General features: G+C 67.0%; 53 protein-coding genes (1 of these 53 only partly in view). 21 read left to right on the top strand and 32 right to left on the bottom strand.

Annotated features, from left to right (window positions below; genetic code table 11):
- The 4 genes from QE394_RS00265 to QE394_RS00250 form a co-directional block, all read right to left on the bottom strand.
- On the bottom strand, positions 1-1,483 hold the 5' portion of the coding sequence (locus QE394_RS00265) for an alpha-galactosidase (protein WP_349033455.1). It extends 713 nt beyond the left edge of the window; only the first 1,483 of its 2,196 coding nucleotides appear in the window; the start codon lies at positions 1,481-1,483; the stop codon falls past the left edge of the window.
- A 151-nt stretch (positions 1,484-1,634) separates the two neighbouring features.
- Positions 1,635-2,981, bottom strand: coding sequence for a sugar ABC transporter substrate-binding protein (locus tag QE394_RS00260; RefSeq protein WP_056078766.1), 1,347 nt, complete (start codon positions 2,979-2,981; stop codon positions 1,635-1,637).
- A 73-nt stretch (positions 2,982-3,054) separates the two neighbouring features.
- On the bottom strand, positions 3,055-3,996 hold the full coding sequence (locus QE394_RS00255; protein WP_056078768.1) for a carbohydrate ABC transporter permease: 942 nt from the start codon (positions 3,994-3,996) through the stop codon (positions 3,055-3,057).
- A gap of 10 nt (positions 3,997-4,006) precedes the next feature.
- Positions 4,007-4,951 carry a sugar ABC transporter permease gene (locus tag QE394_RS00250; protein ID WP_261620408.1) on the bottom strand — a complete coding sequence of 315 codons (945 nt, stop codon included), beginning with the start codon at positions 4,949-4,951 and terminating at the stop codon, positions 4,007-4,009.
- Positions 4,952-5,192: 241 nt separating this feature from the next.
- Here QE394_RS00250 and QE394_RS00245 point away from each other — a divergent pair, with 241 nt between their 5' ends.
- From QE394_RS00245 to QE394_RS00235, 3 genes are all read left to right on the top strand, one after another.
- Positions 5,193-6,395, top strand: coding sequence for a Gfo/Idh/MocA family oxidoreductase (locus tag QE394_RS00245; RefSeq protein WP_261620409.1), 1,203 nt, complete (start codon positions 5,193-5,195; stop codon positions 6,393-6,395).
- Positions 6,396-6,400: 5 nt separating this feature from the next.
- Positions 6,401-7,426 (top strand): LacI family DNA-binding transcriptional regulator, encoded by a 1,026-nt coding sequence (locus QE394_RS00240; RefSeq protein WP_349033454.1) that lies wholly within the window; start codon positions 6,401-6,403, stop codon positions 7,424-7,426.
- Positions 7,427-7,875: 449 nt separating this feature from the next.
- Positions 7,876-8,631: a lytic transglycosylase domain-containing protein gene (locus tag QE394_RS00235; protein WP_349035352.1), complete on the top strand. Its 756-nt coding sequence runs from the start codon at positions 7,876-7,878 to the stop codon at positions 8,629-8,631.
- Between the two features lie 30 nt (positions 8,632-8,661).
- On the opposite strand, the gene QE394_RS00230 is transcribed toward QE394_RS00235, so the two are convergent.
- From QE394_RS00230 to QE394_RS00200, 7 genes are all read right to left on the bottom strand, one after another.
- Positions 8,662-10,242 (bottom strand): ABC transporter ATP-binding protein, encoded by a 1,581-nt coding sequence (locus QE394_RS00230; protein WP_349033453.1) that lies wholly within the window; start codon positions 10,240-10,242, stop codon positions 8,662-8,664.
- Positions 10,235-11,071, bottom strand: coding sequence for an ABC transporter permease (locus tag QE394_RS00225; protein WP_261619721.1), 837 nt, complete (start codon positions 11,069-11,071; stop codon positions 10,235-10,237). Before QE394_RS00225 ends, QE394_RS00230 begins: the two co-directional genes overlap by 8 nt.
- Entirely contained in the window at positions 11,064-11,288 is a 225-nt protein-coding gene (locus tag QE394_RS00220) for an ABC transporter permease subunit (RefSeq protein ID WP_349033452.1), read from the bottom strand. Before QE394_RS00220 ends, QE394_RS00225 begins: the two co-directional genes overlap by 8 nt.
- Positions 11,242-12,006, bottom strand: coding sequence for an ABC transporter permease (locus tag QE394_RS00215; RefSeq protein ID WP_349033451.1), 765 nt, complete (start codon positions 12,004-12,006; stop codon positions 11,242-11,244). Before QE394_RS00215 ends, QE394_RS00220 begins: the two co-directional genes overlap by 47 nt.
- Before the next feature lie 30 nt (positions 12,007-12,036).
- Positions 12,037-13,554 carry an ABC transporter substrate-binding protein gene (locus tag QE394_RS00210; RefSeq protein ID WP_349033450.1) on the bottom strand — a complete coding sequence of 506 codons (1,518 nt, stop codon included), beginning with the start codon at positions 13,552-13,554 and terminating at the stop codon, positions 12,037-12,039.
- A 166-nt stretch (positions 13,555-13,720) separates the two neighbouring features.
- Entirely contained in the window at positions 13,721-14,692 is a 972-nt protein-coding gene (locus tag QE394_RS00205) for a D-2-hydroxyacid dehydrogenase (protein WP_349033449.1), read from the bottom strand.
- A 28-nt stretch (positions 14,693-14,720) separates the two neighbouring features.
- On the bottom strand, positions 14,721-15,371 hold the full coding sequence (locus QE394_RS00200; RefSeq protein WP_349033448.1) for a haloacid dehalogenase type II: 651 nt from the start codon (positions 15,369-15,371) through the stop codon (positions 14,721-14,723).
- Between the two features lie 103 nt (positions 15,372-15,474).
- Between QE394_RS00200 and QE394_RS00195 the strand changes: the two genes are divergently transcribed.
- On the top strand, positions 15,475-15,777 hold the full coding sequence (locus QE394_RS00195; protein WP_056078803.1) for a DUF4193 domain-containing protein: 303 nt from the start codon (positions 15,475-15,477) through the stop codon (positions 15,775-15,777).
- Positions 15,778-15,813: 36 nt separating this feature from the next.
- On the opposite strand, the gene QE394_RS00190 is transcribed toward QE394_RS00195, so the two are convergent.
- The 7 genes from QE394_RS00190 to QE394_RS00160 form a co-directional block, all read right to left on the bottom strand.
- Complete coding sequence (locus tag QE394_RS00190; protein WP_349033447.1) at positions 15,814-16,080, bottom strand: FAD-dependent oxidoreductase; 267 nt, start codon at positions 16,078-16,080, stop codon at positions 15,814-15,816.
- A gap of 4 nt (positions 16,081-16,084) precedes the next feature.
- Complete coding sequence (locus QE394_RS00185; RefSeq protein ID WP_349033446.1) at positions 16,085-17,143, bottom strand: FAD-dependent oxidoreductase; 1,059 nt, start codon at positions 17,141-17,143, stop codon at positions 16,085-16,087.
- Positions 17,144-17,176: 33 nt separating this feature from the next.
- On the bottom strand, positions 17,177-17,605 hold the full coding sequence (locus tag QE394_RS00180) for a universal stress protein (RefSeq protein ID WP_349033445.1): 429 nt from the start codon (positions 17,603-17,605) through the stop codon (positions 17,177-17,179).
- Positions 17,606-17,724: 119 nt separating this feature from the next.
- Positions 17,725-18,591 carry a transporter substrate-binding domain-containing protein gene (locus QE394_RS00175; RefSeq protein ID WP_349033444.1) on the bottom strand — a complete coding sequence of 289 codons (867 nt, stop codon included), beginning with the start codon at positions 18,589-18,591 and terminating at the stop codon, positions 17,725-17,727.
- 85 nt (positions 18,592-18,676) lie between these two features.
- Positions 18,677-19,339 carry an amino acid ABC transporter permease gene (locus QE394_RS00170; RefSeq protein ID WP_261619784.1) on the bottom strand — a complete coding sequence of 221 codons (663 nt, stop codon included), beginning with the start codon at positions 19,337-19,339 and terminating at the stop codon, positions 18,677-18,679.
- Positions 19,339-19,986 carry an amino acid ABC transporter permease gene (locus QE394_RS00165; protein ID WP_349033443.1) on the bottom strand — a complete coding sequence of 216 codons (648 nt, stop codon included), beginning with the start codon at positions 19,984-19,986 and terminating at the stop codon, positions 19,339-19,341. Before QE394_RS00165 ends, QE394_RS00170 begins: the two co-directional genes overlap by 1 nt.
- Before the next feature lie 7 nt (positions 19,987-19,993).
- The gene (locus QE394_RS00160) at positions 19,994-20,785 is read right to left on the bottom strand and encodes an amino acid ABC transporter ATP-binding protein (RefSeq protein WP_349033442.1); all 792 of its coding nucleotides are present in this window, start codon (positions 20,783-20,785) and stop codon (positions 19,994-19,996) included.
- A gap of 325 nt (positions 20,786-21,110) precedes the next feature.
- On the opposite strand from QE394_RS00160, the gene QE394_RS00155 reads away from it, so the two are divergent.
- Together QE394_RS00155 and QE394_RS00150 are read left to right on the top strand one after the other, a co-directional pair.
- Positions 21,111-21,281 carry a hypothetical protein gene (locus QE394_RS00155; protein ID WP_349033441.1) on the top strand — a complete coding sequence of 57 codons (171 nt, stop codon included), beginning with the start codon at positions 21,111-21,113 and terminating at the stop codon, positions 21,279-21,281.
- 10 nt (positions 21,282-21,291) lie between these two features.
- Positions 21,292-21,516 carry a hypothetical protein gene (locus tag QE394_RS00150; RefSeq protein WP_268157763.1) on the top strand — a complete coding sequence of 75 codons (225 nt, stop codon included), beginning with the start codon at positions 21,292-21,294 and terminating at the stop codon, positions 21,514-21,516.
- A gap of 26 nt (positions 21,517-21,542) precedes the next feature.
- Here QE394_RS00150 and QE394_RS00145 read toward each other — a convergent pair whose 3' ends face one another.
- From QE394_RS00145 to QE394_RS00130, 4 genes are all read right to left on the bottom strand, one after another.
- Positions 21,543-23,612 (bottom strand): acyltransferase family protein, encoded by a 2,070-nt coding sequence (locus QE394_RS00145; protein WP_349033440.1) that lies wholly within the window; start codon positions 23,610-23,612, stop codon positions 21,543-21,545.
- Between the two features lie 102 nt (positions 23,613-23,714).
- The gene (locus QE394_RS00140) at positions 23,715-23,957 is read right to left on the bottom strand and encodes a hypothetical protein (RefSeq protein WP_056078813.1); all 243 of its coding nucleotides are present in this window, start codon (positions 23,955-23,957) and stop codon (positions 23,715-23,717) included.
- A gap of 7 nt (positions 23,958-23,964) precedes the next feature.
- Positions 23,965-25,407: an SPFH domain-containing protein gene (locus tag QE394_RS00135; protein ID WP_349033439.1), complete on the bottom strand. Its 1,443-nt coding sequence runs from the start codon at positions 25,405-25,407 to the stop codon at positions 23,965-23,967.
- A 314-nt stretch (positions 25,408-25,721) separates the two neighbouring features.
- Positions 25,722-27,221, bottom strand: a complete 1,500-nt coding sequence (locus QE394_RS00130; RefSeq protein ID WP_056078819.1) for an FAD-binding oxidoreductase — start codon at positions 27,219-27,221, stop codon at positions 25,722-25,724.
- Positions 27,222-27,567: 346 nt separating this feature from the next.
- Between QE394_RS00130 and QE394_RS00125 the strand changes: the two genes are divergently transcribed.
- Complete coding sequence (locus tag QE394_RS00125; RefSeq protein ID WP_056078822.1) at positions 27,568-28,392, top strand: DUF1206 domain-containing protein; 825 nt, start codon at positions 27,568-27,570, stop codon at positions 28,390-28,392.
- 32 nt (positions 28,393-28,424) lie between these two features.
- Here the strand turns inward: QE394_RS00125 and QE394_RS00120 are convergent, their stop codons facing one another.
- A complete protein-coding gene (locus QE394_RS00120) occupies positions 28,425-29,042 on the bottom strand; it encodes a TetR family transcriptional regulator (protein ID WP_261619734.1) in 618 nt (205 codons plus the stop codon).
- A gap of 146 nt (positions 29,043-29,188) precedes the next feature.
- Between QE394_RS00120 and QE394_RS00115 the strand changes: the two genes are divergently transcribed.
- The 7 genes from QE394_RS00115 (at position 29,189) to QE394_RS00085 (ending at position 38,423) form a co-directional block, all read left to right on the top strand.
- Complete coding sequence (locus tag QE394_RS00115) at positions 29,189-29,929, top strand: glucose 1-dehydrogenase (RefSeq protein ID WP_349033438.1); 741 nt, start codon at positions 29,189-29,191, stop codon at positions 29,927-29,929.
- 59 nt (positions 29,930-29,988) lie between these two features.
- Positions 29,989-31,035 (top strand): NAD(P)-dependent alcohol dehydrogenase, encoded by a 1,047-nt coding sequence (locus tag QE394_RS00110; RefSeq protein WP_349033437.1) that lies wholly within the window; start codon positions 29,989-29,991, stop codon positions 31,033-31,035.
- A 140-nt stretch (positions 31,036-31,175) separates the two neighbouring features.
- Positions 31,176-32,564: a sigma 54-interacting transcriptional regulator gene (locus QE394_RS00105; protein WP_349033436.1), complete on the top strand. Its 1,389-nt coding sequence runs from the start codon at positions 31,176-31,178 to the stop codon at positions 32,562-32,564.
- A 31-nt stretch (positions 32,565-32,595) separates the two neighbouring features.
- Complete coding sequence (locus QE394_RS00100) at positions 32,596-34,596, top strand: VWA domain-containing protein (protein WP_349033435.1); 2,001 nt, start codon at positions 32,596-32,598, stop codon at positions 34,594-34,596.
- Between the two features lie 154 nt (positions 34,597-34,750).
- A complete protein-coding gene (locus tag QE394_RS00095) occupies positions 34,751-35,380 on the top strand; it encodes a dihydrofolate reductase family protein (RefSeq protein ID WP_349033434.1) in 630 nt (209 codons plus the stop codon).
- Positions 35,381-35,501: 121 nt separating this feature from the next.
- Positions 35,502-37,409 carry a GTP cyclohydrolase II RibA gene (ribA, locus tag QE394_RS00090; protein ID WP_349033433.1) on the top strand — a complete coding sequence of 636 codons (1,908 nt, stop codon included), beginning with the start codon at positions 35,502-35,504 and terminating at the stop codon, positions 37,407-37,409.
- Between the two features lie 66 nt (positions 37,410-37,475).
- Entirely contained in the window at positions 37,476-38,423 is a 948-nt protein-coding gene (locus tag QE394_RS00085) for a 5'-3' exonuclease (RefSeq protein WP_349033432.1), read from the top strand.
- A gap of 37 nt (positions 38,424-38,460) precedes the next feature.
- Here QE394_RS00085 and QE394_RS00080 read toward each other — a convergent pair whose 3' ends face one another.
- Genes QE394_RS00080 through QE394_RS00055 form a run of 6 tightly spaced genes read right to left on the bottom strand, consistent with a single transcriptional unit; the run spans position 38,461 to position 46,388 of the window.
- Positions 38,461-39,672, bottom strand: a complete 1,212-nt coding sequence (locus QE394_RS00080) for a PLP-dependent aminotransferase family protein (protein WP_349033431.1) — start codon at positions 39,670-39,672, stop codon at positions 38,461-38,463.
- Entirely contained in the window at positions 39,669-41,474 is a 1,806-nt protein-coding gene (locus tag QE394_RS00075; RefSeq protein ID WP_349033430.1) for an ABC transporter ATP-binding protein, read from the bottom strand. The genes QE394_RS00080 and QE394_RS00075 overlap by 4 nt, the downstream gene beginning before the upstream one ends.
- A complete protein-coding gene (locus QE394_RS00070) occupies positions 41,471-42,322 on the bottom strand; it encodes an ABC transporter permease (RefSeq protein WP_349033429.1) in 852 nt (283 codons plus the stop codon). Before QE394_RS00070 ends, QE394_RS00075 begins: the two co-directional genes overlap by 4 nt.
- Positions 42,319-43,272 carry an ABC transporter permease gene (locus QE394_RS00065; protein WP_349033428.1) on the bottom strand — a complete coding sequence of 318 codons (954 nt, stop codon included), beginning with the start codon at positions 43,270-43,272 and terminating at the stop codon, positions 42,319-42,321. Before QE394_RS00065 ends, QE394_RS00070 begins: the two co-directional genes overlap by 4 nt.
- A complete protein-coding gene (locus QE394_RS00060) occupies positions 43,269-44,912 on the bottom strand; it encodes an ABC transporter substrate-binding protein (RefSeq protein ID WP_268157738.1) in 1,644 nt (547 codons plus the stop codon). The genes QE394_RS00065 and QE394_RS00060 overlap by 4 nt, the downstream gene beginning before the upstream one ends.
- Before the next feature lie 39 nt (positions 44,913-44,951).
- On the bottom strand, positions 44,952-46,388 hold the full coding sequence (locus QE394_RS00055; RefSeq protein ID WP_349033427.1) for an FAD-linked oxidase C-terminal domain-containing protein: 1,437 nt from the start codon (positions 46,386-46,388) through the stop codon (positions 44,952-44,954).
- A gap of 347 nt (positions 46,389-46,735) precedes the next feature.
- Here QE394_RS00055 and QE394_RS00050 point away from each other — a divergent pair, with 347 nt between their 5' ends.
- From QE394_RS00050 to QE394_RS00030, 5 genes are all read left to right on the top strand, one after another.
- A complete protein-coding gene (locus QE394_RS00050) occupies positions 46,736-47,248 on the top strand; it encodes a flavin reductase family protein (RefSeq protein ID WP_268157736.1) in 513 nt (170 codons plus the stop codon).
- 173 nt (positions 47,249-47,421) lie between these two features.
- The gene (locus QE394_RS00045; RefSeq protein ID WP_268157735.1) at positions 47,422-47,769 is read left to right on the top strand and encodes a hypothetical protein; all 348 of its coding nucleotides are present in this window, start codon (positions 47,422-47,424) and stop codon (positions 47,767-47,769) included.
- Positions 47,759-48,388, top strand: a complete 630-nt coding sequence (locus QE394_RS00040) for a hypothetical protein (RefSeq protein ID WP_268157734.1) — start codon at positions 47,759-47,761, stop codon at positions 48,386-48,388. The genes QE394_RS00045 and QE394_RS00040 overlap by 11 nt, the downstream gene beginning before the upstream one ends.
- Positions 48,389-48,455: 67 nt before the next feature.
- Positions 48,456-51,086, top strand: coding sequence for an ATP-dependent helicase HrpB (hrpB, locus tag QE394_RS00035; RefSeq protein WP_349035351.1), 2,631 nt, complete (start codon positions 48,456-48,458; stop codon positions 51,084-51,086).
- A 150-nt stretch (positions 51,087-51,236) separates the two neighbouring features.
- Entirely contained in the window at positions 51,237-51,383 is a 147-nt protein-coding gene (locus QE394_RS00030; protein WP_349033426.1) for a hypothetical protein, read from the top strand.
- Positions 51,384-51,405: 22 nt separating this feature from the next.
- Here QE394_RS00030 and QE394_RS00025 read toward each other — a convergent pair whose 3' ends face one another.
- A complete protein-coding gene (locus tag QE394_RS00025) occupies positions 51,406-52,089 on the bottom strand; it encodes an alpha/beta family hydrolase (RefSeq protein WP_349033425.1) in 684 nt (227 codons plus the stop codon).
- Positions 52,090-52,158: 69 nt separating this feature from the next.
- Here QE394_RS00025 and ligD point away from each other — a divergent pair, with 69 nt between their 5' ends.
- Complete coding sequence (ligD, locus tag QE394_RS00020; protein WP_349033424.1) at positions 52,159-53,196, top strand: non-homologous end-joining DNA ligase; 1,038 nt, start codon at positions 52,159-52,161, stop codon at positions 53,194-53,196.
- A gap of 109 nt (positions 53,197-53,305) precedes the next feature.
- On the opposite strand, the gene QE394_RS00015 is transcribed toward ligD, so the two are convergent.
- Both QE394_RS00015 and QE394_RS00010 read right to left on the bottom strand, forming a co-directional pair.
- Complete coding sequence (locus tag QE394_RS00015) at positions 53,306-53,926, bottom strand: L-threonylcarbamoyladenylate synthase (RefSeq protein ID WP_268160725.1); 621 nt, start codon at positions 53,924-53,926, stop codon at positions 53,306-53,308.
- A gap of 50 nt (positions 53,927-53,976) precedes the next feature.
- Positions 53,977-55,953: an amino acid transporter gene (locus QE394_RS00010; RefSeq protein ID WP_268157730.1), complete on the bottom strand. Its 1,977-nt coding sequence runs from the start codon at positions 55,951-55,953 to the stop codon at positions 53,977-53,979.
- A gap of 183 nt (positions 55,954-56,136) precedes the next feature.
- Here QE394_RS00010 and QE394_RS00005 point away from each other — a divergent pair.
- Positions 56,137-56,775 (top strand): universal stress protein (locus tag QE394_RS00005; RefSeq protein WP_349033423.1); only part of this gene is annotated, 639 nt, incomplete at its 3' end.

Genomic DNA, 56,775 nt, shown 5'->3' with positions numbered 1-56,775 from the left:
GGTGGGCCTTGCGGAGCTCGTCGAACAGCCGGTAGGCGGCGAGGGTCTGTTCGTGGACGGAGGCGCGGCCGGCATGGCCCTGTTCAACGATGTCCCGGTTCTGGTCCCACTTGAGGTAGCTGATGTTGTTCTCGCCCAGAAGTGCCGAGATCCGGTCGAAAACGTACTGCCAGGCTTCCGGGTTGACGAGGTCGATGACGTGCTGGTTGCGCCATTCAAGGGGCAGCCGGCCGCCGTCCTTGTGGGCCACCGCCGACGGGCCCGAAATCCAGTCCGGGTGTGCCCGGGCAACATCCGAGTCCAGGTTGACCATCTCCGGTTCCACCCACAGCCCGAACTCCATCCCCCGCGAGGTGACGGCATCGATCAGCGGCGTCAGCCCGTCAGGCCAGAGGGTCTCGTCCACGTACCAGTCGCCCAGGCCCGCGTGGTCGTCGCGGCGGCCGCGGAACCAGCCGTCGTCAAGCACGAAGCGCTCAACGCCGAGGTCCGCGGCGGAATCGGCAAGCTCGATCAGGGTGCCGAGGTCGTGGTTGAAGTACACGGCCTCCCAGGTGTTCAGCACCACCGGGCGCGGCTTCGCGGCGGCCGTCCCGGCCGTGGCGGCAGGAAGGATGTGGTGGGGGCGGGACCGGAACCAGCTGTAGAAAGCCTCGGTGATGCCGTCCAGGCCCCGGTCCGAATAGGCAGCGAACAGGGCCGGCGTGCTGTAGCTGCCGCCCGGCGCGAGGATGACCTCCGCGGAGCCCAGCAGTTCCGAGCCTCCAATCATGGTCCGTCCGTCGCCGATGGTATCCGCGAACTGTTCGTGGTTGCCGCTCCACGCCAGGTGGGTGGCCCAGACCTTGCCGTGCCGGTTACCGAAACTCTGGGTGCCGGCGGCGAACAGGAGGGAAGAGTCATGCCCGGTGCGGCCGTGCCGTCCGGAGCGGACCCACGTGCCCTGCTGGATGGGCCGGCGCTGCGGCTGGCGTTCGCGGCACCAGCGTCCGGTCAGGTCGAGGAGTTCGACGGCGTCCGGCGCCACCGGCAGGACGGTAGCCAGTTCGTCCACCTGGAAGGGTGTGGTGCCGTTGTTGGTGAGGGTGTGCCGCAGTTCCAGCAGGCCGCCGGGGTGCAGCGTGAGGGAGGTGGCGACGCTGACGCCGGTGTCGGCGTCGGCCTGGACGATGGTGGCCCGCCCGGCACCCGCCGTGTCCACCGAAGTGACGCGGAGGCGGGACGAGAAGTCCAGGCCCGGAGCGCCGTCGGTGATCCGGTTGCCGCGGAGGGCAGGGCGGCCCCGCCAGGACGAGGAAGCCTGGGGGAGGAGCGCGGCGGGGACGCGGGCGTCCACGGAGGAATTTCCCACAGGCGTGGTGAGGATGGCGAGGCCTGGAAGTGCTGCACCCAGGTCCGCGCCCCAGTGGATGACCTCGGCCTCCCCGCTGTCGAAGCTGATCAGCAGGCTGGTGCCGGCGGAACGGAGGTGCAGGGGATCCATGGTGGTCTCTTTCGGTGTTCAGGGGTGCGTCTTAAGTTACGCATAACGGAAATGCCAGGGAAGGGGTGGCCGGGTGCGGCCGCCGCGAGGATGAGGACGGCGGCACCCGGCCGGGTGGCTGCGACCACAAACGCAGCCACGGTTGTGGGGGTTACTTGAACAGCGCGTTGACCTGTTCGTTGGCGGCCGTCAGCGAACTGACCGGTGCCTTGCCGGATACTACGGCGTCCATGGCCGGTTCCATGATGCCCTTGACCTTGGCGGTGTTATCCGTGATCGGGTACAGGAACGTGGTCTGGTTCTTCACGTGCTCGGTGAAGGCGGTGACGTCCACGCCCTTGGCTTGGAACGCTGCGGCGGCCTTGTCCGAGGATGCCTTCAGTGCGGGGAAGACCACGGCCTTGGATGCAACGACGTCCTGGCAGGCGGATGAAGCCAGGTATTCAACCCACTTGATGGAGGCGTCCTTCTTCTTGGTGCCGGCCCAGATGGAGTCGGCCAGGCCGTTGAACATGGAAGCGCGCTTGCCTTCGGGGCCCACGGGGGTGGGAGCGATGCCCACCTGGATGCCCTTGTATCCGGTGTACTGGCCGATCATCCACGAACCGTGGGCGTTGATGGCGGACTTGCCCGCGGCGAAGGTGTCAGCCATGCTGGCGCCGACGGTGGTTTCGAGCTTGGGCATGTAGCCCTTGTCCGCCAGGCCCGCAAACCACTGCATGCTGTCCTGGAATTTCGGATCGTCGTAGTTGTAGTGGGTGCCCCACGGGTTCTTGTCTGTGTGGGACCAGCCGGTGGTGTTGGTGAGGTAGCTCCACTCGGTCTGGCCGGAGGAGTCACCGCCGCCGTTCAGGCCCAGGCCGTAGACCTGGACGTTGTTCTTGTCGAACCCGGGCTCGTCACCGCGCTTGCCGCTCTTGTCCACGGTCAGGTGGGCGACGACCTTCTCGTAGGTGCCGCCGTCCTCGGGGTTCCAGGTGAGGTCCTTCATCTGGGCCTCGGAAATTCCGGCGGCGGACAGCATGTCCTTGTTGTAGAACAGGCCGATGGTGTCCCAGTCCTTGGGCAGGCCGTAGCGCTTGCCGTCCTGGCCCACCCAGAGGTCCGCGAGGCCCTCGTTGTAGGCGGACAGGTCCACTTTGTCCTTGTCCACTGCGTCATCAATGGCCAGCAGCTGCTTATTCTCGGCTAGCTCGCCGTACCGGCCCAGGTGGTTCGTGAAGACGTCCGGTGCGGTGCCGCCCACGAAGCCGTTGGTGAGGGTGCTCCAGTAGTCGTCCCAGCCGCGCTGGGTGATCTTGACGGTGATGTCCGGGTTGGCCTTAGTGAAGTCGTCGGCGCACTGCTGGTAGGCCGGAAGCTGGTTGGCGTCCCACAGCCAGTAACTGATTTCGCCCTTGCCGGCTTCGGCCGAGCCGCCGCCGCTGCCGCAGGCTGAGAGGGCGAGGACCGCTGCGGCGGCCGCAGCAAGGGCGCCGGTTGCTTTCATTTTCTTCATGGGAGGACCTTTCAGGGATGTTTTCGGGCGGGCCGCCATGGCCCGCGCGAGGTGGGGGGAGGAAAGAGGGAAATTACTTGATGCCGGAAAAGCCGATGGAGTTGACGATCTTCTTGCCGAAGGCGGCGAAGAGGACCAGGACCGGAAGGGCCGAGACGAGGGTGGCTGCCATCAGGCCCGACCAGTCCGGAGCACCCTGCGGGGACTGCGATTTGAAGACGCCGAGCCCCACCTGGAGCACACGGACGTCATCCTGGGAACCAACCAGCAGCGGCCAGAAGTACTCGTTCCACTGGCCGATGAAGGTGAGCAGGGCGAGGGTGGCGATGGGGGCAGCGGCGTTGGGCAGGACAATCTGGAAGAAGATGCGGAGGTGCTTGGCGCCGTCGAGCATTGCCGCTTCCTCCACCTCGCGGGACATGTTCAGGAAGAACTGGCGGAGGAAGAAGATGGCGAACGGGGTCATGAACAGGTAGGGGAGGACCATTCCGAGCATGGTGTTCAGCAGGTCCAGGTTCTTAATCAGCAGGAAGTTTGGCAGTGCCGTGAAGATCGGCGGGACCAGCATGGTGCCGAGGAAGAGGCTGAAGACGGCGTTGCGGCCTTTCCAGCGGAGCCGGGCGAAAGCGTAGGCGGCCATGGCGCTGAAGAACACGGCCCCGGCGGTGGTGATGGAGGAAAAGACAACGGAGTTGCGGAGGTAGATCCAGAAGTCGATAGCGGCGCCCGAGCCGCCTTCGGCAACGGCTTCCGCGGGAGTCTGCAGGCCGAAAACACGCTTGAAGGCACCGAAGGTGAATTCTGCCGGGAGGAGGCTGCCGGCGTTGGTGGCCAGCGCGTTGTTGGTGGACAGTGCGGTCCGCAGCACCCAGAGGAAGGGAAGGACGGAGACGGCGATGGCCAGGATCAGCAGGGCCCAGGCGCCGGCGCGGCGGGGATTGAACGGGCGGCGTTTGGACGGACGACGGCGGGAGGCCGGCTTGGCCAGCGGCGCGCGGCTTGCGGTGGTGGTCATGGAGGACTCCTTAGTCCAGGTCCGACTCGTTGCCCTTGAGGAACTTCATCTGGATGAAGGCCACCAGGGCGAGGATGAGGAAGAGAATGACGGCGATGGCCGATCCGTAGCCGAAGTCCGACTCCGTGAAGGCGCGCTGGTAGATGTAGTACTGGATGACGCGGGTGGCGTTCACCGGGCCGCCGCCTGTGGTCACTGCGACGGTGTCGAAGACCTGGAAGGAACCGATGACGGTGACCACCAGGACCAGTACCAGAACCGGACGCAGCAGCGGGATGGTGATTTTGCTGAAGGTCTGCCATGCAGACGCACCGTCCAGCTTGGCTACCTCGTAGACGTGGCCCGGGATGGACTGCAGGCCGGCGAAGATCAGCAGTGCGGTGTAGCCCATATGCCGCCAGGTGTTGATCAGCGCCTGCGTGGGGATGGCCCACTCCTCGCTGCCAAAGAAGGCCGCCCGGGGCAGCCCGGCCCACTCGATGAACTGGTTCACCACGCCGATCTGGTAGTCCAGCATCCAGAACCACAGCAGGGCGGCAATGACGTTGGACATCAGGTAGGGAAGCAGCAGTGCGCCCCGGATGATGGTGGATTTTGCCACCTGGTGCATGAGCAGCGCCAGGCCCAGTGCCAGGGACGTCTGCAGCGCGATGTTCAGGATGACGTACTGGCCGGTGACGGCCAGTGAGTTCCAAAACAGGGGATCCTTGGCGATCGCCTGGTAGTTCTCCAACCCGATCCATTCCGGATCTCCGAGGATGTTGTATTCCGTGAAGCTGAGGTAGATCCCGCGAATAGTGGGCACCAGGTAGAAGAGGACGAATCCGATCATGGCCGGTGCGATGAAGAACAGCGCAATCCTGACGTCGCTGCGGGTGCCGGGCAGCTTCCGGTTGAGCAGTGTTCGCTTGGGGTTTTGCTCCCGCGAACGGGGGTTCCTGGTAAGGGTGGTCATCTTCGACCCTTCCTGATTGTGTGATGTGCCTAACAACCTGCCCAGCAATCTACACGAGTAGATCATGTGAGGCAAGAGATTAATTTCTGCGCCAAAACGGCTTGATTTTTGCGTTGCGGAGTTGTTGACTCGAGTAGACCACTGAAAGTCCAGCAGTGGCAGGGCTGGAAACGTTTACCGAATTCCTGCTTGCTTCCGCGCCGCCACCGGCGCACACCCACTTCCACACAGAAGGAAAACAATGACGTTCTCAATCGGCATCGTTGGCGCAGGCCAGTTCGGCGGCCAGTTTGCCCACCTGTTCAACCTCCACCCCGGCGTCAAGGAGGTGTATGTGGTGGACGAGCGCCCGGAACGCGCTGCAGAGGCGGTGGACCGCTACGACCTCACCGGAGTGAAGCCGGACTTCGAGGCCCTCCTGGCCTCCGATGTTGACGCCGTGGCCATCTTCACCCAGCGCTGGACCCACGGTCCGTTGGTTGAGCAGGCCCTCCGCGCGGGCAAGCACGTCTACTCGGCAGTGCCCATGGCGGTGACGGAAGACGAGATCGCCCGCATCATCGAAGCCGTCCGTGAAACCGGCCTGGTGTACATGATGGGGGAGACCAGCTACTACAACCCCGCCACGGTCTACGCCCGCGAGCAACACGCCGCAGGCAAATTTGGGCGGATCTTCTATTCGGAAGGTGACTACGTCCATGACATGGACCTGGGCTTCTACGACGCCTACCAGTACAGCGGCGGCGACCGCTGGAAGGAAACGGCCAGCTACCCGCCCATGCTGTACCCCACGCACGCCATCGGCGGCGTCCTCGGCGCCCTTCCGTCGCATGCCGTCAGCGTCAGCTGCTTCGGCGTAAAGGACGACCGCAATGACGGCGTCTTCAACAAGGACATCAGCATGTTCGGCAACGACTTCTCCAACGCCACGGCCCTCTTTGAATTGAACGACGGCGGCGTGATGCGCACCAATGAAATGCGCCGCGTGGGCTACCCCTCCCACATCCGGGAGTCCCGGTTCCGCTTCTTCGGAACCGAGGCCAGCTTCGAACAGCTCGCCAAAGTCACGGTATGGCAGGACAAGAAGGACGTCCACGACATCTCCGGGCAGATGGAGACGCGGCCCAGCATTCCGCTGGACGATCCGTCCCTGGCCAACGTGGCACCCGAACTGCGTGACGCGTTCGTATCAGGGCTTGCTCCCGTGCACGACGCGGACCGGCTGCCGGAAGAGTTCCGCGGCGCCCCCAACGGGCACGAGGGCAGCCACCACTTCCTGGTGGACGACTTCGTCACCGCCGTCAATGAGGGAACGTTGCCCCCGGTCAACGCCTGGGTAGCCGCACGCTTCACCCTTCCCGGTATCGTCGCCCACGCCTCAGCGCAGCAGAACGGGGCGCGGCTTCCCATCCGCGACTTCGGCGACGCCCCGGCCAACCCTTAACAAGCATGACCATGTCGGCTGTGCCGGGGCCCCGGGGGCCTGTGACGCGTAAGGATGTTGCGCGGTTCGCCGGTGTGAGTACTGCCGTGGTGAGTTATGTGGTTAATGGTGGTCCGAAGCGGGTGGCGCCGGCTACTGAGGCGAAGGTCCAGGATGCCATCCGCCGGTTGGGGTACCGGCCCAATGCTGCGGCGCGGGCGTTGAAGCTGGGCTCCAGTGAGACCATCGGGCTGGTCATTCCGGATAACAGCAACCCGTTCTTTTCGTTGCTGGCCCACGCGGTGGAAGAGGCCGCGGCCGAGCGTGGCTATGCCCTGGTGCTGACCAACTCGGACGGGAACGTGGCCAAGGAGCGCCGGAACGTGCGTAACCTTGCGGCGCGGCAGGTGGATGGTGTGATCGTCTCGAGTGTGTTGATGGAGCCCGGCGCGGCGGATTTCGAGTCGGCGGAGGTCCCGGTGGTGTTGTTGAACCACAGTGCCGAGGCGCCGGGGTTTAACAGTGTGGGGGTGGACCTGGTGGCCGGTGCACGGGCTGCGGTGGAGCATCTGATCGGCCACGGGCACACGCGGATTGCGTTGGCGATGGGGACGAACACGGGCAATTATTATGACGGCCGGGAGGAGGGCTGGTTGCAGGCCCTGGCCGGGGCGGGCCTGCCGGAGGGCCCGATTGTGCGGACGCCGTTCACGCGGGAGGGCGGTTATGCTGCGGGCAAGCGCCTGCTGGCCGGGGCGGAGCGGCCCACGGCGATTTTCGCAACGTCGGACCTGCAGGCCGTGGGGATCCTGCGGGCGCTGCACGAGGCGGGCCTGTCCGTGCCGAAGGATATGGCGTTGGCGTCCTTCGATGGTTCGGCGGAAGCGGAGTACAGCTGGCCGCCGCTGACCACGGTCAGGCAGCCGGCAAAGGCTATGGCCGAAGCCGCAGTGAACGCCCTCATCGGAACGGGCCGCGGCAACACCCCCGAACACCTCATCTTCCCCGCCGACCTCCAGGTCCGCCAATCCTGCGGCTGCTGTCGGGAATGATCCATCGAGCGGTGAGTCCCGGGATGTCATGCCCGACGCCTCCGAGAACTTAAGCGCGCGGACGCGAACCCTCCCGCCGCCGTCGCGCCCTCTTGTTCCGGGCCGCAGTGTCCTTCGCGGGTGGACCGTGGGCCGGCCCCCAATCCCGGTACCGGCCCACGGCGGGGGCCGGAACTGCATTGGGCCACCCTCACCTGTTACCGCATCCTCGGTGCAACAGGTGGTCTTTAGCCCGTTTCCAGGGCAAAGCTACGGAGGGGGGCGCCGTGGACCGCTGAACCATTGATGGTTGGGGTAGAACTCACGGGGCTCCCTTGCACGCACTATGCGGGCTGGCTGCTCAACCACGAGTAGCAACAAGATACCCCACCCAACGCCCTCAAGCCACGGTGACGCCACTGATGTGTACAGATGAACTGATCGGCGGCGGTGAATGGTTTGATTGGTCAGTGCTCCGTATTCGACGTTATGTGGTTCTCTGCCTGTTCCTGATCTGCGTGGGCACCGCATTCTCGTTCTGGGTTGCCGGGCAGTCCGGTGCGGAGGACGCCGGCCGGCTCCTCCCGCCGCCGCCGTTGGCGGGAGTGAAACTCGATGCAGGGCGTACCGGCATGACAACGGCCGTGAACGTCACGGCCAGCCCGGATGCCCAGTGGCTCACGGATGCAGCCGCGCAGACCGGCATCCCTTCCCGGGCCCTGCGTGCCTACGTTGCCGCGGCCGCCTCAGCCAACGGCTCTTCGCCGGCCTGCAGGATCGGCTGGAACACGCTGGCAGCCATCGGCTCCGTGGAATCGGGGCACGGGACCCACGGCGGCGGCAGCCTGGACATGGATGGGCAGGCTGGCGGCGCCATTGTGGGCCCTAGCCTCGACGGCGAAGGATTCGCCGCCATTCCGGATACCGACGGCGGCGCACTGGACGGAGATGCCCGGTGGGACCGGGCCGTCGGACCCATGCAGTTCATCCCTTCGACCTGGCGGCTGGTGGGCCGTGACGGCAACGGCGATGGAAAGGCGGACCCCTTCAACATCGACGACGCTGCCGTCAGCGCTGCCACCTATCTCTGCCTCCACGGCCGTGACCTGCGGACCTCCCAGGGGTGGACGCAGGCCATCTACTCGTACAACCAGTCCGACGCCTACATCCGCCGCGTCAAGGACAAAGCGGTCACCTACGCAACGGTAACCGGCACCCTGAAATAGACCCGGCCGGGGCATCATCTCCGGCACGGGTCAGACGGAAGCCGCCGCCCGCATCCGCTTAAGGTGCAGTCCGCGGCAGGGGATGGCGGCCGATACAAGGTCCTGGCTGTGCGGATGCTGGGGGTCGGCGAAGAAGCGGTGGGTGTCGGTGAGTTCCACGAGGCGCCCCTGATAGAGGACCGCCACCCGTTCGCACATGTGCCGCACTACATCCATGTCATGGGTAATGACCATCAGGGACAGGCCCCGTTTGCGGTTGAGCCGCTGCAGCAGGTCCAGGATGGTCCGCTGGGTCAGCGCGTCCAGCGCCGAAGTCGCTTCGTCGCAGATGAGCACCTCCGGTTCCATCAGCAGGGCCCGCGCGATGGTGGCGCGCTGCAGCTGACCGCCTGAGCAGTCCCCGGGGCGCCGGTCCAGCAACGCCGGATCGAGCTCGACGTCCTCCATGACTTGCCCAAGCCGCCGGCTGCGCTCCACCGGATCAAGTCCGCGCCTCAGGGGCGCCTCCAGGCTGGCTTGGAGGGTCATCCGCGGATCGAAGGAGTCATGCGGTTCCTGGAACACCATTTGAACGGCTGTTGGTGCATCGCCGGCCCCGGGCGACAACGCCCGGCTCATGGTTCCACCACTGATGGTCTCCAGTCCCACAATGGCCCGGGCCAGGGTGCTCTTCCCGGAGCCCGACTGGCCCAGCACGCCAAGAATCTCGCCGCGCTTCAGGGTGAGGGAGACATCATCCAAGGCCGGTCGTCCCCGGCGCCGCCCGGAACCAAATTGTTTGCAGACATTGGCCAGGGTCAGCACATCGGGTTGCCCGCCGGCGGTGTCCAACGTGCCGGACGGAGCCAGGCTGGATGCTTCCAGGAGTTTCCGGGTATAGCCGGTCTGGGGGTTCCGCAGCACGGACTCCGTGGTTCCCGATTCCACGATCTTCCCGTCCTGCATCACCATCACCCTGTCCGCAAACGCCGCCACGGAGGCCAGGTTATGGGTGATGTAGAGGATTCCCAGTCCGCGCTGGATCCTTTCCCGGTCCAGCAGTTCCAGGACTTGCTGCTCCAGGACTTTGTCCAGGGCCGACGTCGGCTCATCCGCCAGGAGGATCTCCGGCTGGCCGGCCAGGGCCATCGCCGTCATGGCCCGCTGGGCCATGCCACCCGAGAGCTGGTGGGGGTAGGCGCGGGCGCCCCACTCCGGATTTTCGAAGCCGACCTCGGCCAGGAGGTCCAGCACTTTTGCCTCGGCCGCCCTGCCGCGAAGTCCGCCATGGAGCTTCAGCGGCTCAAGGAGATGCTTGCGGATGGTCCTGTTCGGGTTAAACATCTTCTTGGGCTGCTGGAAGAGCATTCCCAACCGGCCGCCGCGGACGCGGTTCAGCTCAGTCTCGGACGCCGTCGTAAGCTCCTGCCCGCCCAATCGGATGGAGCCCTGCTGCACGCCCAAGGCCGGAGGCAGCAGCTGCAGCACTGACCGGGCCGTCATGGTCTTGCCGGAACCCGAGCCGCCCACCAGCGCCACGAACTCACCTGGCCGGACCGTCAGGCTGACCCCGGACAGCACCGTGTGTCCGGGTCCGCCCACTGACAGGTTCTCGATGACAAGCTCAGGCATGCTGGCCCTCTGTCACGATTGCGTCGATCGGATCTGCTGCCCGGCGGGCCGCGCGCTGCCCGATGAGGGTGACGCACAAAGCGATGACGAAGATGGCGAGGCCGGGCGCCAGGATTCCCCACGGGGCCCGTTCCGCGTATGGCTGAGCCGCCGCAAGCATGGAGCCCCAGTCCGACTGCGGCGGCTGCACCCCAAGTCCCAGGTAGGACAGTGCACCCACGCTGATGAGCAGTTGCCCGAACCGAAGCGTTGCCTGCCCCAGCATGGGAGCGGCCAGATGGGGGAGGACATGGCGGAAGATAATGAACGACGGCGGGCAGCCCACCACGCGCGCTGCCTCGACAAATCCCCGTGCCGACACGTCGTAGGCCAGGGTGCGGGCAAGCCGGGCGAACGGCGTCCATCCCGTCACCGTCAGGGCAACCAGCAAAGAGGTGAAGCCGGTACCCATGGCAGCCACAATGAAGAGCGCCACCACCATTTCGGGAAGGGCAAGCAGGACATCGTTGGTGCGGGTAAAGAACTCATCTAGCCAGCCTTTGCGCCGGGCGCTGAGGATGCCGATGGACAGTCCGATGACTCCGGTGAGGACCGTGGCCAGCGCCGCCACCAGCATGGAGAAGCGCCCGCCGTCGAGCAGTCTGCTCAGGGTGTCCCGCCCCAGGTGGTCCGTTCCCAGCGGGTGGGCGCCTCCCGGAGCTGCCAGGCGGGCGGCGAGATTTTGCTCGTCAGGGGGAAAGGGCGCCAGCCAGGGGGCCGCCGCAACGGCGGCTACCGCGAGGATGAGGATCACGACGGCGGCAGCGTCGATTGCAGGCCATTTACGCAAGGGTGCCTCCCACCTTGGGGCTGAGGATCCGGTGCAGGAAGTCGGCCAGGGTGGTGATGGCCACGGCGAGTCCCACCACTAACACCACGCCGCCTTGCGCCAGCGGGATGTCGCTGTTGATGACGGCGTCGTAGAGCAACCGCCCCATGCCCGGGATGGCGAAGATGACCTCAACGATGACCGAACCGCCCAGGAGCCCGGCAAAACCAGACGGCAAAGAGCGTGGACAGCGGGACAAGACCATTGGGCACCACGTGGTGGAGGATGGTCTGCGTCCGGCTCAGGCCGCGTGCCCTGGCGGCCGGAATGTGTTCGGCCTCAAGGGCGTCTATCACCCCGGAGCGGACGGCCGAAGTGAAGAAGCTGATGGGCCTCAGGGCCAGTGTGGCTGCCGGCAACACCATCGAGGCGGGCGTACTCCACCCTGCCGACGGAAGCAGCGAAAGCTTCAGGGCGAAGACCAGGACCAGGAGCGGCGCCAGCCAGTACTCGGGCATGGCAATAAAGGACTGCGTGATGGTGGTGATCAGCTTGTCCACCTTGCCGCCCTGCCTGAGCGCTGCGATGATGCCCAGCGGCAGCGAGACCAGGACGGCGGTGCCCAGGGCAACGATCACCAGGCTGAGGGTGATTCCCAGCGCGGGGATGACCTGGTCCGCCACGGGTGTGCGGCTGACATGGGACAGGCCCATGTCGCCGGTGAAGAAGTCGCCGAGCCACCGAAGGTACTGGATGGGCAACGGGTCCTGAAGCCCCAGGCTTTCACTCAGGGCCTTGACGGTGGAATCATCCACCACGTCCCCGGCGACGCGGGAACGGATGATCTTCCGGACGGGATCGCCCGGTGTCACGTAGGGGATAAGGAAGACGGCGTAGGACGACAGCAGGACGGCGGCCACGAGGGTCGCTGTCCGCTTCGCGAGAAAGGTGAGCATGCTGCTGGTCCGAAGGTCTTGGACCGGTCCTTAGGACGCGGACTTAGCCGTCTGGGCCGTCAGCACGTACCGGGACAGGGGATCCTGCACGTAGTTCAGGACGCTGCTGCGCAGGGCATCCGTTGCCTGCTCATTGACCAGCCAGAGGTTGACGGCTTCTGCGTCCAGGATTTCGCCGGCTTTCGCGTACAGCTTGTAGCGGTCTTCGGTGCTGGACGTCCGGGCCGCCTGCGCGATGACCTCGTCATAGTCCTGGTTGCAGAAGTGGCTCAGGTTGTAGGTGCCTTTGCAGGTGTAGTCGGCGGTGAGGAAGCCAATGGGATCGGCGATGTCGATCAGCCGGTTCCGCTGGCTGAGGATCATGTCGTAGTTCCCGGCCAGGACGTCCGGCTCAGCGGAAGCGTATTCCTTGGCCTGGATGCTGACCGGGACGCCAATCGCTTTGAGGTTGTCCTGGATGACGGTGGCGACGTCCGCGAATTCGGCCCGTTCAACGATGGCGATGATCTCCAGCGGCCTGTCTGCCGTGTACCCCGCCGCCTCAAGCAGTTTCTTGGCTTCCTCTACATTCTGCTGTGGTGCGGTGGCCGGACCCGCCCAAGGCTCGGAGGGTGCGAACGGGCCAGCCGCGGGCAGTGCGGCGCCTTCGTAGACGCTGGCGGCCAGCGCCTCAAGGTCCAGGGCGGAGCGGAGTGCCTTGCGGAAGTCAACGTTGTTGAAAGGGGCGCGGCCGTTGTTCATGTAGAGCGTGGCAGTCCGCGGGGAGTCCGCCTTGAGGACCGAAACTTCAGGGGCGCTCTCCAGGGAGGACAGGGCTGACGCCGGAATGGAGAGGGCGATGTCCGCCTCGCCGGTCTGGACCTGGGTGGCCCGGGTGGCGCCGTTGGTGATGAACCGTACTTCGGCCCCGGCCAGCTGGACGTCCCCGCCCCAGTAGTTCCCGTTGCGGTCAAGAGTGAGCGACTGCTTTGCTTTCTCGGATACCGGAGTAAACGGGCCGGTGCAGTGCCCGAACGGATCCACGGTGGCGCCCTGATAGGCAGCGGGAGCAAGGATGCCGGTGTTGACACTCGCCAGCCTGAACGGCACCAGCGGACTCTCCGAGGGGGTGGTGACCCGTACAGTGTTGGCGTCTTTGGCTTCTACCTTGCTGACAATGCTGGGGCTGAACGCACGGGCGGGTACTTTGGCGTTGAGGACGGACGTGAGGGACGCCGCCACCGATTCGGCGGTGAGGTCCGTGCCGTCCTGGAACTTGACTCCGTCTCGGATGGTGAAGTCCCATTCCAGCGGCGAAGCCTGCTTCCACTTGGTGGCCAGGAAGGGAACAACCTTCCCCTGGGCGGAGTCGTACTTCGTCAGTGTTTCAAGGCAACCCGAGAGGGACAGGATGTACGCGGCATCCGATTCCAGGGCCCAGTTGGCCACGGGCGCCCGGAAGTTGTCGACGACGATCCGCTGGTTGGTGTCGGCCACCTTGCTGGCGGCACCTGTCCCGCCGCCGCTGAGTCCGCAGCCTGTGAGGGCCGTGAGGGCGGCAAGCCCCATCGCTGAAAGTTGGCCGAGTTTGCGCACTGGAACCGCCTGAAGAAGTGCCCGAACGGGTTGGGCAGAAGAAACGAAGACGGTTTAGGTTAGCCTAACCTTTTGCCCGGTGGGAAACCGGGGTCCCGGATGGGGAGTAACACGGCTGACGTTCCGCGCCGCAAACCCGTCAGGGAACAAAGCCCAGCGATTTGTCTACCACATTCATCAGGGGGTCGCCCTGGACGAACCGCTGCAGGTTGCGGACGAACAGTTCGGCCAGATCCTCCAGGTAAGCCTCGGTGTCACCGCTCATATGGGGCGTGAGGGTCACGTTCCGCATGCTCCACAGGGGATGCCCCACGGGAAGGGGCTCCGGATGGACCACGTCGAGGGCAGCCCCGGCGATGCCTCCGCTGGTGAGAGCGTGTACCAGGGCGTCGGTCTGGATAAGTTCGCCCCGCCCGACGTTGATGACATGGGCCGAAGGTTTCATCGCGGCAAGCACCTCCGTGCCGATCATTCCGCGGGTGGCCGGGGTCAAGGGAGCGGCAAGCACCACGAAATCGAAGCTGCCCACCACGCCTGCCAGGTTTCCTGAGCTGTGGATGTCACTGAAGTCCGAATCCCCGGGCCGGCTGCTGCGCCCGGCTCCGCTCACGTCCATCCCCACGGCGCGTAACAGTCGCGCGATCTCGCGGCCGATGGAGCCGGTACCCACCACCAGCACACGCCGGCCCTGGATCTTCCGGGTGACCCGGTGCTGCCATAGCTTCTGCTGTTGCAGCAGGAACGAACCCTGCGCGTCCTTGGCGATGTCCAGGACGAAACCCAGGGTAAATTCTGCAATGGCGCGGCTGAGCACGCCCCTGGAATTTGTATAGGTAACGTCGCTGCGGACCAGTTCGTCGAACAGCAGCTGGTCAACGCCGGCGGCGGAAACGTGGATCCACTGCAGGGAGGAGGCTGCCTGCCAGTTGTCCCGCAACGCCGGTGAGAACGAGTGCCACTGGTACAGGACGTCGGCTCCCGTCAAGGCATCCGCCAGCTTATCCGCGGTCACGGCACGGACTTCTGCCAGCTGTTCGATGTCGTGGACGCGGGGCGGAAGTTCCTCACGGTACAGGACGGCGACGACCGGCCGTTTGCGGTTGCCGGGCACGGTCTACAGGCCCAGTTGCCCGTTGAGCTCATCCAGCGACCGGACGGTGGTGTAGTTGTAACCGGGGCTGTGGGGGTCGTAGGCCGCGGTCGAAGTACACCGTGTTGGTGAAACCGAGGTCGTGGGCTGGCATCAGGTCGTACCGGGTGTGGGAGGACACGTGCAGGAAGTCCTCCGGTGAGGCAGCAAGGGAATCAAGCATGAACTCGAAGGCCTGGTACCTCGGCTTGTAGGCCCCTGCCTGTTCCGCGGAATACACCGCGTGGAACGTCGCGCCGAGGCGTGGAACGCTGATGTCGAGGAAGCTGTGGTCGGCGTTGGAGAGGATGACCAGCGGGTAGTTCCGGCCCATGATCTCCAGCGGCCGGGGGACGTCGTCGTGCGCCCCCCAACCCCGGACGGCGTCGCCGAACCGGGCCCCGGCCCCCTCGGTGGGTTCCAAGCCCCACCTTCTGCAGACCCTGTTGAAAGCATCCTCCAGGACCTGTTCGTACGCGTAGTAGTCCCCGCACACCTGGTCATACCTGTAACCCCTGAACATCGCCTTGAAGGCAGGCCACTGCTCTTGTGCAAGCCGGCCCGAGAGGACGTGCCGGGTGGTTGCATCGAGTTGGAAGTTAATCAGCGTGCCGTAGCAGTCAAAGGAGATGTACTGCGGACGGAAATTCGTGGAAGCCATGGATTGAACTCTAGGTGCGTTGACCTGTCCGGGAACAACGGAGCAGCGGCGCACGTTGGAGACACGTCAAGTGAGCAGCCCGCAAGAGAAATGAGATGCATCCGTGGCAACCGATTATGACGAGGTCCGCTCCGACGTCAAGGAGTCCCAGGACCGTTCCCTGGAGGCGTTGCAATCCGCCAACGCCCCCGACGCCCGCAGCGTGGTCACCCAGTTGGACGAAGCGGACGCACTGGACGAAGGGCTGACCCCCGGCGGAGAAATCGTCTCCGAGGAACTGACCGTACAGGTCATTCCGCAGGGCGCGGACGAATTCACCTGCTACTCCTGTTTCCTGGTCCGCCACCGCTCCCAGCTGGCGCGGGAAAGCAACGGCCATTCGTACTGCAGCGAGTGCGAGGGCTAAAGGCGGAGCGTGTTGGCAGGGTCCGGCGTGGTACCGCTAGGAAACGGACTCCAGTTCAGCCCGGATCAGCGCTGCCACCCGTTCCGCCTCGGCATACGCGCCGTGCGTGCCGGCAGTCTCCGAGGTGTAGTCACCGGCGAAATGCAGTGAGCCGATGGAACGCTGGAGTTCGGGCAAGGCTCCCGCCCGGTCCGGACTGAGCAGGGCAAAGCAGTGCTGCCACGTTTGACCGTGTACCCCGAGGACCCGGCCACGGAGCTGGGGCGCCACCGTGTACACGTGCTCCATCCATTGATCGATCATTTCCTCATCGTTGCCGAAGCCCGGCAGGTAGCCCGAGGAATTGCCGTAGCACGTGAGCTGGAGGATGTCCTTCCCGAAGGCCTCCGGGCTGCCACCCGGTACGGGATTGATGATGGCGTCGAAGGGCATCCCGACTGTAACCACGAAGGCCCATTCCCTGAATTCGGGCAGCCCCTCGATGTCGGCCACGATGTTTCAGCGTGGTGCTTCCCGGACAGGCCACCCTGTCCAGTGAGGACGTCTTCCATTCCGGCAAGTCACTGATGAGGTCGGCGACCACCGGGGCGGGCACGGCCAGGACCACGTGTTTGGCAGTCAGTTCCGGTCCACCGGAGTCGCCTGCAACGGACACTGCATACCCGGCCCGGTCCTGGAGCGGAGCCACGCCAGTTACCCGGGAACTGCACCGGACGGTGCCAGCGGGCAATTGGCGAAGCATCGCCCGTGGTATCTCCTGCATGCCCTTGGCTGCGTACAGCCGGTTGTCCGTTTCCCGGGCGAGGTAGCTGGCAAAGTAGCGCATCGCATATTTCGCCGAGAGGTTCGCCGGGTCGCCGACGGCACCTCCCCGAATGGCCGTGGCAATGATTGCGCGTACTGCCGGCAGGAGTCCGGCGATTCTTTTCGCCACCGTCTCGTCCGACAGCCGGTGAAGCTGGCCGGCGGTTGTCGTGCCGCTGATGTAGTCCTGGTACTCCGCGAGGGAGGTATCGATGAACGTCATCAGTTCGGCCTTTTCAGGTTCGGTGAGGTTGAGGCCGGCCACCACGTCCGCATTGGACCGGGAGACGACGGTCCTGCCGTTGACGTGGATACCGTACGTCGTGGGGAGGAAGGGAGAAGTCTCGATGCCCAGCTCATGGACAAGCTTTTCCGTGTTTGTCCCCTTGTACACGAACATCGCCCCGGAATTCGCCGGTGTCCCGGCGAGCTGCACAGTGTGGGACCGGCCGCCGATGTCCTGCCCGGCCTCAAGGACCAGAACGTCCAGGCCCGAGTCCCGGAGGTAATACGCAGTGCCGAGCCCGGCGGCGCCGGCCCCAACAACGATTACGTCATGCAATAGTCGCTCCTTCTGGAAATTAGGTGGATCACATCAGGCGGCGTCGTAGGTGTTGGCGATGTAGACGTCGCACGGGGCGTTGTGGGCCACGCTGTTGGCGACGCTTCCCAGGACGCGTCCGATCCCGTGCATCCTGCGGTTGCCCACCACGATGAGCCGGGCTTCCTTGCTGATCGCTTCCCGGATCAGGGCATCCGCGGGCCTGCCCCGGGATGCTGCGTAGGTGATGTTGATGTCACCGCCCAAGGTGTCGGCTACGGCCCTGGCGACATGTTCGGCCTTGTCGGCGTCGGAGACCAGCCATTGGTTGCTGCCGCTGCCGAAGACCCCGGAACGGTCAGCGTCGAAGGCCGAGACCACATGGAGTGTTGCACCCAGCGCCGTGGCAAGGTCCCGCGCAGCCTCAGCTGCTTTCCTGGCCGTCTCGCTGCCGTCGACACCCACCACAATGGTTCCGCTCATGTGCATGCTCCCTTGCTTGCGTAGAAAGTTTTCAGTCCCGGGACCTCCCGGTCTCCGGGATACCTTCAGTGCGGCGCCGCTCAGGTGAGCCGGCGCCGCATTGAAGGATGACGACGGCGTTAGAGCTCGCTGGGTGCCCCTGGTTCGCCGACTGAGGCGTCAATGCCGTATTTGTCCAGGATCTTCTTGATGGTGCCGTTGTCGCGGAGCGTCTGGATGTCCGCGTCCAGGGCTTTGCCGAACGCGTCGTTCTCGAGGCTGGACGGCAGCATCACCTGGCCCACTGCAGCGAACTGGGGGACATTGGCGTTGGGCTTGACGTCGATGACTTTGGCACCTTCGATGGGTGCATCCTTGAACCGGTACTTGGCGGATGCCGATGATGCCACCAGGGCGTCGATCCGGCCGGCCTTGAGGTCGGAGTAGATGGACTCGTCATCCTGGTAGATCTTGAATTTATCGCCCAGCCATTTGCTCATGCTGTCGTTCCAGAGGTTGCCGGCCACCGATCCGACAATTTTGCCGTCCAGGTCGTCGCTGGTGATGCCCTTGGTCGAAACAATCGCCTGCGGATCGCTCCACAGTGGCGTGCTGAGGTAGACGATCTTGGTCCGTTCCTTGGTGCGTAGCCAGTTGCCCGAGCCGATGTCCACACGTTTGGTCTGTACTGAAGGGATGACGGCGCCGGCGCCGCCCGAGGTGCTGACGGTGACTTTGAGGCATTCGAGCCTGGCGATCTCGTTTATCAGGTCGCCCTCCATGCCGGTGACGTTGTCGCCGTCGAGGATGGTGGCCGGTGCGTAATCGTAGCTGGCGACCGTGAGTTCGCCGTCGTTGATTGTCTTAAGCCCTTCGTGGGCCGGCTTGCAGTCGGAGCTGCCGCCGGCGGATTCGGATCCGCCGCAGGCGCTGAGTGAGATGGCGAGCAGGCCGGCGGCGGTGCTGGCCGAAAGTGCGCGCACGAGGGTACGGGATGGTCGCATCATGGTTTTCCTTTGTTGTGGGAATGGGCTGGTGGCCCGGGGTGTGTGATGAAGCAGTGTGGTTCGGGGGTGGGGTTCAGCGTGGGTTTCAGTTGCGTTGCAGGTGGCGGCCAAGGCGCCATTCGAGCACCCGGACGAGGGCGAGGAAGACGAGGGTGATGGATCCGTAGACCACTGCGGTGAGGACGTAGACGCTGAGGTATTCAAAGGTGATGGAGCCGATTTCGAAGGCTTTGGACATCAGTTCGGGTACCGCGATCACGAAGGCCAGGGCGCTGCCCTGGAAGACCAGGACGGCGAGCCCGGCCAGGGGAGGAGTGGAAATGCGGAGGGCCTGGGGCAGGATGATCAGCCGGAATCCCGCCCAGCCGCGGAGTCCTGAGGTGAGTGCTGCTTCCTTCTGCCCCAGGGGGACAGCGGCAAGTCCGGCGCGGAAGTACTCCGAGGCGTAGGCGCCGGTGTTCCAGGTCAGGGCAATGATCGCCGTGGTCAGAGAGGTCAGCGTGATGCCGGCGTCGGGAAGGCTGAAGTAGAGAAGGTACAGCAGCACCAGGGCGGGCAGGCCGCGGCCGATCTCCACGAACAGGAAGGAGATCCACCGCAGGAGGGCGACCTTGGATGCTGCCATCACGGCGAACAGCAACCCGAGGGGGAATCCGAAGAGCAGGGACAGTCCGGTCAGCTGGAGGCTGACCCCCAGTCCAGGCGCGAGGTTGGGCAGCCAACCAAGCCATTGGGTGAGCAGATCCATCACGCCACCCCGATCTTCCGGCGCAGCGTCAGGTCGACCCGGCGTGCAACGAGGGCGACGATGAGGCTGATCACGATGTAGAGGAGCCCGGCGACGACGAAGGACAGGAGGCCCTCGTGCGTTTGCTTTGCGCTTTGCTGGGCGTAGTAGGTGATTTCGCGGACGCCGATGGTGGAGGCCAGGGCTGAATCCTTCAACAGGCCGATGCCGTATGTGGCGATGGCCGGAAGCGCGACCCGGAACGCCTGTGGGGTGATGATGTGCCCCACGGTGGTGACAGTGCTGAGTCCCAGCGCATGGGCCGCTTCGCGCTGGCCATCAGGGATGCTCAACAGCCCCGACCGGTAAATCTCAGCCATGAACGCCGAGGCGATGATGGAAAAGCCGATGATTGCCGCCTGGATCGTGGTGAGCCTCAGCGTGAACTGGGGCAACCCGAAGTAGATCAGGAACAGCCACGTGATCGGTGGAATGACCCGGACCACGTTGATGTAAAGGCCGGCGATGCTCCGGATGAGGGCGATGGGGGAGCGGGTTGCACCGACCAGGACCAGGCCGATCACGCCGCCGATGACCAGGGACGCGGCCGTGACGTACAGGGTAAGCCCGACGCCTTGGGCAATCGAGGACAGGAGCTGGGTGATCATCGACGCCTCACCTGTCCAGCACTGCCTTGAGGAACTGCCGGGTGCGCTCGTTCTGCGGGTCCGACATCACCTGTTCGCTGGGCCCGATCTCCAGGACACCGCCGTTGCCCATCACCATGATCCGGTCCGAGACGTCCCGGGCGAAGTGCATCTCGTGGGTGACCACGAGCATGGTCATGCCTTCGTCTGCGAGGTCGCGCATGACTGCCAGGACTTCGAGGCCGATCTCGGGATCAAGTGCTGAGGTTGGCTCGTCGAAGAGCATGACCTTCGGCGACAGCGCCAGGGCGCGGGCGATGGCGATGCGTTGTTGTTGCCCACCTGACAACCGGGCGGGGTAGGCCTTGGCCTTGTCCGGCAGCCCAACACGTTTAAGTAGCCGCTCTGCAACCGCCTGCGCCTGTTCCTTGCTGGAGCCCAGCACCTTGCGCTGGGGCAGGGTGATGTTGTCCATCACCGTCAGGTGCGGGAAGAGGTTGAAGCTTTGGAACACCATTCCGGTCACGCGCCGGAGGTGGTCAAGGCTTGCCTTGTCGGGCAGCTTCCCCCCGGCCACCACATGGGCGCCGCCGATGGAGATTTCGCCCTCCGTGGGCACCTCAAGGTAGTTAAGGCACCGCAGGAACGTGCTCTTGCCCGCGCCGGATGGGCCAATAATCGAGACAACCTCGCCCTCGTTCATCGCAAGATTCACGTCCGACAACACGCGTGCTGCGCCGTAACTCTTACCGAGGCCGGTAACAACCACCTCACCGGAGAGCGCAGTTGGAGGAGCTTTTGTGCCGAAGCTTAGGCCCATTGTTTTTTCCTTTGACTAGCGGACGCATCCGCCCTGGAAGGCGCGTACAGCTGTGGCTGTGACGTGGAGGAGATGCTGGATTGCTTGGTGTTGGCACCGGCTGTGCCATCATTTGCGCCGTGTGCTGCACGTCACTTTAGTAAGCAAAATGCACGCTGTCTAGATATGTGATCACAGATCACGAAAGTTTTTTTTGATGACGTCACTAACCGGAGTGCAGGGCGCGGACCGTGAAAGGAGCCGAGCCGGGAGGGGCCGCGGCTGGCGGAGCGGTCCCGATGACGGCCCTGTTGGGGTGAAATGACAGCAAACAATGGGGGGAATTGTGGCAAAAAAGAACGTTGCCACGTCCATCGGTGCAGTGATCCTGGCCGGAATCCTGTCGGCGTGCAGCGGACCGTGGGCCTCCGGACCCGGGGAGGAGCCGCCGGCTGACGGCGGAACGTTCGAGACCGTCGGCGAGTTGCGCGAGGCACTCGAAGCCGCCGGGGTTTGAATGCCCCGAGGTGATGGTTCACAACCGCTTCAAATACGCGTCCGCTTCAGGGAGCTGCGGCGAAATCGGCCTGGGGATCTACGCCAACGGCGCTTCCCTCGACAGTGAACTGGCGGCAAGGAAGACCTACACCGGGGACACCATCAATGTCGGAAAGAACTGGATTGTCGGCACGGAGGCCCCGGACCAGGTCCAGGAGTGGCTGGGCGGAACCATCGTCAACGAAGGTAACTAGGGGACTGGCCTGCCGGCTCCCGGGCCTTAGCCCAGGCGCAGTGCCACGGCGAGGTCCGGGGCCAGCGACTTCGCGAACGTGTTCGTCATGTGGTTGTCGCGGTAGACAAGGACATTGCCGATAACCACGGGGCAAACACCGTCGCGGCAGAAATGGCGGGACAGGTCAATGGTTTCAACCCCGGGAACACTGCCGGCGGCATTCACCAGCGTATCCGTTCCGGCAAGGGCCTCGGCGGCGGCCGTTGCGCATTGATCCTGCTTGCCGTGCTTCTGCAGGCATTCCACCGGATTTCCGCCGGGGTACGGCGGATCTGCGATCACGGCGACGCGCAGGCCCGCCCCGCGCAGCCGAGACAGGGAGTCGACGTAACCGTCAGCCAGCGTGGATTCCGGAGCCCAGTGCCATCCGAGCGCCTTGCGGTAGCCGTCCTCACGCATCCCCGCCACCAGGACCAGATCCGGTTTCTGCCCGATAATCTTCTCTGCGGTTACGGCGTTCTGGGCCGAGCAGTTGGCATACACGGTGTCCGCTGAGCGGGGAGGCGTCAGCGCGAACGGGCATCCGTTGCGCACCATCGCATGGATCCTGAGCGGAATCTTCTGTGACACCGCAACGAGCGGATCCACGAACTGGCCGGCGTGCGAATCGCCCACCACGACCACCACCGGGGCCTCCTGGTCCTGGGACCCGAACCAGCAGTCAGTATCAGGCACAGAGGCCGGATCGTAGACACCGCACGCGCCGGCGCTGGTGGCCGGTACGTCCTGCATTGCCACGGACGGATCCGGGCGGACGGGCATGCCCGCGGGAACGGCCGCGGGACGCTCGGACCACGCCCGGGCGCCGGGGTAGTCCCTGTCGGACAGGGCAGTGGACAGCTGGGCCCGCTTGACCTCGACCACCTGCCACGGCGCCCACGCCGCCACGGTCACCAGCACCGCGCTGCACATGGCAAGGACATACACCTTCCGGTGGCCGCCCCACCCGGTGTTCCGGCTGGAAGGGTGCCGGAAGCGCTGCTCCACCCAGTAATAGGACGCAGCTGCGAGCGCAAGGCTCAGCGCGCCCAAAAGGATGGCTTCTCTGATCCGTGGCGCGCGGCCCAGCAGGGCGACGGCGAATACGATGACGGGCCAATGCCACAAGTAGAGCGAGTACGATACGTCGCCGATGAAGGTCAGCGGACGGAGGCTGAGCACCCTGGACGCTGACCAGGGAACGGCTGCCGCCGCGCTGCCTGACCTCAGGAGCAGTGCAGTGCCGAGCACGGGTATGGCGGCGATGCTGCCGGGGAACGGCATTTCGGTGGTCAGGAAGAATACGGGGATGACGACGGCAGCCACGCCCGCCCAGCTGGCCAGGGCAGCACGGCGCCCAGTGAGAAAGCCCACGGCCGGTACCAGGGCCGCCAGCCCGCCGACAGCCAACTCCCACACCCTGGTGCCCGTGACGAAGTAGGCGAGGGTGTGCTCGTGGTTGCTGAGGTGGATGCTGTAGGCGAAGGACACCAGTGCCACTGCAGACAGCGCGGGAACGATAAACCTGTCTGACGCCCGGTTCATGCGGCGGGCGGCCAGCACAAGGCCCAGGAAGAAGTACGGGATCACCAGGTAGAACTGCTCCTCGACGGCGAGGGACCAGAAGTGCTGCAGCGGCGACACTTCCCCGGTGGCTCCCGCGTAGGACACTGCGGACAACGCCTGGTGCCAGTTCTGCACCTGGAGAAGCGAAAAGAGCACATCGGCCGAGATGCCCTGCCAGCGGCTCTGCGGAAGCAGCAGCACGGTGCCCAGCAGGACCGCCACCAGGACGGCGGCCGACGCCGGGAAGAGCCTGCGGATCCGCCTGGCATAGAAGGCGGGGACGGAGATCGAGGAGTTCCTGGCAGCTTCCCGTGCAAGGGAACCGATGATCAGGAACCCTGAAACGACGAAGAAGACGTCTACGCCGATGAACCCGCCCGCCAGGGCCTCCGGCCGGAGGTGGTAGATGACCACGAGGCCAACGGCCAGCGCGCGGAGCCCCTGGATGTCGGGCCTTGGAGCGTGCCCGGTTCCGTTGTTGGCGCGCTTGACCGCGGAGGCATGCCTCATTGCGTCCCCTCTGTGTACTTCTTCAGTCCCGCGCCGGGCGCAGGGAAAATCAGGGGCGAGCGGAGGCTCGCCGACAGGAGATTCTATCGGATGCCGGGTGGGTTACTCCCCGTGCCGGAGCACGTCCGGGAGTTCTTCGACGTACACCGTCTGGGGCGGTTCGAAGTAGATCACCAGCACTTCCTCGCCTACTGCGAAACCGCTCGCCTTGTCGAAGGGGTGGGCATGGAAGGCCATGGTCCCGCCGAGGTAGGGCAACATGACCTCGCCGATGGTGCCGGGCCCGATCCGTCCGGTCACCCGTGCGATCTTGCCTGTCAGGCTCCGGTCGGCGTCCCTGTGCATGGCCTTCCTAGGCGCCGGGAGCCGGTGGTGTCCGGGTGGCGTCTTTACTGTCTTTGCCGTTGCGGAGTGCGGTGCGCAGTGCCGGCAGATAGTCGCCGGCCTGTGCCAGGATTCCGCCGAGCATCTTATTGACGCCCTCGCCACCGTTCAGGACTGTCATCTGCCCGACGTGCGAGAAGGGCTCGGCGGCGGCCGCGATGATGGCGGGCATGTTTTCGGCGAGCTGCTGGGAAATCACCGCGTCCTGGTTGCTGGCCAGGGCTTCGGCACGTGCCTTGATGCCGTCCGCCTCGGCCAGGGCCTTGGCCTTGATGGCTGAAGCGGCAGCGTCGCCCTTGGCCTTGGTGGCAGCCGCCTCGGCCTCACCGGTCACCTTGGTGGCGCCCGCCGCAGCAGCCGCGGCGGTGGCGTTTGCCTGCGCCGTAACTTCCGTCCGGCGGGCGTTGGCCTGGGCTTCGAGTTCGGTGCGCCGTGCCAGGGCTTCCGCGGCGCTGATGTCCGCGGCCTTCTGCCCCTCGGCGTCGGTGCGCTTGGCGTAGGCCTTGGCGTCTGCGGGCTTCCGGATGGAGGTTTGAAGCTTTTGCTCCTCGCGGTCCGCCTCGAGCTTGGCGACTTCGGTTTCCTGGACCACCACCTGCTGGCGTGCCGTGGCCTCCGCCAGCGGACCGGCCTGGGCGGCGTTGGCCCGGGCACGTTCCGCGTTGGCCTGCGCTACCGATTGCCTGATGGCGGAAAGGCTTTGGGCGTCAGCGATCAGCGCGGCAGCTTCGGCCTCCTTCTCGGCCGCCTCCCGGTTGCGGGTGGCCTCGGCGATCCTGGCTTCCATCTTCACCTGGGCAATGTGCGGCTTGGCGATGTTCTGGATGTACCCGGTGGGATCCTGCAGGTCCTTGATCTGCAGCGAATCCACTACGAGGCCGAGCTTCTCCATTTCCACGCCGCTGGCGCTGCGGACCTGCGAAGCGAGCTTGTCCCGTTCCCGGATGATTTCCTCCATCGTCATGCTGCCGATAATGGAGCGCAGATGCCCCTCGAAGACGTTGTAGACCTGGCTTTCCATTTTGGGCTGTTGGCCGAGGAAACGGCGGGCTGCATTGGCAATAAACGGTGGTGCGTCCCCGATTTTGTAAATGACCACACCTTCCACCACCACCTGGATTCCCTGCGAGGTGACACAGGAAACTTTGAGTTCCGTTTCATTCAGGGTGAGCGAAAGCGGGCGTACAGTCTGCAGCCCGGGAAGTACCAGCGCTCCCTTGCCCGTCACGATCTTGAAGTCCATGCCGGCGCGGGTATCCAGGGTTCCACGGGTCAGCCCGGAAATAATCAGGGCTTCGTTGGGTTCTGCCACTTTCCACATCAGTTTGGTGGCCACCCAGATGAAGCCAACGGCAAAAAGCACTCCCAGGATGATCGCAATGAGCGGGAAGAATGGTGAGAAGTCCGGCATGACCAGGTCCTTTCACGGGTTCGGAAACCCGCCTCGGATAACGCCCCAATAATGCAGCTGCCCATTCCCGGCCGATCAATTGTGCCCGTAACTGCCCATCCGCTGGCCAACTGTTGTAGCCAGTCTGATTGCGGCCTGCCGAAGAGTCCATAGCCCGGCCCCTGATATTTGCCCGCGGCAACAAAACAGCGCAGGACGACGGCATCCGGGCCACGAAGGCAGGCCCGCCGCGCCGCCAGGCGGCAGGGCGGACATGTCCCCACCATGTGGGGACGCCCCCGGACCCGGACCGGCGTCAGCGGCGGTGCAGGTGTTCAGGATGCCGGAGCGGTCTCCGGAGGCGCGGCGTCCGAGCCCGCCCCGGTTTGCAGGTCCGCTGCCTCCCGCTGCAGGGATACAGGTGCCTCCGCGGCAGGATGTTTAACCCCGGCGCCCTTTGCCGAAGCCGGTGCGATGTTCTGGTTGATGTGGAAGAAATTGTCGGGATCGTACTTGGCTTTGAGTTCGGCAAGCCGCCCGTAGTTCGAACCCATCGTCTCTTTGATGCGCGATTGATCGTCCGCGTCCTGGAAGTTGAGGTACCCGCCCGGCTCGGAGTACTCATGCAGTGCCGCCCAGTAATCGCGGACCCACGCGATGTTCGCCTCATTCTCCGAGGCGTCAGGCCACTGCGCCGCGATCACCGGTGCAAAATTGACGTTCCGGTAGGCGAAGGCTGTGGCTTCGGGTGCTACCCGCTGGACTGCCCCGTCGATCGGGTAGAAGTGGTTGGCTGTATGGATGCTCGGGATGCCAGGCGATTTCCCGACGGCGACGCGCAGCGCATCATCGCTGAGGGTCCGGAGGAAATCGGCCTTCCAGTATCCCTGGAGTCCGGGAACATTCAGTCCATCGAACATCATGTTCAGTGCGGGATAGGGCATAGGCGCGAAGAAGCTGCCCAGCGGTTCTCCTGCGTCCAGCATTGGCTGCCAATGGGCCGGGCCGGCGTCGGGATCGCCAGTCCACATGCCCACGATGACCGTAACCGGCCGTCCATGCCATTCCTCGGGCAGGAACGGAACCGGCGGCCCCTGGTGGAAGCCCAGGAACGCGCCCATTTCCTCAGGTTCGGCGCCGATCCATTCGCGGTAGGCAGCACCCACGCTGGCTCCTGTGGATGCATCGAAGAACATGATGCCCACATGGACCACGTCCACGGGGTGCAGCCGGAACTCGAGCGAGGTGACCACGCCGAAGTTGCCGCTGCCGCCGCGCAAAGCCCAGAAGAGGTCAACGTTCTCGGCGTCGCTGGCCGTCAGGAATGAACCGTCAGCCAGCACGACGTCGGCCCCGATGAGATTGTCGCAGGACAGGCCGTACTTGCGGGCGAGGTAGCCGATGCCACCGCCAAGGGTCAGTCCACTGACGCCTGTGGTGCCGACGATGCCGCCCGTACTGGCCAGGCCGAAAGCGTGCGTGGCGTGGTTGTAGTCCGCCCAGGTCGCGCCGGCCTCCACGCGGGCTGTCCTCGCTGCCGGGTCAACCCGCACCCCGCGGCGCGCCGAGAAATCCAGGACCAGTCCGCCGTCGACCGTTCCGAATCCGGGGGCGCTGTGCCCGCCGCCGCGTACGGCAACGTCAATGCCGAGGCCGCGGGCGAAGCGCACGGCGGCCATGACGTCCGCCGCCTGGGATACCTGCAGTACCGCGGCTGGCCGGCGGTCGATCATGCCGTTGTAGACGTGCCGCGCCTCCTCGTAACCGGCGTCCCCTTCTTCGATGACCGGTCCGCGGACCTGCTCGCGGAGCACGTCGAAACGATCGCTACCCATGACAACTCCAGATGTGTACCAAGACCAGGGGCAGCCGACTCCATACGGGGCCCAGCGGGGGCCAGCGCGCTGACCATTTCGGTATACGCCCGGCCACCACCGCCGTCAAGGCTTGGCAACCCGCCCCGGCGCCGCAGGAAGTCCTGGGCCTTGTCGAGGTTGCCGCGGTCCCGCAGCAGGAACCCGTTCTCCAGCAGCCTGGGACCCATATGCTTGCCCACCTCGGATCCCGGCCGCGCGGGTCTGTCCGCACGGCATTTACAGATCTACACTGAAGCATTCCCACCGCGGCCAGGGCACGGACGCTGCGGAACAGATGATCAGCGTCAGATCGAAAGGGCCGGCCATGGGCAACGCCTCGGAGAAGGCAAACCGTGCAGTTTCCGGAGCGGCGTCGGCGAGCCGGAGCCCCGCGCTGCGGGTGTTGGCCCGCGCCGGATTCGTCGTCATCGGGCTGCTCCACATCCTGATCGGGGTGATTGCCCTGCAGATCGCCGGCGGGCAGGGCGGCGAGGCTGACCAGACCGGCGCCATCGGGGCGGTGGCTTCAAAGCCCGGCGGCGTTTTCCTGCTGTGGGCGGGTGCCGTCGCCTGCGCCGCGCTCGCACTGTGGATGGTCAGCGAGGCAGTTTTTGAGGCGCGTTCCCAGTCCGAGTCCAAGAAGAAGCTGCAAAAGGCCGGCACTGCCGGCGGGAAGGCGCTGGTGTTCGGGGTCCTTGCCTTCACGTTCGCGGTGTTTGCCACCGGCGGAAGCAAGAGTTCGAGCCAGTCCGCTACGGACTTCACCGCGAAACTGATGGCTGCTCCTGCCGGCGTTGTGCTGTTGGTTGCCGTGGGCCTCGCCATCATCGGCGCCGGCGGGTACTACGCCTACAAGGGCTTTACCCGGAACTTCATGGAGGACCTGCAGGACCCCGGCAGCGCCCGGACCGCTGTTGAATGGACCGGCAGCGTGGGGTATGTGGCCAAGGGTGTGGTGCTCGCCGTCGTTGGCGCCCTGGTGATCGCGGCCGCCGTCACAGCCGATCCGTCAAAGTCCACCGGCCTGGACGGGGGACTGAAGACGCTGGGCTCGCAACCTTATGGCACCGTCCTGCTGGCTGTCATCGCGGTGGGGCTGGCCTGCTACGGGGTTTATTCGATGGCGAGGGCGCGGTACGGACGCTTCTAGCCGTCTGCCGGCTGCCCGGGGGCGATGCACGCTCAGCCGATGGGCCACCACTCGGGAAGCAGTTCGCGCAGGTCCGCCAGGAATTCGTCCACCGGGCGGGGCGAGGCCTCCACCAGGCGGGACTCCAGCGCCCCCACCACGCCGTACGCGATGAACCGGGCAACCATCGGCTGCGGGACTTCCCGGCCGCCCGGTGCCGGTACCGCAATGGCGCGCCGCTCGAGCAGCAGGCGGACGGAACCCTCGAAGTGTGCTCCGAGCATGGCATGCAGGCCACCCGTTCCCGCGTCGGTGACCAGTCCCCGGCGGTAGATGGCGCGGTGCAGGTCCAGGTGCCGGACCACGCCGGCCGTGACCGCGCCGATGGCAGGGCCGATGTCGCCGCCAGCGGCGCTGAGGTGTTCCGCGCGGAGCACGTCCAGTTCTTCGGAAAGGACCTTCCGCAGCAGGGCTGCAGGCGAGGCGGCGTGCTGGTAGAAGGTGGACCTGTTGACCCCGGCGGCGGCTGCGACCTGCCCCGCGGCCAGCGCTCCGGCGTCGTTCTCCCCGGCAAGGTCCAGGATGGCCGAGGCCAGCTTTTCCCGGCTGCGGAGAGCCCGCGGGTCCCGAAGCACAGGGGCTTCGGGGTCCCGTTTCGGTTGCGATGTCATGCAGGTCACACTCCCGGGTGATCTTGGCCGCGGGCGGTGGATAAACCGCCACATCGAGCGTACCGTTCTAACTATCCAACAAATGTCGGATAAATGTCTTGGGCCGCTTCGTTGACAACCCGGCCCGCTGTGGAAAGGAAGCACCCATGTCCCGTTTTGACGGACGAGTCGCCATCATTACCGGAGGAGCCAGCGGCATCGGCCGGGCCACTGCTGTCCGCTTTGCCACTGAAGGCGGGTCCGTGGTGGTTGCGGACATCCAGGACGAACTGGCCGCCCAGGTGGCCGCAGAGATCGGCGCCGCCGGCGGCCAGGCGCGGGCCTTCCATCTGGACGTGACCAGCGAATCCGGCTGGGCCGGCGTCGTGGCTTTCGCCCTCGGGGAATTCGGCCGGCTCGACGTACTGGTCAACAACGCGGGCATCGGCGACAACCAGGCCATCGAAGACACCAGCGTTGAGACGTATGCCAAGGTGGTGGCCGTGACGCAGACCAGCGTATTCCTCGGCGAGAAGGCTGCAGCGGAAGCCCTGAAGGCGTCCGGGAACGGTGCCGTGGTCAACGTGTCCTCCATGTTCGGCATCGTTGGTGGCTTCGGAACCTCTCCCGCTTACGCGGCGGCCAAGGGCGCTGTCCGCACCCTCACCAAGAACACCGCACTCGGCTGGGCCACCCAGGGAATCCGCGTGAACTCCGTCCACCCGGGGTTCATCGACACCCCGATCCTCGGTGACACGGACCGCAGGCTCCTGACGGACACCACGCCCATGGCCCGGCTGGGCCGTCCCGAGGACGTTGCCGCCGTCATACTCTTCGCCGCCAGCGACGACGCCGCATTCATGACCGGGGCCGAACTGGTGGTCGACGGCGGCTACACCGCCCGCTGACCGGACCACCTCCGAGCATCCAACCGACCACAATTCAGCAGCAACAGGAAGGGCATCGCATGCGCGCGATCGTATTCAAGGAATGGCAGCAGTTTCCCGAACTCGAGGAGGTGGACCGGCCCACTCCCGGTCCAGGCGAGGTGCTGCTGAAGGTGGCCGGTGCCGGAGCCTGCCACTCTGACGTCAGCATCTTCGAGGACTTCACTGCCGAAGTTCCCGGGAACATGACCAAGGGCTTCGTGCTGGGCCACGAGAACTCGGGATGGGTGGAGGAACTGGGCGCGGGCGTGGACGGCATCGAGGTGGGTGCCGCCTACCTGGTCTACGGCCCCATCGGCTGTGGCCACTGCAAGGCATGTTCCCGCGGCCAGGACACCTACTGCGAGAATGCCGCAACCAACCCCTACCTGGGCATCGGCCTGGGCCGCGACGGCGGCATGGCTGAGTACGTCACGGTCCCCGTGCGCAACCTGATCCCGCTCGGGGATGCGGATCCCATCGCGGCGGCACCGCTGGCCGACGCCGCCCTGACCCCGTACCACGCCATTAAGACCGCCCTGCCGCACCTGAACGGCGGCGGGCGTTTTGCGCTGGTGGTGGGGCTTGGCGGCCTGGGGCAGATCGCCGTCCAGATCCTCAAAGCGCTGACCGGGGCCACTGTTATTGCCACGGACATGAAGCCCGAGGCGATGGCCAAGGCGGAAGCGGCAGGGGCCCTCACGGTTCCCGGTGGCGCGGACCAGGTGGCACGGATCCGGGAAATCACCGGCGGCCGCGGCGTTGACGCCGCGTTCGACTTCGTCGGTGTCACCCCGACGATCGCCACCGCCACCGGGTCGATGGCCGTCGGCGGGCGGCTGACCGTCGTCGGGATTGCCGGCGGTGTACACGAATGGACGTTCTTCAACACCCCCTACGAGTCCACCATCACCAACACGTATTGGGGAACCATTGAGGAACTCCACGAAGTGGTGGACATGTACCGGGCGGGGCAGATCATCCCGGAAATCGAAACCTTTTCCCTGGAGGATGGGCTCACCGCCTACCGGAAGCTGGCAGGCGGGCAGCTGAGCGCCCGCGCCGTGGTGGTTCCGCACGAGGCATAGGCCGTGGTGGCCGGGCTGCACGGTCCGGCCACCGCTCTCAGACCTGAGGGCCGGGCGTACCGCCATCCGAAGCGTGTTCCCTCGCTGGGAATATGGTCGAATCCCTCGATTAGGGGGAGGACGGGGATTACCGTAGAGGGGTGACTGACCGTCCCGAAATCTCCACCGTTGGCGAACTGCGTGCCAAGGGCCATGTCCTGAAGGACCTGCGCCACGAAATCCGAGACAACCTGCTGGCCGCGCTCGCGCACGGGCGGGATCCCTGGCCCGGGCTGTACGGGTTCGGCCGGACCGTCCTGCCCCAGCTGGAGCGGGCGCTGATCGCCGGCCATGACCTGGTGCTGCTGGGCGAACGGGGCCAGGGCAAGACCCGGGTGCTGCGCACGCTGGCCGGGCTGCTCGACGAGTGGTCGCCGGTCATCGATGGCTCTGAGCTGAACGAACATCCCTACGAACCGATCACGGAAGCCTCGCGGGCCCTTGCCGCCTCGGAGGGGGACCGGTTACGGGTTGGCTGGCGGCACCGCTCGGAACGGTACGTGGAGAAGCTGGCCACCCCGGACACTTCCGTGGCGGACCTCATCGGTGACGTGGACCCCATGCGGGTGGCCGAGGGCCGCCGCCTGGGCGATCCCGAAACAATCCATTACGGACTGATTCCGCGCTCCAACCGCGGCATCATCGCCATCAACGAACTTCCGGACCTTGCCGAGCGGATCCAGGTGTCCATGCTCAACGTGATGGAGGAACGGGACATCCAGATCCGCGGCTACGTGCTGCGGCTGCCACTGGACGTCCTGGTGGTGGCATCGGCGAACCCCGAGGACTACACCAACCGCGGCCGGATCATCACCCCGCTGAAGGACCGCTTCGGCGCCGAGATCCGCACCCACTACCCCATCGAACTGGAGGACGAGGTTGCCGTCATCCGGCAGGAGGGGCGGCTCGTGGCGGACGTGCCCGCCGTCATCCTTGAGATACTCGCCCGGTACACGCGGGCGCTGCGGCACTCGCCGGCCATCAACCAGACGTCAGGGGTCTCCGCGCGGTTCGCCATTGCCGGCGCGGAGACGGTGGCCGCCGCGGCCCTGCGCAGGGCCAGCCTCCGCGGCGAGGACGAGGCCGTTGCCCGGATCATCGACCTGGAACCGGCAGTGGAAGTCCTCAGCGGCAAGCTGGAATTTGAATCCGGGGAGGAAGGCCGCGAACAGGGCATCCTTGACCACCTCCTGCGCACCGCCACCGCCGAAGCCGTCAGGGCCCATTTCCAGGGCATCGACATGGGCCCGCTCGTGGCAGCTTTCGACGGCCACAGGACGGTGACTACCGGCGGGCAGGTGACGGCGAAGGAGTTCCTGGGTAACCTCCCCTCGCTGAACGGATCAGGGTTGTACGACCTGATTGGCAAGCGCATGGGTGCGCAGAACGACGGGCAGCGAGCCGCCGCCGTCGAACTTGCCCTCGAAGGGCTGTACCTCGGCCGGCGGATCTCCAAAGAGGCCGACGACGAAGAAACGGTCTACGGCTGACCGCAGGCCTGCAGCCACAACAGGAGGCAGCATGACCCTTCACGACAGGTCACGGTACGGCCGGTACGCCGGCGGTCCGGACCCGCTGGCCCCGCCCGTGGACCTCGCCGAGGCACTCGACGCCGTGGCCGAGGACGTGATGGACGGTTACTCGCCCCGCCACGCCCTGCAGGAGTTCCTCCGGCGCGGCGGCCGGAACCGGGACGGCCTGGACAACCTGGCCCGCCGCGTGCAGGAACGGCGCAAGGACCTGCTGAGCCGGCACCGGCTCGACGGCACGCTCGATGCCGTCCGTAAACTGCTGGATACGGCAGTCCTGGAAGAGCGCAAACAGCTGGCCAGGGACGCCATGATGGACAACACCGACCGCGCCATCCGGGAGATGCAGCTGCAGAACCTGCCGCCGTCCACGGCAGCAGCCGTCAACGAACTCGCCTCCTACGACTGGCAGTCGGGCACCGCCAGGGACGCGTACGCACGCATCAAGGACCTCCTGGGACGCGAAGTCCTGGACCAGCGGTTCGCGGGCATGAAACAGGCCCTGGAGAACGCCACTGACGAGGACCGCGAAGCCGTCAGTGACATGCTCCGCGACCTGAACGGGCTGCTGGGCAAGCATCGCCGGGGCGAGGACACAGGGGTGGACTTCCAGCAGTTCATGGCAAAGCACGGGCAGCACTTTCCCGAAAACCCGCAGTCGGTCGAAGAGCTGGTGGATGCGCTGGCCAAACGGTCCGCCGCCGCACAGCGGCTCCTGCAGTCCATGTCACCGGAGCAGCGCGAAGAGCTGATGCGCCTCTCTGCCCAGGCCTTCGGCTCGGCAGGGCTGATGGACCAGCTCAACGAACTCGACGGAAACCTCCAGGCGCTGCGGCCCGGCGAAGACTGGAACGGTTCGGAGACCTTCGACGGGCAGGAAGGCCTTGGCCTGGGGGACGGGACTGGAGTCCTGCAGGACCTGGCAGAGCTGGACGGATTGTCCGAACAGCTGTCGCAGTCCTACAACGGCTCACGCCTGGACGACCTTGACCTCGACGCCCTCAGCCGCCAGCTGGGCCCGGACGCCGCCGTCAGCGCCCGTACCCTGGCCGAGATCGAGCGGGCCATGGAGGACGGCGGCTACCTGCGCCGGGGACCCGATGGCGACCTCCGCCTGTCCCCACAGGCTATGCGGCGCCTCGGCAAGTCCCTGCTGCAGGACACTGCACGGCAGCTGTCCGGGCGGCAGGGGCAGCGGGACACCCGCCTGGCTGGAGCGGCCGGAGAGCAGACCGGCTCCAGCCGTCCGTGGGAGTTCGGGGATGCGGAGCCCTGGGACGTCACCCGCACCATGACCAACGCGATCCAGCGCACCATGTCCGACGGCGGGAACCCGGCCCGGGAACTCCGGCTCACCCCGGAAGACATCGAGGTGGCCGAAACCGAAGCCCGCACCCAGGCCGCCGTGGTGCTCCTGGTTGACGTGTCCTTTTCCATGGCCGCCGAGGGGCGGTGGGTGCCGATGAAAAGGACGGCCCTGGCGCTGCACCACCTTGTGTCCACCCGGTTCCGCGGCGACCGGCTGCAGCTGGTCACGTTCGGCCGCTATGCGCAGTCCATGGACATCGGTGAACTCACGTCGCTGCCGGCACTGCGGGAGCAAGGGACGAACCTGCACCACGGGCTGCTGCTGGCCGCGCGCTTCTTCCGCCGGCACCCGTCCATGCAGCACGTCCTGCTGGTGGTGACCGACGGCGAGCCGACGGCACACCTGCTCCCGGACGGCGACTCCTGGTTCAACTGGCCGCCGGACACCGAAACCATCCGCGTCACCGTGGCCGAACTGGACCGGCTGGGGCGCTCCGGCGTGCAGGCGACTTTCTTCCGGCTCGGAGGCGACCCCGGGCTGGAACGCTTCGTGCAGCGGATGGCCCACCGGATCGACGCGCGGGTGGTTGCGCCGGACGTTGGCGGCCTGGGCGCCGCAGTTGTGGGGGAGTACCTCCGGGCCCACGTCCGCAGCTCCTACAGTGATACCGATTGGGCCCTCTAGGCAATTCCGGTGTCCAGGCCAGCCTCCGAAATGAGCTCGGCGAGCCAGGGGCGGTGCTCGCGGTGGAACGTCAGCAGGGCGGACCCTTGAACCGGCGCCCCTCCGGGCATAACATGGCGGCCACATCCACGCCGATCAGTCCAAGGAGCCGGCCATGGGCGCCATACCTGCTGAAACGTCACCAGCAACCCTGATGGTGGACCTCATCATCTCGCTGGACGGGTATGCCTCCGCCGAGGGGTGGCCCGGCTGGTGGGGACTGGAAGGGCCGGAGTACCTGGCCTGGCTGGACGAAGAGGCGGCCAAGAACTACACCTTCCTTCTGGGGGCCAACACGTACCGGCTGATGTACGGCATGTCTGCCCAGGCAGCGGCCGACCGCACCGGGTTCTCCGCGGAGGAGGGCGCCAGCCTCACCGGCCTGGCCGCCGTACCCAAGATGGTGTTCTCGTCCACGCTGCAGGCGCCCCTGGACTGGCCGAACTCCACACTGGTCACCGGGGACGCTGTGGAGGCAGTCCGGGAGCTGAAGCGGACCGGAACAGGACCGCTGAGCACTCTCGGCAGCCTGAAGCTGACCAGGTCATTGCTCGCCGCTGGCCTGGTGGACCGTTACCGGCTGGTTGTCTTCCCTGTGATCACCGGCGCCACCGGCCGGGAACGGATCTACGACGGTTACCCGGACGTGATGCTGGAGATGGTGCAGAGCAGGACCTTTGACGGCCGGCTGCAGTTGCTGGAGTACGTTCCCACGGTCCTCGCCGGCCCGCCCGGCAGCAGGTGAGCGGAGCACGCTGCGGGAAGAGTGTCACCGGAAGACGCAAATGCTTGAACATTGAACTAACTGGACGTAGGATTTAGTTCAATCTTCAAGTATTTCCGTTTTCTGATTGCCGAGGACCCCCATGACTGCTGTTGCCCACGCCCCGCTGCCGCACGCCGCCCTCCCCGCGGCCACGGTCCGCAGCCGCGTCACCGTCCCGCTTCGTTTCCCGGATGGCTATTCCACGACGGCGGAGATCCTCACCTTCCACGGCCTGGCGGACGGCAAGGAACACCTGCTGCTGGCTCTTGGGCCCTGGGAGCAGGCCCTCCTCAGCGGGCAACCGATGGTCCGCCTCCACAGCGAGTGCATGACCGGCGACGTGTTCGGCAGCGAGCGCTGCGACTGCGGCCCGCAGCTGCGGGAAGCTGCCGAAGCCATCACGGGCGCCGGCGGCTTCCTCCTCTATCTCCGGCAGGAGGGCCGCGGCATCGGCCTGTACTCGAAGCTGGATGCCTACGGCCTGCAGGACCAGGGCCTGGATACCTACGATGCCAACCTCGCGCTGGGCCACGGCGAGGACGAGCGGGACTACTCCGCCGCAGCGCAAATGCTGGAAGCACTCGGTGCCACCAGCATCCGGCTTTTGAGCAACAACCCGGACAAAGCCGGGCAGCTGACTGCCCTTGGCATTGGCATCGGCGAAAAGGTACCCACGGGTGTCCACCTGTCCGCCGCGAACAGCCGCTACCTGGCCGCCAAACGCGACCGTACCGCCCACACCCTGGACCTGGATCTTGACCCGCGCGAGGGGCCGGGCCGGGGCACTGGTGCCGAACCCGCCGTCGTACCCGGCACGGCGAAGGGCGGCGGGGCGGTGCCCGGCCATGAGGAAATGCTCAACCGTGTGGCGGCGCTGGTGCCCGCCCTGCGGGCCGCGGCCCAAGAAACCGACGGGCTGCGCCGCCTGCCTGATGCCACGGTTGACAGCCTTGAAGCCGCCGGAGTTTTCCGGATCCTGGCACCTGCCGCAGCGGGCGGCTATGGACTGGGCGCGGAGACGTACGGCGAGGCGGTGCGCCGCCTGGCCCGGGGATGCGCCTCCACGGCCTGGACCGCGGGCCATCTTGCCGAGCATGCCTGGATGCTGGCGCGCTGGCCGAAGCAGGTGCAGGACGAGGTCTTCGCGGGCGGCGGGATGCCGCTCGCGGCCGCGACCAGCGCACCCGTCGGTGCTGCCCGGAAGGTGCCCGGCGGCTACGCCGTCTCCGGCCACTGGAGCTTTGCCTCCGGCATCATGCATTCGGAATGGGCGCTGCTGGCTGTCCAGCAGGACGGCCACCGGCTGCAGGCGCTGGTTCCCCTCGCCGACCTGGAACTGGTTGATGCCTGGCACACGGACGGGCTCCGGGGCACCGGCAGCAACGATCTGCGCGCCGCGGATCTGTTCGTCCCGGAACACCGGATGATGGACTGGGCGCTACTCAGCGCTGCGGACAACCCCGGCAGCCTGATCCATTCCGATCCCCTGATCCACACCCCGATGGCCACGCTGCTGAACCTGGTGGCCCCGGCGGCGGCACTGGGGTCCGCCGAATATGCGATGGAACTGTTCCGTGACCAGCTGCTCGCGCCGAAGGTGAAGAACGGCGTCGACATCCGGCAGGCCGATTCCCCGCTGACGCAGGCACGCTACGCCCGGGCCGCCGGGCTGGTGGCGACGGCGCAACAGCACTGGGAGGCAGGGCTCGCCGCCGTTGCGGCCTCGGTGCAGCCGCAGTCCGGCCTGCGGCGGGGGTCCGGGCTTCCGGACGGGGACCGGGCCGCGTTCCGGCTCTCACTCGCCCTGAGCGCCGAGGCAGCGCAGGAAGCCGTCAGGGTGGTCCTCGCCGGTTCGGGCGGCAGCGCCCACCGGCTGGGTCATCCCCTGCAGCGCATCCAGCGCGACGTCGGCGTGCTGCTGAACCATCCCACCCTGGGCATCGATCCCATCCTGGAACAGGCAGGCCGGGGTCTGCTGGGGCTGGGCTTCACCGCTCAGTCCTTCTAGGGCCCCGGGTGGCGGCGGTATCCTGCCGCTGCCACCATTGCCGGCGGTTCCGTGGCAGGATCAGGTATGCCCCAGCGCCTGATGCTGCTCGACACTGCCTCGCTGTACTTCCGTGCCTTCTACGGCCTCCCGGACTCCATCCGGCGCGCCGACGGAACGCCGGTCAACGCGGTCCGGGGCCTGCTGGACATGATTGCCCGGCTCACCACGGACTACCACGCCACCCACCTCGTGGCCTGCTGGGACGATGACTGGCGTCCGCAATGGCGCGTGGACCTGGTCCCCACCTACAAGGCGCACCGGGTGGCCGAGGCCAAACCCGGCGGCACGGACGTTGAGGTGGTGCCCGATGCGCTGGAGGCGCAGCTGCCGATGATCCGGAAGGCCCTGGAGCTTGCCGGCATCGCCATCGTGGGGGCAGCGCAGCATGAGGCCGACGACGTCATCGGCACCTACGCCACTCACGCGGCCATGCCCGTGGACGTCGTCACCGGGGACCGGGACCTCTTCCAGGTGTGCGACGACGAACGGCAGGTCCGGGTGATCTACACGGCGCGCGGAATGCGGAACCTGGAGGTCTGCACGGAGGAAACCATCGTGGCCAAATACAAGGTCTTGCCGCAGCAGTACGCCGATTACGCCACCCTGCGCGGCGACGCGTCAGACGGCCTGCCCGGTGTTTCCGGCATCGGCGAGAAGACGGCGGCGTCGCTGCTGCTCAAGTACGGCACCCTGGATGCCCTCCTGGCGGCAGCGGACAGTCCCGACGGCGGCGTGTCCGGACCCGTCCGGGCGCGGCTGTCCGCTGCGGCCGCCTACCTTGAAGCAGCCCCCGCCGTCGTCCGCCTGGTGCGGAACCTGCAGCTGCCCGCCGTGGAGGAAATTGGCGCCATGCTGGAACCGGTGGAAGGGGAACAGCGGGCGGAACTGGAACGGATCGCCACTGACTGGAACCTGGGCGGCTCGGTCCGCCGGCTCCTGGATGCCCTGGACCTGCGGGGGCAGCCGGGCTGACCCGCGCAGGCCCGGGGCCGGGCTGGCCGGACAGGGTTCAAAGGCTCTTCAGCGCCCGTCCCAGCCGGGCTGCAGCCTCCGCGAGCCGGGGCACGGAAACATCGCCAAAGGCAAAGCGCAGGTGGCGGTCCGAACCGGTGCCCGGCCCCGAAGCGAAGAACGAACCCCGCTGGTACTCGACGCCTTCGGCGCTGGCCGCCGCCGCCAGGAGATCCGGATCGATGCCGGCGTCGCGCAGCCGCGGCCACAGGAAGAGTCCGCCGCCCGGAAGCACGCTGTCGAACGCCCCGGGAACCTCCCGGTCCAGTGCCGCGATCAGCGCTTCGGCCCGCGTGCGGTATAGCTCGCGCGCCCGGCCAAGGGTCGAATCGAACAGGCCCGGGTCCGCCGTCAGCGCTTCGCCCACCACCGCCTGCACCAGGGTGGAACTGTGCGAGTCCTGGCGGCTCCGCAGCGCCACCAGGTCCGGCAGCAGGCGCTCCGGTGCCACCAGCCAGCCCAGCCGCAGCCCCGGTCCCAGGGTTTTGGTGAAGGTGTTGATGTGGATGACGTGGTCCGAGTGATTGAAGGCATCCACGCTCTCCGGCCCGCCGGCATACCAAAGCTCGCGGTAAGGGTTGTCAGCCAGGACCACGAATCCGTAGCGCTCCGCCAGTGTTGCCAGCCTGGTGCGGGCCTCGGCGGGGAGTGTGCCCTGGGAAGGGTTGTGGAAGTCCGGCACCGTGTACAGGGCTGAGGGCCGGGCGCCTTGGCGCAGTTTGTCTTCCAGCTCGTCCACGTCGATTCCGTGGGCACCGACTGTCACGGGCAGGGTCTGCGCTCCGGAGAGCTGCAGCCCGCGCAGGAACAGCGGGAAGATCGGGTTGTCCACGGCTACGAGGTCACCGCGCTCCACAACGGTCTGGATACCGAGGGACAGGCCATGGAATCCGCCGTTGGTGATGATGATCCGCTCCACGGGCACGCCCTCGCGGTCTGCGATCCACTCGCGCAGGGGTGAAATGCCTTCGGTGCGGGAGTACTGCAGGGAAGGCAGCCCGGGCCTCGAGAGGACCCTTGCCGTGGCGGAGGCGAGCTCTGCCGCCGGAAGGACGCCGGGGTCCGGGACGCCGCCGAGCAGCTCGATGGCGTCCTCCCGCTTGTCCCGCAGGGTGGCATCACCAAACCCCTTGGGCGCGGTGAAGCCGGCGATCAGGGCGGGCTTCCGCAGCGATTCCGGGCCGGCGGTTGCGGTGGGGGTCAAAGTCATAATGCTGCCTCTGCTAGTTTCGGGATGTGGCTGTGTTCGGCGGGAGCGCCCGCCACGGCAGGCGACGCCAGTCCTGAGGTGCCCGGGATGGCGTCCAGGAGCGCCCGGGTGTAGGGGTGCTGCGGCCGGTCGAAGACCTGGTCTACCGTGCCGTATTCCACCACCTGGCCGCGGCGCAGCACTGACACGGTGTCCGCCACCTGCCGCACCAGGGCAAGGTCATGGGAGACGAACACGTAGGTCAGCCCAAGGTCCCGCTGGAGCCGGGCCAGCAGCTCGAGGATGCCGGCCTGCACGCTGACGTCCAGCGCGGAGGTAGGTTCGTCCAGGACCACGACGTCGGGACGGACCACCAGTGCGCGGGCGATGGCCACGCGCTGCCGTTGTCCGCCGGAGAGCTGGGCAGGACGGCGGTCCGCAGCGTCGTCCGGCAGGCCCACGGACTGCAGGGCATCGCGCACTCTGTCCGCGCGCTCGGCCGTGCTGCCCACTCCGAACCGGTCCAGGGGTTCGCGGACGATCCTGCCCACCCGCCACGTGGGGTCCAGCGATGTGAAGGGGTTCTGGTAGACCAGCTGCAGGTGGCGGCGAACATCGCGCAGGCCGGCCCGGTTAAGTCCGGCGGTGGAGTGGCCGCCCACCGTGATGGTGCCGCTGTCCGGCTGTTCCAGTCCGAGCAGCAGCCGGACCGCTGTGGTCTTGCCGGAACCGGATTCGCCCACCAGGGCATGGGTTCGGCCGCGTTCGACGGCGAAAGAGACTCCATCGACCGCGCGCACCTCCTTGCCGCGCGTCCGGAAGCTCTTGGTGACATCGGTGACCGCGATCTGCGTCGGCCTATCCGCGGTGCTGGCGTCCGCCGTCGTGCCGTCCTGTGTGGCGACGGCCTGGGAAGCGCTGTCCTTCCAAGTGCGCTCCAGCGTGTCCGCCGGTGCGCCGGTGCGCTGGCTGCGGTACCGGTCGGGATTGAGCGCGGGAACATCGGCCTGCAGGTTGCGGGCGTAGTCCGTGCGGGGAGCTGCGAAGACCTGGGCTGAGGGGCCCTGTTCCTGGACGGCCCCGTCCTTGAGCACCACCAGCGTGTCGGCGCGTTCGGCGGCGATGGCGAGGTCGTGCGTGATGAGGAGCAGGCCGATGTCCAGCTCCTTCCGCAGACCGCCCAGAAGGTCCAGGATGAGCTTCTGGACCGTGACGTCGAGGGCCGACGTCGGTTCGTCCGCCACGATCAGGGACGGCCGCGGCAGCACCGTCAGGGCGATGAGTACGCGCTGGAGCATTCCGCCGGACAGCTGGTGGGGGTAGGAATCGTAGACGCGGACAGGATCGGGCAGGCCCACCTGGTCAAAGACCTCCAGGATGATCCGGCGGCGGGCGGCGGCGTCCCGTTCCCCGGTCAGTGCAGCGGCCTCGTGCGCCTGGGTGCCGATGCTGCGCACCGGATTCAGTGCCGAGCCGGGGTCCTGCGGGATGAACCCGAGCTGCCGGCCGCGCAGGGCGCGGAACTGCCGCTCCGGCAAGGACAGTACTTCAGTCCCGGCCAGCCGGACGCTGCCGCCCACTGACGCTTCGGCGGGCTGCAGCAGCCGCAGCACTGCCTTGGCGATGGTTGACTTTCCGGACCCGGATTCGCCGATCAGGGCCAGGCTTCCGCCGCGGGCCAGGGTGAACGAGACATCGTGGACCACCTTCCGGTCCCCGTAGGCGACGTGCAGGCCCTCGACGCTCAGCAGCGGGGATGGCTTGGTTTCAGGCACTGTCGTGTCCTTTCCTCTGGTGGGTCCACCGGGGTTGGGGGCGCTCATTTGCTGTTCCTGAGCCAGCGGCTGATGCGGTTGATGGACAGGACCGTAGCTACGATCACCAGGGCCGGGGCGTAGACCAGCCAGGGCGCAGTGACGTAGGTCTTGCCCGAGGCCACCAGCAGGCCCCAGTCGGAGGATGGGGGCGGATCGCCGTAGCCCAGGAAGGCCAGGGAGGCGATCACCAGGATGGACGTTCCAAACTGCAGCACCGCCAGCACCAGCACCGAACGGTAGGCGTTGGGCAGGACGTGGGTCAGCAACGCCTGGAGCCTGTTGCCGCCCTCCAGGTAGGACGCTTCCACGAACGCCGAGCGGCGGACCCGGATGACCTCCGCACGCATGAGCCGGGCGAAGACGGCCACGGCGGATACCCCAGTGGCGATCGCTGCGTTGATGGTCTGGAATCCCAGCGAACTGACGATCACCACGGCCAGTAGGAAGCCGGGGATGGCCAGGAGCACGTCCACGAACCTGCCGAGGGTGGCATCGAGCCACCCGCCGCGGAAGCCGCTGGCCAGGCCGATGGCGCTGCCCACCACCAGGCCAATGGCCACGGCAACCAGAGCGCTGGTGACCGAGGACGCTGTTCCGTAGACCACCCGCGCGTACTGGTCCCGGCCCAGGTAGTCGGTGCCGAACCAGTGCTGCAGGCTGGGCGCGTCGAGCTTGCTGCCGGTGTCCCCGTTCACGGGGCTGTACCCAGTGAACAGTGAGGGCAGCAGCGACCACAGCACCACTACCAGGATGACGAGGAAGGACACCAGCACCGTGGGCGGGATGCCGGCCCGGCTGCGGAGCGTAGCTGTCCCGGCGCTGCGGAGACGGGCGAAATTCAGGTCCGCACTCATGCGTTGGCTGCCTCTCTGACGTCGACCCGCGGGTCGAGCAACGGGGTAAGGAGGTCCGCGGCGAGGTTGACCGCCACAAAGACCACCGCGGAAAGGGACACCACCGCCTGCAGGACCGGCTGGTCCTCGCCCGTGACGGCTTTCTGGACCACGGTGCCGATGCCGTCGCGGCCGAAGATGGTCTCGGTGATGACGGAGCCGCCCAGCAGTTCGCCCACGATGAGGGCGACCATGGCCACCGAAGGCAGGGCCGACGGCTTCACCAGGTGCCGGGCGAACAGTTGCGCTTCGGCGAGGCCACGGGAGCGGGCCACGAGTGCGTACTCTTGGCGGGATTCATGGTCCAGGCTGGCAATCAGCACTTCGGCAAGCGGCGCTGAGACCGGGATGGCGAGGGTGACGGCCGCGAACAGGGTGGCGGTGGCGCTGTTCGGGTCAGTGGTGGTGAAGGAGTGCAGCCGGAACGCGAAGAGCTCGATCAGGACCAGGCCGATGACGAAGTTGGGCACGGACAGGAAGAAGGACGGGATGGAGCGCAGGATGCCGGCCCACCTCGGCGGAGCGTAGTGCGCGCCGTAGGCGATGGCGACGGCGAAGACCACGGCGATGGCCAGGGCCGTGGTGGCCAACGTGAGCGTTGACGGCAGGGCGTCACCCACGATCTGGGCCACCGGCAGGTTGGACTGAAGGGAGAATCCCAGCTCGCCGGTGAGGAAACGGCCCAGCGACAACGCCAGCTGGACGAGGACCGGCTGGTCCAGCCCGTAAAACTCCACAATCCGCTGGATGTCGGCTTCACTCAGGCCGGACTGCGGGTCACGCAGCGAGTTGGTGATGGCGTCACCGGGCAGGACGCTGATGACCAGGAACGTCAGCACGTAGGCCAGGAGCACCACCACCGCCGCTTGCCCGGCCCTGGCAAGGGCGAAGCGGCCATAGCCGCTCGTCACTTGGCCACCCAGGCAGTGTAGAAGTTGGCGTACGCCAGGCCGTTGTACTGGACGCCCTTGACCGCGGGCGAGATGAGGTACAGCCGCTGTACCAGCTGGTTGAGGGGGATGAAGTAGCCCTGCTCCAGCACGTACTGCTGCAGGTCGCCGGCGATCTTTTCGCGGGATTCCCGGTCAGACGCGCTGGCGATGGCGGTGGACAGTTCGTTGAGCTTCTGGTCGCTGGTGCCCAGGTTGAACCAGTTTTCGCCGTTGTTCTGGCTGGTCAGCACGCCGGCCACCGTTCCCACATCAACGAAGCTGCGGGAAGTCTGGAACAGCGGCGGCCGGCTGGCCTGGATGGCAGCGTAACCTGCCACGTCCACCACCTTGAGGTTGACCTTGATGCCGATGCGCTCCAGCTGCTGGGCGATGAGCTCGTCCTCGGCCTTGGTGGAGGGAACGTACGGGTTGGGCGTGAGCGGGAATTCGAGGACCTTGCCGTCCTTCACGCGGAACCCGTCGGGCTCGGGCTTCCAGCCGGCGTCGTCCAGCAGCTTCTTTGCCTTGTCCGCATCGAAGGCGAAGGCGCTGCTGTAGTCGCCGGCTTCCGGGACGTTGCCCTGGATGAAGGTGGTGGCCGCGTCCCAGTCCTCTGTGTAGACGGTGTTGCGGATCTCCTCGCGGTCGATGCCGTGCTGGATGGCCTGGCGGACGCTGGGATCGTTGGTGGGGAAGGCCTGGGTGTTGACCTGGAAGCCGTCCACGAAGCCCAGGTACTTGGGTGTTCCCACGGTGAAGCCCTGCGCTTTGAGGGACTCAATTTCCTGCGGTTCCACGTTGAAGGCGACCTCAGCCTGGCCGGACGCCACCGTGGAGGTCCGCACCGACGTGTCCTTGATGACCTTGTAGGTGATGGTGTCCAGCCTCGCCGGGCCCGTGTGGCCCAGGGCGGCGGGCCCCCAGTTGTAGTCCTTGCGCTTCTCCAGCACGTAGGAGTCGCCCTGCTTCCAGGACTTGAGGACGAACGGGCCGCTGCCGATTTCCTGTGCCAGGTCCGCCTGGGCGTCCACCGGCAGGGCAAGGGTCTTGGGGGACAGGAGGATGCAGCCGTGGTAGGCGAGTGTGGCGATGAAGCCCAGGGCGGGGGAGGAGAAGGAGACCTTGACCGTCGTGGCGTCGGCGGCTTCGGCGCTGACGAAGTTGCTGGACGGGAAGAGGCCCACCTTGCTGACGCCGCGGTCCGGGGCGCCCTTGGCCCAGGCGTTGAGGTTGGCCACGACGGCGGCCGCATCCAGGGGCGTCCCGTCGGAGAAGGTCACTCCGTCCTTGAGGTGCAGGACGAAGTCCTTGGCCCCGTTGAGTTCCTCCCAGCTGCTGGCGACCCAGGGGCTGAGCTGTCCCTTGTCGTCGACGTAGACCAGCTTGTCGGTGATCTGGCCCCAGAGGTTGCCCTCGTAGCTGGAAATGGATGTCTTGCTGGAGACCCAGCCAGTGTCGTAGCCCTGGATGAGGAAGGTGATATTTCCGCCGTCAACCGGGGTGCCGGCGTCGGAGGAGCTGGTGGCCGCGGGGCCTCCGCATGCGGTGAGGACGGCGGAGCCGGTGATGGCGGTGATGCCGGCGAGGAAGACGCGGCGGCGGAATTCGATGGGGGTCATGGGAGTTCTCCTGGGTGGAAGTGGTGGGAGCCCGCTGGGCTAGATGGCTTTGCCGGGGTTGAGCAGTGCGTGCGGGTCCAGGGCTGATTTGATGGCGTGCTGCGCCTGGCGGATCCGCGGGGACAGTTCCAGCGCGGCCCAGTCCTGTTTGATGCTGCCGATGCCGTGTTCGCCGGTGACGGTGCCGCCGAGCGAGAGTGCCACGCGGACCAGTTCGGTGGCGGCCTCCTGCAGGGCCGCCGGCGGCCGCGCGGGGTCGTCGCCGGGCTGCCTGTCGAGCGTGATCAGCGGGTGGAGGTTGCCGTCACCGGCGTGCGATACGGCCGAGATGTCCACGCCGAAGCGTGCTTCCAGGGCTGGAAACGCTGCGTAAACCTCAGGGAGCCGGGACTTCGGGACGGCAATGTCCTCGCCGATGTACCACTTGTCCTGCGGGAGGCCGCGGCCGCTGCGGCGCAGCTCCCAGAGCCGCACGCCGTCGTCGTCCGATTCCACGGTGACCCGCCCGCCGGCGGCGGTGAGCGCCGCTGCAAGGTCGGCGGACTGCGCCTCGATGCCGTAGCCGTCGAGTTCGATCAGGATCAGCGCGGCGCCGCGGCCGCGGAGGCTGGTACCGGAATGGCTGTCGATGTTTTCGAGGCTGGGGGTATCGAAGAACTCGATGGCCGCGGGCCGGACCGGGGAGAGGGTGATGGCGGAGAGGCCCTTGGCACCGGCTTCCGTGCTGTCGAAGAACGCCGTGACGGTCTTCCGGGCCACCGGGATGGGCCGCAGCCGGACGGTGGCTCGGACCACGATCCCCAGGATTCCCTCCGAGCCGACAAACAGCGAGGTCAGGTCCAGCCCGGTCACGCCCTTGATGGAGCGGTGCCCCACGCTGACCAGGCTGCCGTCAGCGAGGACGACGTCGAGGGCCAGGACGGATTCACGGGTCACGCCGTACTTGGCGCACCTCAGCCCACCGGCGTTGGTAGCGATGTTGCCGCCAATCGACGAGATATCGAAGCTGGCAGGATCAGGGGCATAAAACAGTCCGTACGGTGCGAGGCGTGCGTTTAGGTCAGCGTTAATGAGGCCCGGTTCCACTACGGCAACTTCGTCGAGCGGCGAAACCTCGATGACAGCTGTCAGCCGTTCCGTGGACACCACCACCTGGCTGGCTTCGGCGGTGGCGCCGCCGGACAGGCCGGTACCGGCGCCGCGGGGAACCACCGAAACTCCCAATTCAGCGGCCAGCCGGACCACCTTCTGCACCTCACCGGCGCTGGCGGGGAAAACGACGGCGGGACCAGCCGCGCCGCCGTCAGGCCCGGCGGTTTTCGCCGTCGCGGCGTCGTAACGGTAGGGCCCGGTTTCCGGTGCCGGCGCCAACGCGTCAATGTCCGGGTGGCGGGCGGACAGTTCCAGGACGAATGAGTCCACGGCCCGTTGCGGATGGGTGGGGCGCGGCCGCGCTTCGGGTTCTGCTGATGTCATGCCGGATCTCTTTCGGGGTGGGTGCATGGCGGAAGAATGTGACAGGAGGGGAAAGGGGAATTTTCCCGGAGCGTCATTTTCCATTTCGGTTCTAAGGGAAATTAGCTTTGTTGGCCCCCGTGCCGCGAACCTGGATGAAACCGGAATAAACAAATCGAAATTGCAGGACACGCGGATCAATGGGCGGTAAGAAATAGTCATGATCGGCGTAACAGTGCCGGCAGATGACGCCGCGGGTACCGGCGTGAAGCTGCGTTGCGGTGCGCGTCAGTGCATTGCAGCGGTGCTTGTCGAATTGAATTGGGTAATGGTTTGGTGAGGTAACGATCCAAACGAGAGGCCAAATAATGACTGCCACATCAGATCTTGCTCCCCGCCGGCTTCGCGATATTTTTGGAACCTTTGCCAGCGGGCTGACGGTGATTACCAGCTCAACACCGCAAGGGCCCGCCGGCTTTACCTGCCAGTCGTTTGCATCCCTGTCGCTCGAACCCGCGCTGGTCACGTTCAGCCCCGCCCGAACCTCCAGCACGTGGCCCGTCCTGCGGGATGCGGGCTCCTTCACGGTGAACATCCTGCCGGCCGAACACCAGCACCTCGCCGGACAGTTCGCCCGCTCCGGAATAGACAAGTTCGCCGGGGTCAGCCATACGTCCTCGCCCCTGGGCAACCCCATCCTTGACGATGCCCTCGCCTGGATCGATTGCGAACTTCACGCGGAGTACGACGGCGGCGACCACACGATTGTGGTGGCCAGCGTGCGGCATCTGAGTGCCCGGAACGACGCCGAGCCGCTCCTGTTCTTCAAAGGCCGGTACGCCGGACTTTCGCAGGGCCGCCTGCTCGAAGCCGCCAGCTGACCACGTTCTTCCGCTTCGGGAGACCGAAGCTGCAGGCGGCCATTTCCGTCCGGGACGCGGCACGGTCCTGAGCCCGGGTTCCTGCGGGGGTTCTTGCATCGGCACCGCCGAGTAGTAAGCTTGCTGAGCATTACCGTAAGCTTGCTGATTAGCGGACGATGGAAGCAGGAACAATGGGCGCAGTATTCGGCGTTGCCTGGTCACTGATGCTCACTGCCGGAGGAGCAGCCGTTGCCGCGTCAGCCCCCTATGGCGGTGCGGCACCGGGCGGACAGTACCTGGCGGGCCACGTGCTGCTGGGCGTGGGCATCGGGCAGCTGGCAGCGGTCCTGTTGCGCGCCACGGTGCAGGTGGTGCTCCGGCGCCTCCGTGCTGCCACCCATCCGGGCCCACAGGCAGTTGCCGGTGCGGATGCCGCTCTGCGCGATACCGCCGCAGCCCCTGTTCCGGCGCAGGTTTCCACCCTGCCGATGCGCCCGGCTGCATCCCTGGCCCCACTCCGCGGCCGGCATGCTGCCTGAGCTGCTGCCCGGCGGTGAAGCCGCCGCCGCCGTTCCAGTTGCCCCGTCATTGCCAACACGGCGCCCCAGCCGCCTGTCGCGCTCCACTCTGCTCCGAAGCGGCATCGCCGTCCTGCTCGCTGCGGGCCTCACGGCCGCCTCCCTGGCGGTCTACCAGGGGCAGCAGGCCGGCGACACTGACCAAGCCACCTTGCGGGGCTTCCAGATCCGGGTCCTGAGCATCAGCCAGGCGGTAGCGGAAAACAGGCCTGAAGGCGCACTGGCGGCGCTGCAGGGGCTCGAGGACGACCTCGACCGTGCTGCCCTCGACGGCCGGATCACCGCGCCAAGGCTGCGCGGCATCGAGAGTGCCCTGGGCGCCGTGCGGGCCGACATCAGCGGACAACTGGAGTCCCGGGCTGCGGTGGCGGGGACCGCCGCTGCCGCCGGGACAGCCCCCGCAGCGGACACCACCACGACCGCCGACGGCACGCCAACTTCCGGTTCCGCGGGCGCCGGAGCCGTGCCGGCACCCGCCCCTGCGGCGCCGGCACCCGCACCGGCCGTGCAGCAGCAGCCCGGCCCTCCGCCCGGCGTCACAGCACCCCAGGGCAAAGCCAAGGGCCACAACAAACCCTGACCTGTACGCCGGGACCATCCTGCAGGACTGCAGGGGACGGTACCGGAGGCAGAATGGACAGGTGAGTTTGTCCGCCGGTCCGTCCGCCATCCCTGATATCCAGCCCTTTGACCTCGCTGCCATCGGCGCGGACCTGGCGTTCGCACGGTCCCTCCCGGAACTCCGGAAGGCGCTCGACGCCGGCGGCCCGTCAGCCGCCGCGGTGGTCCAGGCCCCTCCCGGCACCGGCAAGACCACAATGCTGCCGCCGCTGATGGCCAACCTGGCCGGCGGAACGGGCCGCGTCATCGTGACCCAGCCGCGCCGCGTCGCAGCCCGTGCCGCAGCACGGCGGCTGGCCGCCCTGGATGCCAGCCCGCTGGGCAACAGGGTGGGCTACACCGTCCGCGGCGAGCGCCGGGCCGGAGCGGAAACCCTCGTCGAGTTCGTGACCCCCGGCATCCTGCTGCGCCGCCTGCTGGCCGATCCCGGGCTGACGGGCGTGGCCGCCGTCGTGCTGGACGAAGTCCATGAACGGGGCCTGGAAACGGATCTGCTGGTGGGAATGCTCGCCGAGGTGCGCCAATTGCGCGGCGACCTGCAGGTGGTGGCCATGTCCGCCACGGTGGAGGCTGCCCGGTTCGCGGCGCTGCTGGGGGATCCCGACGGCGGCCGGCCGGCTCCCGTGGTGGACTCGCCGTCGGTCCTCCACACCCTGGAGGTCCGCTGGCATCCCGCCGCGGCTTCCCGGCTGGATGACCGTGGCGTGACGCGTGCCTTCCTTGACCACATCGCCACCACCGCAGCAGAAGCCCAGCTGCATGCCCTGCGCACGGACCCTTCGTCCGATGCCTTGGTCTTCCTTCCCGGCGCCCGGGAGGTGGCCCACGTTGCGGCCGGACTGCGGCACCGGGCGGGCGCCGCCGTGGACGTCCTCGAACTCCACGGCCAGGCCAGCGCCGCCGAACAGGACCGGGCAGTCTCGGGCCGCCCGCCGGGAGGCAAGCCCAGGATCATCGTGTCCACGGACCTGGCCGAATCGTCGCTCACGGTGCCCGGGGTCCGCCTGGTGATTGACTCCGGCCTGGCCAGGGAACCCCGGCGCGACGCTGCCCGCGGCATGGCCGGCCTGGTGACCGTGTCCTGCGCACGCGCCTCGGCGGAGCAGCGGGCGGGCCGTGCCGCGCGGCAGGGGCCCGGCACCGTGGTCCGCTGCTACAGCCAGCAGGCCTTCGGTGCGGCGCCCGCGCACGCCACTCCGGAGATCAGGGTGGCGGACCTGGCCGGCGCCGCCCTCACCCTGGCCTGCTGGGGTTCCCCCGGAGGCCAGGGCCTGGCGTTGCCGGATGAGCCGCCGCGGCAGGCCATGGACGAGGCCATGGAAGTGCTGCGCGAGCTCGGCGCCGTCACCCCGGACGGCCATGCCACCGCCGCCGGACGGGTACTCGCGGAGATCCCGGCAGACCCCCGGCTGGCCCGTGCCCTGCTCGACGGCGCGGCGGACGTGGGTGCGCAGGCGGCCGCCGAAGTTGTGGCGGCCCTTGGTGGGGACCAGCGGGCGCCCGACGCCGACCTGCCGCGGCTGCTCGGCAAGTTGCGTACGGAGCCGGGACCGGCCCAGCGGCGGTGGCACGAGGAGACCCGGCGCCTGGAAGCTCTCGCCCGCCGGCACGGGTCCAACGCCGCAGGACGCAACGCGGCCGGACGCACCGGACCGGCCACCGGCGAGGCGCCGGGCGCCGTCGTCGCGCTGGCATACCCGGACCGGGTTGCACGCCTGGTGCCCGGCGATGGACCGGCCCGCTACCTGCTGAGCTCCGGGACGAGGGCCGGACTGCCGGCGGGCAGTTCACTGGGCGGCCATGAGTGGCTCGCGGTCGCGGAAGTGTCGCGGGCCGGTGGGCGCGATGCCGCGGGCACCGGGGCAGTGATCAGGTCCGCGGCGCCGCTCACCGCAGCGCAGGCCGAGTCCGCCGCCAGCCATCTCCTGGCCGAGGCCGTTGAGGCGGAGTTCCGGCAGGGGCGGGTCACGGCACGGAAGGTCCGGCGCCTGGGTGCCATCGTGCTGGCAGAGACCCCCGTCCGGCCTACGCCGGAGGCGGGCCGTGCAGCGGTCGGCGCGGCACTGCGCCGTGACGGGCTCGCCCTGCTGGAATGGTCGGCGGCGGCACGGGACCTTCGCGGGCGCCTCGCCCTTCTGCACCGCGAACTGGGCGGCCCGTGGCCCGATGTCTCGGACGGGGCGCTCCTGGAGCGCCTCGACGAGTGGCTCGGACCGGAACTTCAGGCACTCGCGGAAGGGGCCGCCGTCGCGCGCGTCGACCTGGCCGGGCCGCTCCGGAACCTGCTGCCCTGGCCGGACGCGGCACGCTTCGATGAACTGGCGCCCGAATGGCTTGAGGTCCCCAGCGGATCCAGGATCCTGGTGGCCTACCCGGTCCCCGGAGAGGAAACCACCCGGCCTGTGGTGGCCGTGAAGCTCCAGGAATGTTTCGGGCTGGCCGAGTCCCCGCGGCTGGCCGGCGGGCGGGTTCCTGTCCTGTTCCACCTGCTGTCCCCGGCACGCCGGCCGCTGGCCGTCACTGACGACCTCACCTCTTTCTGGTCCGGGCCGTATGCCCAGGTCCGGGCCGAGATGCGCGGCAGGTATCCCCGGCATCCGTGGCCCGAGGACCCCTGGGCGGCTCCGGCCACCGCACGGACCAACCGGCGGAACTGAGGCGCTTAACCGGGGCGCACGGTTGCGGAGACGTCTGCGTGAGAACAACGATACAAAGCCGAAACGTCCCGTCGACGTGCTGAAACATCCCTTGCCTAGGCTCTTCCTACGCGGACAGCGTGGTCCGCACCACCTACGGAAGGACTCACCATGTTTCTCTTGACCAGCCTCAACCTCCTGCTGGATGGCCGCCGCAACGACGCCGGCGGATCCCGCAACACCGAGTCCGCCACGTTCCCGGCGGGCCGGCTGACCTCTGCAGCGTGGGAGGGCTGGTGGCACGAAGACGCCGCCTAGCCTGCACTAGGCTTTTGGCGTTTCAGCCGCGGGATTTGATGAAATCCGCCACCGGCGCCGCCACCGAGGCACCCACCTGGTCTGCGGGCCGTTTAGCCCCCGCCACCGCGAAGGAATGGTCACCGCCGTCCACCCACTGCAGGACCGCCGTCGGGCCGATCCTGGCCACCACGTCCTCAAGGAGGGCGGCAGTGGCAAAGGTGTCCCGGCTGCCCTGCAGGAACAGCATGGGAGTGGTCAGGCCGTACAGGTGTTCGTCGCGCAGCTTCTCCGGCTTGCCCGGCGGGTGCAGCGGGTAGCCAAGGTAGATGAGGCCGGCCGCCGGCATCCCCTCCGCCACGGCCATTGACGCCATCCGGCCGCCAAATGATTTACCGCAGGCCCACACGGTGCCCGTGTCACCTTGGACCGTTGCCTGCTCGGCGGCGGTATCCATCACGGCCCGCCAGGTGGCGATGGCCAGCGGAGGGCGGTCCGGAAATTTGTGGCCCGCTTCACGGTACGGGAAGTTGAACCGGAGCGTGGCCAGGCCCAATTCGTTCAGGGCATCAGTGAACCCGCGCAGGAACGGGTGCTCCATCCCGGCGCCGGCACCGTGCGCCACCGCCACAGTGGATACGGGGCCCACAGGGTTGTCCGGGCGGGCGTAGTCGGCGGAGACGGCGGTATCGCCCACCGGGATGGACAAGTGATCGGTTGTGGGCATGGATCCATCATGCCGGACCTGGCAGGTCAAATGTGCTGCCATGCGGACCGCGGGGTGTACGTTGTCCCCATGGCGAGCGAACAGACCACCATCACCGTCCCGGGCCCGCACGGCGAGCGCGAGATGCGCATTTCCAGCCCCAGCCGGGTACTGTTCCCGGACCTGGGCCTGACCAAACTGGACCTCGCCCGTTACATCTGCGAGGTGGGGGAGGCGTTCATCGCAGCGAACGGGGACCGTCCGGTGTCGCTGCAGCGGTACTCCGACAACATTGACGGGGAGATGTTCTTTTCGAAGAACCCGCCCAGGGGCACTCCGGATTTCGTCCGGTCCGTCAAGGTGGTCTATCCCAGCGCGCGTTCCCACCCACAACTGGTGCTGGACGAGCCGGCGGCCGCCGTCTGGGCCGTGCAGATGAACACCGTGGTGTTCCACCCCTGGCCGTCCCGGGCGGAGAACCCGGACAACCCCGACCAGCTCCGCATCGACCTTGACCCGCAGCCCGGTACGGACTTCGACGACGCCATCCCGGCCGCCCAGGTGCTGCGGGACGTCCTGGCCGAAGCCGGACTCGAATCGTTCATCAAAACCTCAGGCAACCGTGGCCTGCATGTTTATGCACCCATCAAGCCGGAACGCGAATTCCTGGACGTCCGGCACGCCGTCATTGCCGCGGCCCGGGAGGTGGAACGGCGGATGCCGGACAAAGTGACCACGGCGTGGTGGAAGGAGGAGCGCGGTGAGCGGATTTTCCTGGACTTCAACCAGGCCAACCGGGACCGGACCATCGCCGGCGCCTACAGCCCCCGCGCCTTGCCGCACGCCCCGGTCTCCTGTCCCATCACGTGGGATGAACTGGAAACCACGGATCCCAAGAAGTTGACCGTCCTCACCGTCCCTGACCGGCTGAAAACTGTCGGCGATCCCTGGGCCGGGTTCGGTGACAAGCCGGGCAGCATCGGCACGTTGCTGGAGTGGTGGGACAGGGATGCCAAGGACGGGCTCGGCGAGATGCCGTTCCCGCCGGATTACCCCAAGATGCCCGGCGAACCGCCCCGGGTCCAGCCCAGCCGGGCGAAAAAGCAGACTGAGACTGCCAACGACTGACCTGAGCCCTCCAAAACAGGGCACTTTGGCACGGACACGCCGCCCGCCGTCGTCATTCACGACGGCGGGCGGCGGCAATGTGCCCCGGGACCGCAGGTGCGGCCGGGGATTACTCGAAGCGTGACGGGTCTCCCATGCCGCGCCGGACCACCTCGGCCACCCCGCTGGAAAAATCCACCACCGTAGTGGGTTCGGCCCCGCAGTCGCCGGCGTCGATCACCGCGTCCACCTGGTGGTCCAGCCGTTCCTTGATCTCCCAGCCCACGGTAAAGGGCTCGTCCTCGTCCGGCAGCAGCAGGGTACTGGACAGCAGCGGTTCACCCAGTTCGGCCAGCAGGGCCTGGACTACCCGGTTGTCGGGGATCCGCACGCCCACCGTCTTCTTCTTCGGGTGCAGCAGCCGCTTGGGGACCTCCTTGGTGGCCGGCAGGATGAACGTGTAGCTTCCGGGTGTCACGGACTTAATGCTCCGGAACACATCGTTGCCGATGTTCACGAACTGGCCCAGCTGGGCGAAGTCACGGCAGACCAGGGTGAAGTGGTGCTTGTCATCCAGGTGCCGGATGGTCCGGATCCGGTCCAGCGCCTCTTTGTTGCCCATCTGTGCCCCCAGCGCATAGCAGGAGTCTGTGGGGTAAGCGATCAGCCCGCCGTCGCGGACAATGCTGACGGCCTGCGCAATGGCGCGGGGCTGGGGATCGTGCGGATGAACATCGAAGAATCTGGCCATCACCCGAGCCTACTTTCCTCCGGACCGTTAGGCACCACTTTCCACCCGGGTCAGCCGACGTGGACCCACGGGCGCTGAGTGACATCCGGTTCGGCCTCGCGCAGGATTTCGCGGGTCACCGGGGCAATCTCGCCCTCGCCGAGCACCAGGAACCGCAGGAGGTTCGACACTGGGTTGCCTTCGGTCCAGCGGAAGTAGATGTGCGGCATCAGCCCCGTAACATCCCGGATGTGCAGGAGCACCGAGGCGATGGTGTTGGGAACCACCGGGCCGTGGACTTCCAGCACGGGGTAGCCGTGGCGGAGGAAACCCCGTACTTCCAGGGCCGTCTCAAAGTCCGAGGAGTCATCCACCATCACTTCCAGGAACAGGGGAGTGGCATTGTCCGGGAAGTGGCTCGCTTCAGTGGCGGAGGCCAGCTTCCGGCGGTACGCCTCGGCGGACTGGCGCAGCGGCTCGTGGGCGATGATGCCGATGGGGCCGGCCACCGCGGAGGTGACGAACTGCAGCGCCTCTGTGTCCAGGCGGACGTGGGTGGCGTGCAGCTCGAAGGACCGCAGCACCCTGGACAGCAGGGAGATGGCCACGATCGCCAGGATGAAGAACCCGGCAATTCTGATGCCCTCGGGCCGCTCGAAGATGTTGGCCACTGTGGTGTACAGGAACAGCAACGCGATGACGGCGAAGCCGAAGCTCCTGCGCCGTTGCCGGAGCCGGCGCGCGGACAACGTCACGGCAACTGCGGCGGAGGTCATCAGCACTAGGACGCCGGTGGCGTAGGCACCGCCCTGGGCATCGACGTCGGCCTCGAACAGCACCGTGATGAGGACGCCCGTCAGCGTGAAGACCAGCACCAGGGGCCGGACCGCTTTGGCCCACTCCGGGGCCATGCCGTACCGGGGCAGGTACCGGGGTACGAGGTTCAGGAGCCCGGCCATCGCGGAGGCGCCCGCAAACCACAGGATGGCGATGGTGCTTATGTCGTACACCGTGCCGAACTCCGGGCCCAGGTAGGTGTGCGCCAGGAACGCCAGGGCGCGCCCATTCGCCTCGCCGCCGGGCTGGAACTGCTGCTCCGGAATCAGGACCACCGTGGCGAAACTGCTGGTGATCAGGAACGTGCTCATGATCAGGGCGGCAGTGGTCAGCATGCGGCGGGTGCCGCGGATCCGCCCCGCGGGGTTGGCCTCGGTGTCGCCTGCACTGCCCCGGATTTGCGGCATGACAGCCACCCCCGTCTCAAACCCGGAGAGGCCCAACGCCAGGCGGGGGAATACCAGCAACGCCAGGGCCACCGCCATCAGGGGGTTTCCGTGGCTGGTGGTGAGGGCATCCCACCATCCGCTGACCGCCACCGGGTGGGTGGCCGCCTCGGCGAGCGCCCGGGCCACTACCACCACGTTCAGCGCCAGGTACACGGCCACCAGCACCACCGCGATGCCGATGGCCTCCTTGAAGCCCCGCAGGAACACTGCCGCGAGCAAGCCCAACAGCACCAGGGTGATGGCGACGTTCTGGCCGTGCAGCCAGCCGGGTGCGAACGGGTTCTCGATCAGGTGGGCGGTGGCATCGGCCGCGGACAGCGTCATGGTGATCATGAAGTCAGTCGCCGCGAAGCCGAGAAGAACCAGGACCAGAAGCTTCCCGCCCCAGCGCGGAAGGAGGCGTTCAAGCATGGCGATGGACCCCTCGCCGCGCGGGCTCTCCGACGCCACCCGCCGGTACACGGGAAGCGCCCCGAACAGGGTGACCGCCACCAGTACCAGCGTGGCGAGCGGGGAGATGGCACCGGCGGCAAGGGCAGCGATAGCGGGCTGGTAGCCCAGGGTGGAGAAGTAGTCCACGCCCGTCAGGCACATCACCTGCCACCAGCGGTGCTTCCGGTGCCCGCTGGCAGCCACGCCGCCCGGACCCTGGTGCGTGCCCTTGGTGTCCTGCAGCCCAAACAGCAGCCAGTTCTTCATCGCCACGCCCCGGGGGAGCGGTGGGACCGAGGGATCAGCCGGGGGCCGGCTCATGGTGGTCATCGCCATGCCTTTCGATTCAAAGTCCCGGCACGCCGCCGGGCACAGCCGAACGTAGCACCGGGCGGGGGCAGCGGAGCCGCCAATGGGACGATCTTGATGCATCCTTAACGCCGTTGTGAGCGGACCCACACACCGCGGCCCCACAGCGCGTCCACCTGCCGCAACGGTGGAAGAATGTGCCTCATGGCAACCGAACGGATCGTCGCCGGCCTCAAGGGCGGGGACGACGACGAACTCCTGGTCAGGCGCGCCGCGCGCCTTGCGAGGCGCGGCGGCGGGGAATTGCTGGCGGTGCACGTGAGGACCCCGTCAGGGACCGGCGGAGACTCGCCACGCGCCCTCGAAGACCAGCGCCGCGCAGTGGCCGGCCTCGGCGGCGAGTACCACGCGCTCGCCGGAAACGACGTCGCGCAGGCCCTGCTGGACTACGCACGGTCGGTACAGGCGACCCACATCCTGGTGGGACAGTCACGGCGGCAGCGGATTGCTGGACTCTTCCGCGGCACCGTTGAAGCCCGGGTGGTGCGCGACGCCGGCGACATCGACGTCCAGGTGGTGCCCCGTGACCCGGCCGCCCGCCCGCCGCGGCGGGTACGGACGGAACTTGGCCGGGGCAGGACCCTGGCGGGGTTCGCGCTGGCGGCCATCCTTCCGGCCGGCCTTCAGCTGCTCCTGGCCGTGCTGGACCACAGCGTGGCCACGGCGGTGCTGGTCCAGCTGGCGGGGGCGGTAGCCGTCGCCCTGGTGGGCGGGCTGTGGCCGGCGGTGGCCGGTGCGCTCTGGAGCAGCTTGCTGGTCAACTACTTTTCCACGCCGCCCGTG

The organism is Pseudarthrobacter sp. SORGH_AS 212, assembly GCF_030818145.1.
Lineage (GTDB): Bacteria > Actinomycetota > Actinomycetes > Actinomycetales > Micrococcaceae > Arthrobacter.
Note: the sequence above shows the minus strand (reverse complement) of the source record. Positions and strands in the feature narration are given on the sequence as shown.

Excerpts from the sequence above, each read along its gene's own strand:
- QE394_RS00260 (WP_056078766.1), bottom strand. The coding sequence starts at position 2,981 with ATGAAGAAAATGAAAGCAACCGGCGCCCTTGCTGCGGCCGCCGCAGCG.
- QE394_RS00255 (WP_056078768.1), bottom strand. The coding sequence starts at position 3,996 with ATGACCACCACCGCAAGCCGCGCGCCGCTGGCCAAGCCGGCCTCCCGC.
- QE394_RS00250 (WP_261620408.1), bottom strand. The coding sequence starts at position 4,951 with ATGACCACCCTTACCAGGAACCCCCGTTCGCGGGAGCAAAACCCCAAG.
- QE394_RS00245 (WP_261620409.1), top strand. The coding sequence starts at position 5,193 with ATGACGTTCTCAATCGGCATCGTTGGCGCAGGCCAGTTCGGCGGCCAG.
- QE394_RS00240 (WP_349033454.1), top strand. The coding sequence starts at position 6,401 with ATGACCATGTCGGCTGTGCCGGGGCCCCGGGGGCCTGTGACGCGTAAG.
- QE394_RS00230 (WP_349033453.1), bottom strand. The coding sequence starts at position 10,242 with ATGCCTGAGCTTGTCATCGAGAACCTGTCAGTGGGCGGACCCGGACAC.
- QE394_RS00215 (WP_349033451.1), bottom strand. The coding sequence starts at position 12,006 with ATGCTCACCTTTCTCGCGAAGCGGACAGCGACCCTCGTGGCCGCCGTC.
- QE394_RS00210 (WP_349033450.1), bottom strand. The coding sequence starts at position 13,554 with ATGGGGCTTGCCGCCCTCACGGCCCTCACAGGCTGCGGACTCAGCGGC.
- QE394_RS00200 (WP_349033448.1), bottom strand. The coding sequence starts at position 15,371 with ATGGCTTCCACGAATTTCCGTCCGCAGTACATCTCCTTTGACTGCTAC.
- QE394_RS00190 (WP_349033447.1), bottom strand. The coding sequence starts at position 16,080 with ATGATCGATCAATGGATGGAGCACGTGTACACGGTGGCGCCCCAGCTC.
- QE394_RS00180 (WP_349033445.1), bottom strand. The coding sequence starts at position 17,605 with ATGAGCGGAACCATTGTGGTGGGTGTCGACGGCAGCGAGACGGCCAGG.
- QE394_RS00175 (WP_349033444.1), bottom strand. The coding sequence starts at position 18,591 with ATGATGCGACCATCCCGTACCCTCGTGCGCGCACTTTCGGCCAGCACC.
- QE394_RS00170 (WP_261619784.1), bottom strand. The coding sequence starts at position 19,339 with ATGGATCTGCTCACCCAATGGCTTGGTTGGCTGCCCAACCTCGCGCCT.
- QE394_RS00165 (WP_349033443.1), bottom strand. The coding sequence starts at position 19,986 with ATGATCACCCAGCTCCTGTCCTCGATTGCCCAAGGCGTCGGGCTTACC.
- QE394_RS00160 (WP_349033442.1), bottom strand. The coding sequence starts at position 20,785 with ATGGGCCTAAGCTTCGGCACAAAAGCTCCTCCAACTGCGCTCTCCGGT.
- QE394_RS00145 (WP_349033440.1), bottom strand. The coding sequence starts at position 23,612 with ATGAGGCATGCCTCCGCGGTCAAGCGCGCCAACAACGGAACCGGGCAC.
- QE394_RS00140 (WP_056078813.1), bottom strand. The coding sequence starts at position 23,957 with ATGCACAGGGACGCCGACCGGAGCCTGACAGGCAAGATCGCACGGGTG.
- QE394_RS00135 (WP_349033439.1), bottom strand. The coding sequence starts at position 25,407 with ATGCCGGACTTCTCACCATTCTTCCCGCTCATTGCGATCATCCTGGGA.
- QE394_RS00130 (WP_056078819.1), bottom strand. The coding sequence starts at position 27,221 with ATGGGTAGCGATCGTTTCGACGTGCTCCGCGAGCAGGTCCGCGGACCG.
- QE394_RS00125 (WP_056078822.1), top strand. The coding sequence starts at position 27,568 with ATGGGCAACGCCTCGGAGAAGGCAAACCGTGCAGTTTCCGGAGCGGCG.
- QE394_RS00120 (WP_261619734.1), bottom strand. The coding sequence starts at position 29,042 with ATGACATCGCAACCGAAACGGGACCCCGAAGCCCCTGTGCTTCGGGAC.
- QE394_RS00115 (WP_349033438.1), top strand. The coding sequence starts at position 29,189 with ATGTCCCGTTTTGACGGACGAGTCGCCATCATTACCGGAGGAGCCAGC.
- QE394_RS00110 (WP_349033437.1), top strand. The coding sequence starts at position 29,989 with ATGCGCGCGATCGTATTCAAGGAATGGCAGCAGTTTCCCGAACTCGAG.
- QE394_RS00100 (WP_349033435.1), top strand. The coding sequence starts at position 32,596 with ATGACCCTTCACGACAGGTCACGGTACGGCCGGTACGCCGGCGGTCCG.
- QE394_RS00095 (WP_349033434.1), top strand. The coding sequence starts at position 34,751 with ATGGGCGCCATACCTGCTGAAACGTCACCAGCAACCCTGATGGTGGAC.
- ribA (WP_349033433.1), top strand. The coding sequence starts at position 35,502 with ATGACTGCTGTTGCCCACGCCCCGCTGCCGCACGCCGCCCTCCCCGCG.
- QE394_RS00085 (WP_349033432.1), top strand. The coding sequence starts at position 37,476 with ATGCCCCAGCGCCTGATGCTGCTCGACACTGCCTCGCTGTACTTCCGT.
- QE394_RS00080 (WP_349033431.1), bottom strand. The coding sequence starts at position 39,672 with ATGACTTTGACCCCCACCGCAACCGCCGGCCCGGAATCGCTGCGGAAG.
- QE394_RS00075 (WP_349033430.1), bottom strand. The coding sequence starts at position 41,474 with ATGAGCGCCCCCAACCCCGGTGGACCCACCAGAGGAAAGGACACGACA.
- QE394_RS00070 (WP_349033429.1), bottom strand. The coding sequence starts at position 42,322 with ATGAGTGCGGACCTGAATTTCGCCCGTCTCCGCAGCGCCGGGACAGCT.
- QE394_RS00060 (WP_268157738.1), bottom strand. The coding sequence starts at position 44,912 with ATGACCCCCATCGAATTCCGCCGCCGCGTCTTCCTCGCCGGCATCACC.
- QE394_RS00055 (WP_349033427.1), bottom strand. The coding sequence starts at position 46,388 with ATGACATCAGCAGAACCCGAAGCGCGGCCGCGCCCCACCCATCCGCAA.
- QE394_RS00050 (WP_268157736.1), top strand. The coding sequence starts at position 46,736 with ATGACTGCCACATCAGATCTTGCTCCCCGCCGGCTTCGCGATATTTTT.
- QE394_RS00045 (WP_268157735.1), top strand. The coding sequence starts at position 47,422 with ATGGGCGCAGTATTCGGCGTTGCCTGGTCACTGATGCTCACTGCCGGA.
- QE394_RS00040 (WP_268157734.1), top strand. The coding sequence starts at position 47,759 with ATGCTGCCTGAGCTGCTGCCCGGCGGTGAAGCCGCCGCCGCCGTTCCA.
- QE394_RS00030 (WP_349033426.1), top strand. The coding sequence starts at position 51,237 with ATGTTTCTCTTGACCAGCCTCAACCTCCTGCTGGATGGCCGCCGCAAC.
- QE394_RS00025 (WP_349033425.1), bottom strand. The coding sequence starts at position 52,089 with ATGCCCACAACCGATCACTTGTCCATCCCGGTGGGCGATACCGCCGTC.
- ligD (WP_349033424.1), top strand. The coding sequence starts at position 52,159 with ATGGCGAGCGAACAGACCACCATCACCGTCCCGGGCCCGCACGGCGAG.
- QE394_RS00015 (WP_268160725.1), bottom strand. The coding sequence starts at position 53,926 with ATGGCCAGATTCTTCGATGTTCATCCGCACGATCCCCAGCCCCGCGCC.
- QE394_RS00010 (WP_268157730.1), bottom strand. The coding sequence starts at position 55,953 with ATGACCACCATGAGCCGGCCCCCGGCTGATCCCTCGGTCCCACCGCTC.